This window comes from Pseudomonas sp. WS 5010 (assembly GCF_012985565.1).
Classification (GTDB): Bacteria; Pseudomonadota; Gammaproteobacteria; order Pseudomonadales; family Pseudomonadaceae; genus Aquipseudomonas.
In genome coordinates this window covers 1-56209 of the sequence record NZ_JAAQWQ010000004.1, presented here as the reverse complement: position 1 = coordinate 56209, position 56209 = coordinate 1, and the positions used below count along the sequence as shown (strand labels likewise).

At 61.4% G+C, this 56209-nt stretch carries 54 protein-coding genes (1 of these 54 cut by a window edge); 22 read left to right on the top strand and 32 right to left on the bottom strand.

What is annotated here, in order from left to right:
- A protein-coding gene (locus HBO11_RS13355; RefSeq protein WP_169954106.1) for a cytochrome c oxidase subunit 3 crosses the window boundary here: on the top strand, positions 1 to 602 show its 3' portion. It extends 286 nt beyond the left edge of the window; 602 of the gene's 888 nt are visible here — the last part of the coding sequence; the start codon falls outside the window, past its left edge; its stop codon occupies positions 600 to 602.
- Between the two features lie 4 nt (positions 603 to 606).
- Here HBO11_RS13355 and HBO11_RS13350 read toward each other — a convergent pair whose 3' ends face one another.
- On the bottom strand, positions 607 to 810 hold the full coding sequence (locus HBO11_RS13350; protein ID WP_017528731.1) for a twin transmembrane helix small protein: 204 nt from the start codon (positions 808 to 810) through the stop codon (positions 607 to 609).
- Positions 811 to 894: 84 nt separating this feature from the next.
- On the opposite strand from HBO11_RS13350, the gene HBO11_RS13345 reads away from it, so the two are divergent.
- Genes HBO11_RS13345 through HBO11_RS13325 form a run of 5 tightly spaced genes read left to right on the top strand, consistent with a single transcriptional unit; the run spans position 895 to position 4803 of the window.
- The gene (locus HBO11_RS13345) at positions 895 to 1635 is read left to right on the top strand and encodes an SURF1 family protein (protein ID WP_169954107.1); all 741 of its coding nucleotides are present in this window, start codon (positions 895 to 897) and stop codon (positions 1633 to 1635) included.
- Positions 1601 to 2194: a hypothetical protein gene (locus tag HBO11_RS13340; RefSeq protein WP_169954108.1), complete on the top strand. Its 594-nt coding sequence runs from the start codon at positions 1601 to 1603 to the stop codon at positions 2192 to 2194. The genes HBO11_RS13345 and HBO11_RS13340 overlap by 35 nt, the downstream gene beginning before the upstream one ends.
- A 10-nt stretch (positions 2195 to 2204) precedes the next feature.
- Positions 2205 to 3284, top strand: a complete 1080-nt coding sequence (locus tag HBO11_RS13335) for a COX15/CtaA family protein (protein WP_169954109.1) — start codon at positions 2205 to 2207, stop codon at positions 3282 to 3284.
- Positions 3272 to 4171 (top strand): heme o synthase, encoded by a 900-nt coding sequence (cyoE, locus tag HBO11_RS13330; RefSeq protein ID WP_169954110.1) that lies wholly within the window; start codon positions 3272 to 3274, stop codon positions 4169 to 4171. The genes HBO11_RS13335 and cyoE overlap by 13 nt, the downstream gene beginning before the upstream one ends.
- Positions 4168 to 4803, top strand: coding sequence for an SCO family protein (locus tag HBO11_RS13325; protein WP_169954111.1), 636 nt, complete (start codon positions 4168 to 4170; stop codon positions 4801 to 4803). The genes cyoE and HBO11_RS13325 overlap by 4 nt, the downstream gene beginning before the upstream one ends.
- A gap of 125 nt (positions 4804 to 4928) precedes the next feature.
- Here the strand turns inward: HBO11_RS13325 and HBO11_RS13320 are convergent, their stop codons facing one another.
- The 3 genes from HBO11_RS13320 to HBO11_RS13310 are packed head-to-tail and all read right to left on the bottom strand — an operon-like array spanning position 4929 to position 7450.
- The gene (locus tag HBO11_RS13320; protein ID WP_169954112.1) at positions 4929 to 5720 is read right to left on the bottom strand and encodes a MetQ/NlpA family ABC transporter substrate-binding protein; all 792 of its coding nucleotides are present in this window, start codon (positions 5718 to 5720) and stop codon (positions 4929 to 4931) included.
- Positions 5721 to 5768: 48 nt separating this feature from the next.
- The gene (locus tag HBO11_RS13315) at positions 5769 to 6443 is read right to left on the bottom strand and encodes a methionine ABC transporter permease (protein ID WP_169954113.1); all 675 of its coding nucleotides are present in this window, start codon (positions 6441 to 6443) and stop codon (positions 5769 to 5771) included.
- Positions 6443 to 7450, bottom strand: a complete 1008-nt coding sequence (locus tag HBO11_RS13310) for a methionine ABC transporter ATP-binding protein (protein WP_169954114.1) — start codon at positions 7448 to 7450, stop codon at positions 6443 to 6445. Before HBO11_RS13310 ends, HBO11_RS13315 begins: the two co-directional genes overlap by 1 nt.
- 235 nt (positions 7451 to 7685) lie before the next feature.
- Between HBO11_RS13310 and katE the strand changes: the two genes are divergently transcribed.
- Positions 7686 to 9857, top strand: coding sequence for a catalase HPII (gene katE / locus HBO11_RS13305; protein WP_262376969.1), 2172 nt, complete (start codon positions 7686 to 7688; stop codon positions 9855 to 9857).
- 94 nt (positions 9858 to 9951) lie between these two features.
- On the opposite strand, the gene HBO11_RS13300 is transcribed toward katE, so the two are convergent.
- The 4 genes from HBO11_RS13300 to HBO11_RS13285 are packed head-to-tail and all read right to left on the bottom strand — an operon-like array spanning position 9952 to position 12769.
- Positions 9952 to 10671, bottom strand: coding sequence for a PA5502 family lipoprotein (locus HBO11_RS13300; protein ID WP_169954115.1), 720 nt, complete (start codon positions 10669 to 10671; stop codon positions 9952 to 9954).
- A 37-nt stretch (positions 10672 to 10708) separates the two neighbouring features.
- Complete coding sequence (gene znuB / locus HBO11_RS13295) at positions 10709 to 11497, bottom strand: zinc ABC transporter permease subunit ZnuB (protein WP_029290341.1); 789 nt, start codon at positions 11495 to 11497, stop codon at positions 10709 to 10711.
- A complete protein-coding gene (gene znuC / locus HBO11_RS13290) occupies positions 11490 to 12275 on the bottom strand; it encodes a zinc ABC transporter ATP-binding protein ZnuC (protein WP_169954116.1) in 786 nt (261 codons plus the stop codon). Before znuC ends, znuB begins: the two co-directional genes overlap by 8 nt.
- The gene (locus HBO11_RS13285) at positions 12275 to 12769 is read right to left on the bottom strand and encodes a Fur family transcriptional regulator (RefSeq protein WP_169851371.1); all 495 of its coding nucleotides are present in this window, start codon (positions 12767 to 12769) and stop codon (positions 12275 to 12277) included. Before HBO11_RS13285 ends, znuC begins: the two co-directional genes overlap by 1 nt.
- Before the next feature lie 46 nt (positions 12770 to 12815).
- Here HBO11_RS13285 and HBO11_RS13280 point away from each other — a divergent pair, with 46 nt between their 5' ends.
- Positions 12816 to 13745 (top strand): zinc ABC transporter substrate-binding protein, encoded by a 930-nt coding sequence (locus HBO11_RS13280; RefSeq protein WP_169954117.1) that lies wholly within the window; start codon positions 12816 to 12818, stop codon positions 13743 to 13745.
- Positions 13746 to 13853: 108 nt separating this feature from the next.
- Here the strand turns inward: HBO11_RS13280 and HBO11_RS13275 are convergent, their stop codons facing one another.
- Positions 13854 to 14807, bottom strand: coding sequence for a homoserine kinase (locus HBO11_RS13275; protein ID WP_169954118.1), 954 nt, complete (start codon positions 14805 to 14807; stop codon positions 13854 to 13856).
- A gap of 56 nt (positions 14808 to 14863) precedes the next feature.
- Positions 14864 to 15154 carry a DUF2782 domain-containing protein gene (locus tag HBO11_RS13270; RefSeq protein ID WP_104911281.1) on the bottom strand — a complete coding sequence of 97 codons (291 nt, stop codon included), beginning with the start codon at positions 15152 to 15154 and terminating at the stop codon, positions 14864 to 14866.
- A gap of 74 nt (positions 15155 to 15228) precedes the next feature.
- On the opposite strand from HBO11_RS13270, the gene polA reads away from it, so the two are divergent.
- On the top strand, positions 15229 to 18024 hold the full coding sequence (gene polA / locus HBO11_RS13265) for a DNA polymerase I (protein WP_169954119.1): 2796 nt from the start codon (positions 15229 to 15231) through the stop codon (positions 18022 to 18024).
- A gap of 268 nt (positions 18025 to 18292) precedes the next feature.
- Here polA and yihA read toward each other — a convergent pair whose 3' ends face one another.
- Positions 18293 to 18934 (bottom strand): ribosome biogenesis GTP-binding protein YihA/YsxC, encoded by a 642-nt coding sequence (gene yihA / locus HBO11_RS13260; RefSeq protein WP_076963373.1) that lies wholly within the window; start codon positions 18932 to 18934, stop codon positions 18293 to 18295.
- Positions 18935 to 19126: 192 nt separating this feature from the next.
- On the opposite strand from yihA, the gene HBO11_RS13255 reads away from it, so the two are divergent.
- The 6 genes from HBO11_RS13255 to HBO11_RS13230 all read left to right on the top strand — a co-directional run bounded on the left by HBO11_RS13255 (position 19127) and on the right by HBO11_RS13230 (position 24722).
- On the top strand, positions 19127 to 19417 hold the full coding sequence (locus tag HBO11_RS13255) for a c-type cytochrome (protein ID WP_169954120.1): 291 nt from the start codon (positions 19127 to 19129) through the stop codon (positions 19415 to 19417).
- A 46-nt stretch (positions 19418 to 19463) separates the two neighbouring features.
- Complete coding sequence (locus tag HBO11_RS13250) at positions 19464 to 20078, top strand: cytochrome c4 (protein WP_169954121.1); 615 nt, start codon at positions 19464 to 19466, stop codon at positions 20076 to 20078.
- A 189-nt stretch (positions 20079 to 20267) separates the two neighbouring features.
- The gene (gene dsbA, locus HBO11_RS13245) at positions 20268 to 20903 is read left to right on the top strand and encodes a thiol:disulfide interchange protein DsbA (RefSeq protein ID WP_169954122.1); all 636 of its coding nucleotides are present in this window, start codon (positions 20268 to 20270) and stop codon (positions 20901 to 20903) included.
- Between the two features lie 10 nt (positions 20904 to 20913).
- Complete coding sequence (locus tag HBO11_RS13240; protein ID WP_169954123.1) at positions 20914 to 21792, top strand: endonuclease/exonuclease/phosphatase family protein; 879 nt, start codon at positions 20914 to 20916, stop codon at positions 21790 to 21792.
- Complete coding sequence (locus HBO11_RS13235; protein WP_169954124.1) at positions 21789 to 23855, top strand: diguanylate cyclase; 2067 nt, start codon at positions 21789 to 21791, stop codon at positions 23853 to 23855. Before HBO11_RS13240 ends, HBO11_RS13235 begins: the two co-directional genes overlap by 4 nt.
- 90 nt (positions 23856 to 23945) lie before the next feature.
- Positions 23946 to 24722, top strand: a complete 777-nt coding sequence (locus HBO11_RS13230) for an N-acetylmuramoyl-L-alanine amidase (RefSeq protein ID WP_169954125.1) — start codon at positions 23946 to 23948, stop codon at positions 24720 to 24722.
- 101 nt (positions 24723 to 24823) lie between these two features.
- Here HBO11_RS13230 and HBO11_RS13225 read toward each other — a convergent pair whose 3' ends face one another.
- Complete coding sequence (locus tag HBO11_RS13225) at positions 24824 to 26611, bottom strand: KinB sensor domain-containing domain (protein ID WP_169954126.1); 1788 nt, start codon at positions 26609 to 26611, stop codon at positions 24824 to 24826.
- Positions 26612 to 26621: 10 nt separating this feature from the next.
- Positions 26622 to 27968: a sigma-54-dependent response regulator transcription factor AlgB gene (gene algB, locus HBO11_RS13220; protein WP_169954127.1), complete on the bottom strand. Its 1347-nt coding sequence runs from the start codon at positions 27966 to 27968 to the stop codon at positions 26622 to 26624.
- Between the two features lie 396 nt (positions 27969 to 28364).
- On the opposite strand from algB, the gene HBO11_RS13215 reads away from it, so the two are divergent.
- The 5 genes from HBO11_RS13215 (at position 28365) to HBO11_RS13195 (ending at position 32726) form a co-directional block, all read left to right on the top strand.
- Positions 28365 to 28649, top strand: coding sequence for a hypothetical protein (locus HBO11_RS13215; RefSeq protein ID WP_169954128.1), 285 nt, complete (start codon positions 28365 to 28367; stop codon positions 28647 to 28649).
- A 79-nt stretch (positions 28650 to 28728) separates the two neighbouring features.
- A complete protein-coding gene (locus HBO11_RS13210) occupies positions 28729 to 28893 on the top strand; it encodes a DUF1328 domain-containing protein (RefSeq protein ID WP_003170804.1) in 165 nt (54 codons plus the stop codon).
- 2 nt (positions 28894 to 28895) lie between these two features.
- A complete protein-coding gene (locus HBO11_RS13205) occupies positions 28896 to 29363 on the top strand; it encodes an inhibitor of vertebrate lysozyme family protein (protein ID WP_169954129.1) in 468 nt (155 codons plus the stop codon).
- 706 nt (positions 29364 to 30069) lie between these two features.
- A complete protein-coding gene (gene gltP, locus HBO11_RS13200) occupies positions 30070 to 31401 on the top strand; it encodes a glutamate/aspartate:proton symporter GltP (RefSeq protein WP_057444842.1) in 1332 nt (443 codons plus the stop codon).
- Positions 31402 to 31496: 95 nt separating this feature from the next.
- Entirely contained in the window at positions 31497 to 32726 is a 1230-nt protein-coding gene (locus HBO11_RS13195) for a spore maturation protein (RefSeq protein WP_169954130.1), read from the top strand.
- Positions 32727 to 32817: 91 nt separating this feature from the next.
- Here the strand turns inward: HBO11_RS13195 and HBO11_RS13190 are convergent, their stop codons facing one another.
- The 19 genes from HBO11_RS13190 to HBO11_RS13100 all read right to left on the bottom strand — a co-directional run bounded on the left by HBO11_RS13190 (position 32818) and on the right by HBO11_RS13100 (position 53288).
- Positions 32818 to 33435, bottom strand: a complete 618-nt coding sequence (locus HBO11_RS13190) for an ABC-type transport auxiliary lipoprotein family protein (RefSeq protein WP_169954131.1) — start codon at positions 33433 to 33435, stop codon at positions 32818 to 32820.
- Entirely contained in the window at positions 33432 to 34370 is a 939-nt protein-coding gene (locus HBO11_RS13185) for an MlaD family protein (RefSeq protein ID WP_169954132.1), read from the bottom strand. Before HBO11_RS13185 ends, HBO11_RS13190 begins: the two co-directional genes overlap by 4 nt.
- 1 nt (position 34371) lies before the next feature.
- Entirely contained in the window at positions 34372 to 35175 is an 804-nt protein-coding gene (locus HBO11_RS13180) for an ATP-binding cassette domain-containing protein (RefSeq protein ID WP_169954133.1), read from the bottom strand.
- A complete protein-coding gene (locus tag HBO11_RS13175) occupies positions 35172 to 36320 on the bottom strand; it encodes an ABC transporter permease (RefSeq protein ID WP_169954134.1) in 1149 nt (382 codons plus the stop codon). Before HBO11_RS13175 ends, HBO11_RS13180 begins: the two co-directional genes overlap by 4 nt.
- 55 nt (positions 36321 to 36375) lie before the next feature.
- Positions 36376 to 37407, bottom strand: a complete 1032-nt coding sequence (locus HBO11_RS13170; protein ID WP_169954135.1) for a DUF5924 family protein — start codon at positions 37405 to 37407, stop codon at positions 36376 to 36378.
- A 72-nt stretch (positions 37408 to 37479) separates the two neighbouring features.
- Positions 37480 to 38862, bottom strand: a complete 1383-nt coding sequence (locus HBO11_RS13165; protein WP_169954136.1) for a pitrilysin family protein — start codon at positions 38860 to 38862, stop codon at positions 37480 to 37482.
- Between the two features lie 146 nt (positions 38863 to 39008).
- A complete protein-coding gene (locus HBO11_RS13160) occupies positions 39009 to 40667 on the bottom strand; it encodes a Na/Pi cotransporter family protein (protein ID WP_169954137.1) in 1659 nt (552 codons plus the stop codon).
- A gap of 208 nt (positions 40668 to 40875) precedes the next feature.
- Positions 40876 to 41643, bottom strand: coding sequence for a TerC family protein (locus HBO11_RS13155; RefSeq protein ID WP_169954138.1), 768 nt, complete (start codon positions 41641 to 41643; stop codon positions 40876 to 40878).
- 64 nt (positions 41644 to 41707) lie between these two features.
- Positions 41708 to 43015, bottom strand: coding sequence for a CitMHS family transporter (locus HBO11_RS13150; protein ID WP_169954139.1), 1308 nt, complete (start codon positions 43013 to 43015; stop codon positions 41708 to 41710).
- Between the two features lie 459 nt (positions 43016 to 43474).
- Positions 43475 to 45436: a DUF4105 domain-containing protein gene (locus HBO11_RS13145; protein ID WP_169954140.1), complete on the bottom strand. Its 1962-nt coding sequence runs from the start codon at positions 45434 to 45436 to the stop codon at positions 43475 to 43477.
- Positions 45433 to 45753 (bottom strand): DUF2388 domain-containing protein, encoded by a 321-nt coding sequence (locus tag HBO11_RS13140; protein WP_029290409.1) that lies wholly within the window; start codon positions 45751 to 45753, stop codon positions 45433 to 45435. Before HBO11_RS13140 ends, HBO11_RS13145 begins: the two co-directional genes overlap by 4 nt.
- A 26-nt stretch (positions 45754 to 45779) precedes the next feature.
- Positions 45780 to 46088: a DUF2388 domain-containing protein gene (locus tag HBO11_RS13135; RefSeq protein ID WP_169954141.1), complete on the bottom strand. Its 309-nt coding sequence runs from the start codon at positions 46086 to 46088 to the stop codon at positions 45780 to 45782.
- A gap of 113 nt (positions 46089 to 46201) precedes the next feature.
- A complete protein-coding gene (locus HBO11_RS13130) occupies positions 46202 to 46522 on the bottom strand; it encodes a DUF2388 domain-containing protein (RefSeq protein WP_169954142.1) in 321 nt (106 codons plus the stop codon).
- Between the two features lie 315 nt (positions 46523 to 46837).
- On the bottom strand, positions 46838 to 47053 hold the full coding sequence (locus tag HBO11_RS13125; RefSeq protein ID WP_007911656.1) for a DUF1127 domain-containing protein: 216 nt from the start codon (positions 47051 to 47053) through the stop codon (positions 46838 to 46840).
- A 318-nt stretch (positions 47054 to 47371) separates the two neighbouring features.
- Entirely contained in the window at positions 47372 to 48865 is a 1494-nt protein-coding gene (locus tag HBO11_RS13120; protein WP_169954143.1) for an acetyl-CoA hydrolase/transferase family protein, read from the bottom strand.
- A gap of 180 nt (positions 48866 to 49045) precedes the next feature.
- Entirely contained in the window at positions 49046 to 50482 is a 1437-nt protein-coding gene (locus HBO11_RS13115; protein WP_169954144.1) for an NAD(P)(+) transhydrogenase (Re/Si-specific) subunit beta, read from the bottom strand.
- Positions 50482 to 50802, bottom strand: coding sequence for an NAD(P) transhydrogenase subunit alpha (locus tag HBO11_RS13110; RefSeq protein WP_003233786.1), 321 nt, complete (start codon positions 50800 to 50802; stop codon positions 50482 to 50484). The genes HBO11_RS13115 and HBO11_RS13110 overlap by 1 nt, the downstream gene beginning before the upstream one ends.
- Before the next feature lie 15 nt (positions 50803 to 50817).
- On the bottom strand, positions 50818 to 51939 hold the full coding sequence (locus HBO11_RS13105; protein WP_065942441.1) for a Re/Si-specific NAD(P)(+) transhydrogenase subunit alpha: 1122 nt from the start codon (positions 51937 to 51939) through the stop codon (positions 50818 to 50820).
- A 449-nt stretch (positions 51940 to 52388) separates the two neighbouring features.
- A complete protein-coding gene (locus HBO11_RS13100; protein ID WP_169954145.1) occupies positions 52389 to 53288 on the bottom strand; it encodes a LysR family transcriptional regulator in 900 nt (299 codons plus the stop codon).
- A 157-nt stretch (positions 53289 to 53445) separates the two neighbouring features.
- Here HBO11_RS13100 and HBO11_RS13095 point away from each other — a divergent pair, with 157 nt between their 5' ends.
- A complete protein-coding gene (locus tag HBO11_RS13095) occupies positions 53446 to 54627 on the top strand; it encodes an acyl-CoA dehydrogenase (RefSeq protein WP_169954146.1) in 1182 nt (393 codons plus the stop codon).
- Between the two features lie 13 nt (positions 54628 to 54640).
- Positions 54641 to 55861, top strand: a complete 1221-nt coding sequence (locus HBO11_RS13090; RefSeq protein WP_169954147.1) for a CaiB/BaiF CoA-transferase family protein — start codon at positions 54641 to 54643, stop codon at positions 55859 to 55861.
- Positions 55862 to 56209 lie beyond the last annotated feature (348 nt).

The following is a 56209-nucleotide window of genomic DNA, read 5'->3' as shown; positions in this document are numbered from 1 at the left end:
AGGTGATGTTTTTTATCGCGTTCTTTGGTGCGCTGTTCTATGTGCGGCATATGTCGGCGCCGTGGCTGGCCGGTGAAGGCTCCAAGGGCATTGCCCATATGCTGTGGCCCAATTTCGAGTTTGCCTGGCCGCTGCTCAACAACCCGGACCCCAAGCTGTTCCCGGCGCCGGAAGGCACCATCAGCCCGTGGGGCCTGCCGTTGGTCAACACCATCTTGCTGGTGAGTTCCAGCGTGACCATCACCATCGCCCACCATGCCCTGCGCAAGGGGCATCGCGGCGCGCTGAAGATCTGGCTGGCGATCACCGTGTTGCTGGGGTTGGCGTTTCTCGGGTTCCAGGCCGAGGAATATATCCACGCCTATAAAGAGCTGGGCCTGACGCTGGGCTCGGGGGTGTATGGCGCGACGTTCTTCATGCTGACCGGCTTTCACGGTGCCCACGTGACCATCGGCACGATCATTTTGTTCGTGATGCTGATGCGCATCCTCAAGGGGCATTTCAATGCCGAGCACCAGTTCGGTTTCGAGGCGGCCAGTTGGTATTGGCACTTTGTCGACGTGGTGTGGATCGGTCTGTTTTTCTTCGTCTACGTGCTGTAGCGACTTACCAGGGGGCGTGGGAAACCAGCTGGCCGCTGAAGAACCCCCAGGTGATCAGCGCCAGGGTGATCACGGCCAGTACAACACGCACGGTCAAGGCGGTGACGAGGCGATTGGAGTGGCCCTCGTCCTTGACCAGGAAGAACAAGCCACTGAACAGGCTCACAACGGTAGCGATCAGCATCAGGGCGATAGCGGCTTTGAGCATGGTCAGGCTCCAGGGCTCTTATTTTGAGGGGCGGGCAATGAGATTCAGTATAGCCAGCACAACATCGACCTTCGCGGTAACGCCATGAAACGCTTTCGCCCCGGGATTGCCCCGACCCTGGTGGTGCTGGTGCTGCTACCGCTGATGGTGTTCCTGGGCTTTTGGCAGTTGTCCCGTGGTCAGGAAAAACAGGCACTGCTCCAGAGTTACGCCGAACGCCGGGCGGCGCAGCCCATCAGCGTTGCGCAACTGGAGACGGTGGCGGATCCGGCCTTTCGCCGCGTGCAGTTGCGCGGGCAGTTCGACGCCGCGCACAGCGTGCTGCTGGATAACCGCATGCGCGACGGCAAGGCCGGCGTCGAGTTGCTGCAACCCTTTCATGACCAGGCCAGCGGCCAGTGGCTGTTGCTCAATCGCGGCTGGCTGCCGTGGCCGGACCGGCGCACGCCGCCCGCTTTCACCACCCCCGACCAGTCTTTGAATATCAACGCCTGGGTGTATGTCGCCCCCGGCGAGACGTTCCAGCTACACGCCGACCCAGCCGCCGCCAAATGGCCACGCCTGCTGACGGCGCTGCACCCGCAGGCGCTGTGGGCCGAGCTGGAGCGCAGCGGCTTTGCCTTTGAGCTACGGGCCGAAGCGGGCCCGGCGACCTATGAAACCCAGTGGCCAGTAGTGGCCGTGGGCCCGGAAAAACACCTGGGGTATGCCGTGCAGTGGTTCGCCATGGCGCTGGCGCTACTGGGCCTTTACCTCTACCTCGGCTGGCACAACGCAAGGGAGAAGCACCATGGGAGCGGCCATGAATCCACTCAACATGTCTGACACGCCAGCGGCGCCCAACCGCAGCAAAGGGCGCTGGCAACTGATCCTGATCCTGCTGATGGTGATCGGCCCGATGGTGCTGGCGACCCTGATGTACAAGTGGCAGTTCTGGGTGCCGGACAACCGCAGCGATCATGGCGAAATGATCGGCAATGGACAGACCCGCAGCGATATCGGCGTGCAGGCCGACGAGGACCGCTGGCAATTGCTGGTCACCGCGCCCGCGGCCTGCGCCGCCGATTGCCAGCAACTGGTCTACCTCGCGCGCCAGCTGCAGATCGGCCTGGGGCGCGATGCGTCCCGTGCCAGCCATGCCCTGGCCAGTGCGCAGCCGGTCGGCGCCGAGTATGAGGCCAAGTTGAAGGCCGAGTATCCGCAGTTGCAGCGTTTGCCCCTGGACCTGCCGACCTTCAAGCAAAACGCTGCCGCGCCGGGCGATGCGCAACTGTGGATCGTCGACCCCCACGGCAACCTGGTGCTGCGCTATGACGCGCGGGTCAAGGGCAAGGATCTGCTCAACGACCTGCGCCACCTGCTGAAACTGTCGAATATCGGATAAGGGCATCGTCATGGCCAAACCTGGATTTCGCCTCGCGCTGTTTGCCACCCTGCTGGCGCTGATTGTGGTGCTGCTGGGCGCCTACACGCGCCTGACCCATGCCGGCCTCGGTTGCCCGGACTGGCCGGGTTGCTATGGCTTTATCAGCGTGCCGAAAAGCGAGGCCCAGTTGGCCCATGCCGAGTTGCACTTCCCGGACACGCCGGTGGAGGCCGACAAGGGCTGGAACGAGATGATCCATCGCTATGCAGCAGGCACCCTGGGGCTGCTGATCGCGCTGTTGGCCACCCGCGCCTGGACTCATCGCCGGCATCCGGGGCAGCCCTTGAAGCTGCCGTTGTTTCTGCTGGCGGTGGTGCTCGCCCAGGCGGCCTTTGGCATGTGGACGGTGACGCTCAAGCTGTGGCCGCAGGTGGTCACCGGGCATTTACTGGGTGGCTTCGCGACCTTGAGCCTGTTGTTTCTGCTGACCCTGCGTTTGTCCGGGGTGTTGCCGGCGCTGATCGTGCCCCGGCGCCTGCAGTATTGGGCCACGGCCGGCCTGGTGCTGGTGATCGGGCAGATCGCCCTCGGTGGCTGGGTCAGTTCCAACTATGCGGCGGTGGCCTGTATCGATTTGCCGACCTGTCATGGTGAGTGGTGGCCGGCAGCGGACTTTGCCAATGGCTTTCACCTGACCCAGCATATCGGCCCCAACTACCTGGGCGGGCAACTGGACAGTGATGCACGCACGGCGATTCACCTGACCCATCGCCTGGGCGCGCTGGTGGTGACTGTGGCGCTGCTGGGCCTGGCCTGGCAGCTCAAGGCGGTGGGCATGACCCGCCTGGCGGGCCTGCTGCTGGTTGCCCTGGCCGTGCAGATCGGCCTGGGCCTGAGCAATGTGTACTTTCATTTGCCGCTGCCGGTGGCGGTCGCCCATAACGCCGGCGGCGCAGCGTTGTTGCTGACCCTGGTGCTGGTCAATTACCACGCCCGTACCAGCCTGGTGCGGGTCCGCCACCAAGTGCCGTTCGGTTGGCGCTTCAGCCCGCGCAAACAGGTTGCGGGCCTGATCACCCTTAAAGGAGAGATGCCATGGCGACCTTGATTGGCGAGCGTCCCGGCCAGGCGATCTGGCGCGACTACCTGGAGCTGACCAAGCCCAAGGTGGTGGTGCTGATGCTGATTACCTCGCTGGTAGGCATGTTTCTCGCCACCCGCGCCGGGGTGCCGTGGCCGGTGCTGATCTTCGGCAACCTGGGGATTGCCCTGTGTGCCGGTGGTGCCGCAGCGGTCAACCATGTGGTGGACCGGCGCATTGACGCGCTGATGGCGCGCACCCACAAGCGGCCGTTGGCTGAAGGCCGGGTTTCCCCGGCTGCCGCGCTGACGTTTGCCCTGGCGCTGGCGGTGGCCGGGCTGGCGTTGCTGCTGGCGTTTACCAACCCGTTGGCGGCCTGGCTGACCCTGGCCTCGCTGCTGGGCTATGCGGTGATCTACACCGGCTTTCTCAAGCGCGCGACACCGCAGAACATCGTGATCGGCGGCCTGGCCGGCGCGGCGCCACCATTGCTCGGCTGGGTGGCGGTCACCGGCCATGTGAGCGCCGAGCCGTTGCTGCTGGTGCTGATCATCTTCGCCTGGACCCCGCCGCACTTCTGGGCCCTGGCCATCCATCGCAAGGAGGAGTACGCCAAGGCCGATATCCCGATGCTGCCGGTGACCCACGGCGAGCACTACACCAAGGTGCATATCCTGCTGTACACCTTCGCGCTGCTGGCGGTGAGCCTGATGCCCTATGTGATCCACATGAGCGGGCTGTTGTACCTCGGTTGTGCGCTGGTTCTGGGTGCGCGCTTTCTGCAATGGGCCTGGGTGCTGTACCGTGGCAGTCGGCCGCACGCGGCGATCAATACCTTCAAGTACTCTATCTGGTACCTGTTTTTGCTATTTATCGCCCTGCTCGTAGACCACTACTTATTGTTGAACCTATGACTCGAACTCAAAAAACTGTCTTTATCCTGGTGGCCGTCGTGGCGTTGATCATGGGCCTGACCGTCAACAAAGTGCTGTCTGGCAAGGGCCAGGGCGACCCTACGGCATTGATCGACGCGGGCATTATCCTGCTGCCGCAAAGCCGCCAGCTGCCGCCCGTGACCATGACCAACCAGGACGGCCAGCCGGTGCTGGTCAATGAGTTGAAGGGCAAGTGGAGCGTGCTGTTCTTTGGCTACACCTTCTGCCCGGATATCTGCCCGACCACCCTGGCCCAACTGCGGCAGATCAAGAGCGAGCTGCCCAAGGACGTGGTGGATAAGCTGCAGGTGATCCTGGTCAGCGTTGACCCGCATCGCGATACCCCGACCCAGCTCAAGCAGTACTTGAGCTACTTCGATCCGCAATTTGCAGGGTTGACCGGGGCGAATGTGGAGGATGTGCAGAAGGTCTCGAATGCGGTGAGCATTCCGTTCATTCCGGCCGACACCAGCAAGCCGAACTACACCGTCGACCACAGCGGCAACCTGGCATTGATCGGCCCGGATGGCAGCCAGCGCGGGTTTATCCGTGCGCCGTTGAATAACCAGAAGCTGGTGGCGCAGTTGCCGGGGTTGTTGCAGCGCAACTGAGCTGACAACACAGATCAAGTGTGGGAGCTGGCTTACCTGCGATAGCGCCAGGTCAGCCAGCCTCTTGGTTGCTGACCCACCGCGATCGCAGGCAAGCCAGCTCCCACATTTTGCTTTGCTCGGCTTCAGAGATCGTCTTTCAGATCAAACGCCGGCAGGATCGCGCCTTTGTACTTCTCGTTGATGAATTTCTTCACTTCCGGAGTGTGCAGGGCTTTGACCAGTTTTTGCACCGCGTCCGAATCCTTGTTGTCCTCGCGGGTCACCAGGATATTGACGTAAGGCGAGTCGTTGCCTTCGATCGCCAGGGCATCCTTGGACGGGTCCAGCTTGGCTTCCAGGGCGTAGTTGGTGTTGATCAGGGCCAGGTCGACCTGGGTCAGCACGCGCGGCAGGGTGGCGGCTTCCAGTTCGCGGAATTTCAGGCCTTTTTCGTTGCCGGTGATGTCCTTGATGGTCGACAGGATATCGGTCGGGTTCTTCAAGGTGATCAGGCCCTTGCTGGCCAGCAGCAATAGCGCGCGGCCGCCGTTGGTGGCGTCGTTGGGGATCACCACGTTGGCGCCGTTCGGCAGCTCGGCCAGGCTCTTGTACTTGCTGGAGTACGCGCCCAGCGGCTCCAGGTGCACGCCGGCGACGCTCACCAGGTGGGTGCCCTTGGCCTTGTTGAACTCATCCAGGTACGGCTGGTGCTGGAAGAAGTTGGCGTCCAGGCGTTTTTCGGCCACTTGTACGTTCGGCTGCACGTAGTCGGTGAACACCTTGACCTTCAGGTCCACGCCTTGCGCGGCCAGGGCCGGCTTCACGAACTCAAGGATCTCAGCATGCGGCACCGGGGTCGCGGCGACCGTCAGGGTCTCGGCGGCGTGGGCGGAAAATGCGGCAACCGCGGCGAAAGCAACCAGTAGTTTTTTCATCCAACAAGCTCCTTGTTCGGGCATGCCGGCGAGGGCCGGCAATGGCCGTTATTTTCGAGAATAGTGGGTCACCAGCTTATCGCCGATGGTTTGCAGAATCTGCACCAGCACAATCAACATCACCACGGTCACGACCATGACGTCATCCTGGAAACGCTGGTAGCCATAGCGGATCGCCAGGTCGCCCAGGCCACCGGCACCCACCACACCCGCCATGGCGGTGTAGCCCACCAGGGCAATGGCGGTCACGGTGATTGCAGCAATGATGCCCGGCTTTGCCTCGGGCAGCAGCGCCTTGGTGATGATCTGCCGGGTGGTCGCGCCCATGGCCTGGGTCGCCTCGATGATGCCGCGATCGACCTCGCGCAGGGCGGTTTCCACCAGCCGCGCGAAGAACGTCGAAGCGCCTACCACCAGCGGTGGAATCGCGCCGGCCACGCCCAGCGAAGTGCCCGTGAGGAACACGGTCGTCGGGATCATCACGATCAGCAGAATGATAAACGGCAGCGAACGTATGGCGTTGACCACGAAGGCCAGGGCGGCATAGGTGGTTTTCTGCTCCAGCAACTGCCGTGGGCTGAAGAGAAACAGCAGGATGCCCAGCGGCAGGCCCACCAGCACGGTGAAAAACAGCGAGGTGCCGAGCATCAGCAGGGTGTCGTTGGTGGCCACCCAGATATCAGCCCAGTCGACGTTGTCGAAATAATGCAGTAACACGTCCATTAACGCAGGACCTCCATGTGCACATCGGCGGCGGTAAAGCGCGCGAACGCCGCTTCCATGTCACCGCCGGTGATGGCCAGGGTCAGTTGCCCGTAAGGGGTATCTTTGATGTGGTCGATGCGACCGGCAAGGATGCTGTAGTCCACACCCGTTTCGCGGGCGACGGTACCCAGCAGTGGCGCGTAGGTCGCTTCGCCCTGGAACGTCAGGCGCACGATGCGGCCCGGCACATGGGCGAACACATCGCGCTGCTCACCTTCATCGACCTGCTCGGCTTCTTGCACAAAGCGCTTGGTGGTCGGGTGCGTGGGGTGCAGAAACACCTGGGCCACCGGGCCTTGCTCGACAATCACCCCGGCATCCATCACCGCGACCTGGTCGCAGACACGGCGGATCACGTCCATTTCATGGGTGATCAGCACGATGGTCAGCTTCAGCTCGCGGTTGATCTCGGCCAGCAATTGCAGGACCGAGGCGGTGGTCTGTGGGTCGAGGGCGCTGGTGGCTTCGTCGCACAGCAGGATTTTCGGCTTGGTGGCCAGGGCACGGGCAATGCCGACGCGCTGCTTCTGGCCGCCGGACAGTTGCGCCGGGTACTTTTTGGCGTGGTCGGCGAGGCCGACCCGGTCCAGCAGTTCGGCCACGCGCGCATCGATCTCGCGGCGCGACAGTTCGCCCGCCAGGGTCAGCGGCAGCGCGACGTTGTCGGCAACGGTCTTGGAGGCCAGCAGGTTGAAGTGCTGGAAGATCATCCCGACCTGCTGCCGGAAACGGCGCAGGCCGTTGGCATCCAGGGCGGTGACTTCTTCGCCATCCACCTGGATCTGGCCGCCCGAAGGCTCTTCGAGGCGATTGATCAGGCGCAGCAGAGTACTTTTTCCCGCGCCGGAATGGCCGATCAGGCCAAACACCTGGCCGTTCTCGACGCGCAGGCTGGTGGGATGCAGTGCGGGGATATCCTTGCCGGCGACCCGGTAGGTTTTATGGACGTTATGAAACTCGATCACGTAGCGAACCTTGTGGGGCGCATTGAAAAGGGATCAGCGGTTAGCCGGGCGCGCATTTTAGCCTGTCCGTATAGTGTTTCTTAGCATTTATTTCGTATTCAACCAGCGATTTGGCAATAACGCGATCAAAGGTCATAAAAAAGGAACGGTAAAAAATCCCGTCAGTCACTACTTAAGCAACTCGATTTCCCGGGTGCCGTGCCCGGGGTTTTGCTCAAACGAGCCAGGGACCGCTCTGGCCTACGCAAACGAGGAGTTTTGTCTGATGAGTACCAAAAAACCCGCTACGCCGCCCAAGAGCGAGCTTGCAGGCACCGATACCCTGGACCGTGGCAACACCAATGCCAAGCTGCAAAGCCTGGAGAAGTCTCGTTCTGACGCCACCGGCCAGGCGCTGCGCACTAATCAGGGGGTGAAAATCTCCGATAACCAGAACACGTTGAAAGTCGGCGCGCGCGGGCCTTCGCTGCTGGAAGATTTCATCATGCGTGAAAAGATCACGCACTTTGACCACGAGCGTATCCCGGAGCGCATCGTGCACGCCCGCGGCACTGGCGCCCATGGCTACTTCCAGACCTATGAAAACCATTCGGCGCTGACCAAGGCGGGCTTTTTACGTGACCCTGGCCGTAAAACCCCGGTGTTCACGCGCTTTTCCACGGTGCAGGGCCCACGTGGTTCAGGCGATACGGTGCGTGATGTGCGCGGCTTTGCCGTGAAGTTCTTCACCGACGAAGGCAACTTCGACCTGGTGGGCAACAACATGCCGGTATTTTTCATTCAGGACGCGATCAAGTTTCCTGACTTCGTGCATGCGGTAAAACCTGAGCCGCACAACGAAATTCCTACCGGCGGCTCGGCCCACGATACTTTCTGGGATTTTGTCTCGCTGCAGCCGGAATCGGCGCACATGGTGATCTGGGCGATGTCCGACCGCGCCATTCCAAAAAGCCTACGCAGCATGCAGGGTTTTGGGGTGCACACGTTCCGCCTGGTGAATGCCGAGGGTCAATCCAACTTCGTCAAATTCCACTGGCGTCCGACGGCGGGCACCTGCTCCCTGGTGTGGGATGAGGCGCAAAAGCTGGCCGGTAAAGATACCGATTACCATCGTCGCGACCTGTGGGATGCGATCGAGATGGGCGATTACCCGGAGTGGGAATTGGGCGTACAGGTGATTCCGGAAGATAAGGAGCACGCGTTCGACTTCGATATTCTCGACCCGACCAAGCTGATCCCTGAAGAGTTGGTGCCCATCACCCCGCTGGGCAAGATGGTGCTCAATCGCAACCCGGACAACTTCTTCGCCGAAGTCGAACAGGTCGCGTTCTGCCCGGGGCATATCGTGCCGGGTATCGATTTCTCCAATGACCCGCTGCTGCAAGGTCGCCTGTTTTCCTACACCGATACGCAGATCAGCCGACTAGGTGGCCCGAACTTTCACCAGTTGCCGATCAATCAGCCGCTGACGCCGCTGCATAACAACCAGCGCGATGCCATGCACCGCAGCACCATCGATAAAGGTCGTGCCGCGTACGAGCCGAACTCCATCGACGGCGGCTGGCCGAAAGAAACTGCGCCGGCAGCGCAGGACGGTGGTTTCGAGTCCTACCCGGAGCGTATCGACGCGCACAAGATCCGCGAGCGCAGTGAGTCCTTTGGCGATCACTTTTCCCAGGCGCGCCTGTTTTTCAACAGCATGAGCAAGCACGAGCAGGAACACATCATCGCGGCCTATAGCTTTGAGCTGGGCAAGGTCGAGCGTGAGTTTATCCGGGCGCGCCAGGTCAATGAGATCCTGGCCAATATCGACCTCGGGCTGGCCAAGCGTGTGGCGCAAAACCTGGGCCTGCCGGCACCGAAAAAAGGCACCGTGCCGGTGCGCAAGACCGCGCCAGAGCGCTCGCCGGCCTTGAGCCAGGCCAACTTGCTGGCGGGCAATATCAAGACGCGCAAGGTGGCGATCCTGGCCGCCAATGGTGTGGATGGTGCCGCGATTGCCGCGCTGAAGAAGGCGCTGGCCGCAGAAGGTGCCCATGCCAAGTTGCTCGGGCCGACCTCGGCGCCGGTCACTACGGCCGATGGCAAGAGCCTGGCGGTGGACGCGTCGATGGAAGGCTTGCCGTCGGTGGCATTCGATGCGGTGTTTGTGCCGGGCGGGGCGAAGTCGATCCAGGCATTGAGCGGCGATGGCGTGGCGTTGCATTACCTGCTGGAGGCCTACAAGCACTTGAAGGCGATTGCCTTGGCCGGTGAGGCGAAGCAGTTGCTGGAAGTGTTGAAGCTGGAGGTGGATGCGGGGTTGATTGTGGGCGGTGATGCCAAGGCGTTGAAGGCGTTTATTGCGGCGATTGCCCAGCATCGGGTGTGGGAGCGCGAGCCTAGGGCCAAGGCGGTTCCGGCTTAAGTTTCTGGTTGTTTGACAGGGCCTCATCGCCGGCAAGCCGGCTCCCACGTTGAAATGTATTGCACTGTGGGGGCCGGCTTGCCGGCGATGGGCGTCAGTCCGCCTTACGCGGAATCAGCACCACCTGGGCCGGTATGTGTTTGAGAATCTGCCGGTGGATCTTCAGGTCATACCCTGAGTCAATCCGCTTCACTCGTTTAGTCAACAGCGTGTTCAGCCACGGGTAATCCTCGGTGCGCGGCACCTGGATGCTCACGTCACACTGGTAATTCACCACATCGGTGGCGATGGCATCCAGTTGATGGCGCAATTGCTGGATATCCGTGAGGTTCAGCGCAACCGTGGTGCTCTCGGCGGAGGGGTCGATGACCTTGGCCGGTGGCTTGGCTTCGGCAGCTTTCAGGGCGGCTTCGGCTTTATCCAGCTCGGCTTTGCGGGCGTGGGCGATGGCGCTGTTGACCCCGCCAGTCAGCGCCGGAGCCTTGGGCATCAAGGCCCGGGCGCGGCTCAAGGCCGTAGCGGCGGCGTTGACATCACCTTTTTGCAGGACGATCTGGCTGCGCTGCAAATAGGCTTCGGCCAGTTGGCGCTGATAAGGCTCCAGCGCCGGATCGTCAGGCGATTGGGCCTGCAAGGCCGCCAGTTGGTCTTCGGCGGTAGCCAGCTCACTGCTGGCCAGGTTTTGTTCCAGCTGTGCAATGGCCGCAGCGCGCGCGTCCGGTGCCTCGGGGGCGACGGGCGGGGAGCTTTGGCAGGCGCCCAGCAGCAGGGAAAATGCGGCAAGGAGCAGATAACGGGAGGTGAACGGCTTCATTCCTGCGACTCTCTAATTGCGCAAAAAGCGAGCAAGTCTACACCCCTCGGCGGGGCAGGACAAAACTCAGCAGAAACAGTGCGGCGGCCGTGACCACAATCGACGGCCCGGCCGGGGTGTCCTTGAACCAGGACAGCGCCAGGCCACCACACACGGCAAGCATCCCCAGCAAACTGGCGCCGACCGCCATCTGTTCCGGCGAACGGGCATGACGCTGGGCGGCTGCGGCGGGGATGATCAACAGCGACGTGATCAACAATACGCCGACAATCTTCATTGCGACAGCGATCACCACGGCGATCAGCAACATCAGGGTCATGCGCAGTGCGGGTACTGGCAAGCCTTCGACGGTGGCCAGTTGTTCGTGGACGGTAATTGCCAGCAGCGGGCGCCACAGGGCCACGAGCAGGATCAATACTGCCGCGCTGCCGCCGAGAATCCAGGCCAGGTCCGTGGGGCTGATCGCTAGCAGGTCGCCGAACAGGTAGGCCATCAGGTCGATACGTACTTCATGCATAAAACTCAGCACTACCAGGCCCAGGGACAGGGTGCTCGGCGCGAGGATCCCCAGTAGCGTGTCCGAGGCCAGGGGCTGGCGCTGTTGCAGGGTCACCAGCAGCACTGCCAGCAGCAGGCAGCCGACGGTTACCGCGATGGTCGGGCTGACGTCCAGCAAAAAGCCCAGGGCCACGCCGAGCAGGGCCGCGTGGGACAAGGTGTCGCCAAAGTAGGCCATGCGCCGCCAGACCACGAACGAGCCCAACGGGCCCGCCACCAGCGCCAAAGCCAAGCCTGCAAGCAGGGCGTAGAGCAGAAAATCAGCCATGCTTGCAGCCATCTCCGTGGACGTGGGTATGAGGGGCGATCGGATCGGCAACCACCGCGCCATGCAGGTCATGGGCATGATCGTGACGGTGGTGGTAAATCGCCAGGCTCTGCGCATTCTTGCCGAACAGCTCGACGAAGGCCGGGTCGCCGCTGACCTGTTCCGGGTGGCCGGAGCAGCAGACGTGGCGGTTGAGGCACACCACCTGGTCGGTAGTGCTCATCACCAGGTGCAGATCGTGGGACACCATCAGCACGCCGCAGCCATGCCGGTCGCGCAGGCGGGTGATCAGGCTGTAGAGCTCGGCCTGGCCGGCAACGTCGACGCCTTGCACCGGTTCATCGAGCACCAGCAATTCGGGCTCGCGCAGCAGGGCCCGGGCTAGCAGTACGCGCTGCATCTCGCCACCGGAGATACTTTGCACCGGGCTGTCGATGACCTGCTCGGCCCCCACTTCCTTGAGCGCGGCCAGGGCGCGGGTGCGGTCCACGCCGGGCACCAGGCGCAGGAAGCGCAGCACCGACAGTGGCAGGGTTGGGTCAACGTGCAGTTTCTGCGGCATATAGCCGATGCGCAGCTTGGGCTTGCGCCAGACACTGCCGCTGTCGGGCTTGAGCAGGCCTAGCACGGCGCGCACCAGGGTGGTCTTGCCGGCGCCGTTGGGGCCGATCAGGGTGACGATCTGCCCCGGCTCGACGCTCAGGTCAATGTTGTCCAACACGTTCTGGTCGGCGAATGTGACGCCGACCTGTTCCAGGCGGATTAGCGCAGTGCTCATCAAGCCCCCTGGCAGCCCGAGCAGATGCCAACCACTTCGACGGTCTGCCCTTCGACTCGGAAGCCGACATCGCCGGCACTCTTGATAATCGCGTCGCTGATGCTTTTTTGTTCAAGCTCGATGGCGGCGTGGCACTCGCGGCAGATCAGGAACTGGCCCTGGTGCGCGTGCTCCGGGTGGTTGCAGCCGACAAAGGCGTTCAACGAGGCGATGCGGTGCACCAGGCCGTTTTCCAGCAGGAAGTCCAGCGCACGGTACACCGTGGGCGGCGCGGCGCGGCGACCGTCCTGCTCGCTGAGCACGCCGAGAATGTCGTAGGCACCCAGCGGCTTGTGGCTCTGCCACACCAGTTCCAGCACTCGCCGGCGCAGGGCGGTCAGGCGCAGGCCTTGGCGTGCGCACAGGGCGTCGGCCTCCGACAGTGCGTTGTGCACGCAGTGAGAGTGGTCGTGGGGACGGCTGGCAAGCGGTGTTTTAGGCATGAGCGGCGACAGATATTTGTGAGAGACGTTATTATGTTACCCGTTCCTGCTGACTTGAGTGCTCATCGTGTCCCGACTTTTTGCCGTTTTTGTCGTATTTGTCACCAGTTTATTGATTGCCGGGGCTGCCCAGGCCGAGGTTCGGGTGCTCACCAGCATCAAACCCTTACAGCTGATTGCCGCCGCTGTGCAGGACGGCGTGGCGGTTCCAGAGGTGTTGTTGCCACCCGGAGCCTCGCCGCATAACTATGCATTGCGCCCATCCGACGTACGGCGTGTGCAATCGGTGGATCTGCTGTATTGGATCGGTCCGGACATGGAAGGCTTCCTGCCACGGGTCCTCAAGGGTCGCAACTTGCCCACGGTGGCCGTGCAGGAACTGCCGGGCCTGAAGCTGCGGCATTTCGCCGAAGATAATCACTCCCATGGCGAAGAAGCCGACGACCATGACCACGATCATCGCCCTGGCAGCCTGGATGCCCACTTGTGGTTGTCGCCGGTGAATGCGCGGGTGATTGCGGCCAGGATGGCGGCGGACTTGAGCGCGGCTGACCCCGCCAATGCAGAGCGCTACCAGAGCAACCTGCAAGCGTTCAACGGGCGCCTGGATGCCTTGGACCTGCGTTTGAAAGCGCGCCTGGCGGGTATCGCCGGCAAGCCTTACTTCGTGTTCCACGAAGCCTTCGACTACTTTGAAGATGCCTACGGCCTCAAGCACACCGGTGTGTTCAGCGTGGCCGCCGAAGTGCAGCCCGGCGCCCAGCATGTGGCGGCGATGCGCACGCGCTTGCAGGAAGTGGGTAAGACCTGTGTGTTCAGCGAGCCACCCTTGCGCCCGCGCCTGGCCGAGACTCTGGTCGCCGGCCTGCCGGTGAAGCTGGCGGAGTTGGATGCCCTGGGCGGCTACACCCCGGCCACGGGCCAGGGGTATGAGCAGTTGCTGGAGAAGCTGGGCAATGATTTGGCAGGGTGCCTGGAGTCACTGTAGGCACACCGCCAAACCAATGTGGGAGCGGGCTTGCCCGCGATGGCGGTGTATCAGGCGCTCATTAGGTGACTGACACGCCTCATCGCGGGCAAGCCCGCTCCCACAGCGTTAGAGGGCGAGCGGCAGCTGGAGGGTGACCTGCTGGCGTTGTTCCAGCAGCTGTTGAAGCTCCACCGGATCGTGAATCAGCACGTCCTGCCCCGCAAACGTCTCTGCTGCAATCAGGCGGGACAGCCAGAACCGCACACACGCCACGCGCAGCATCGTCGGCCACAGCTCGGCTTCCCTGGTGCTGAACGGCCGCAGTGCCGCATAGGCGCCCAGCAGTGCGCGGGCGCGGTGGCCGTCGATCACCCCGGCGGCGTCCGAGCACCAGTCATTGAGGGCAATCGCCACGTCGTACAGCATTGGCCCGGAGCATGCGTTATAGAAGTCGATCAACCCGGTCAGGTGGGTGCCTTCGAACATCGCGTTGTCGCGAAACAGGTCGGCGTGGATATTGGCCCGTGGCAGCGTGAGGATCTGCCCTTTGAGCTGCTGGATTTCATCCAGCGCCATTTGCAACAGTTGCTGTTGGTGGGCGTCGAGGTGCGAGATCAGCTGCGTGCCCTCGTCGAGCATCCAATCCAGCCCGCGATCGGTCTTGCGCTCCAGCACCTTGTCGCCCTGGGTGGCCAGGTGCAGGTGAGCGAGTAATTCACCCACTTGCACGCAATGCTGGGCATTGGCCTCCTTGATGTGCTTGCCCGCCAGGCGCGGTTGCAGCAGCGCCGGCTTGCCTGCCAATTCGCGCAGGGCCACGCCGTCGGTGGTGCGCAGGGCGTAAGGCACGGGCAGGTCGGCGTCGTGGAGTACGTCCAGCAGTTCGATGAAGAACGGCATTTCGTCCACGGGGCCGCGTTCAACCAGGGTCAGGACAAATTCGCCCTGTTCCAGGCTGATAAAGAAGTTGGTGTTTTCGCTACCAGCGGCAATCCCCTGGAAATCGAGCAGGCGGCCGAGCCCATAAGGGGCGAGAAAGGTTTCCAGCTCGGGCCGAGCCAGGGGGGTGAACACAGACATGGTTAAAACTGCCAGTACGGGCGCCGCAGGCCGCGGCGCCGATTAAAGTTAAGAAATCATTTCCATTCGAAGATCTTCCATGACGGGATCAGCATATCCGGCTGGTCCGAGCGGATGAAGTTCGCATCGGTTCCGTCCGCGCGCACCAAAAAGTACGGGGGTGCGCCCTTGGGCGTTACCTTGATGGCATACAGGAAACCGTTTTGGCGGTATTCCTGGATGGTCTTGTCGCCTTCCGTGCGAATGGTGACTTGCGGGTCTCCCGAGGGAGCGTCGTCTGCCGCCATGGCAGCCATCGGAGCGAGTGCAATCAAGCCGGTCAACAGCAGGCGATTGAATGTACGCATGATAACCTTGTCCCTTTGTTGTCATTGGTCCGGCTATTCTAGCGCCAGACCCGCCGAAAAGGTTGATCCTGCTCATGAGCCAAGCCCCCCTCGTCCTGGTGGACGGTTCTTCATATCTGTACCGCGCCTTCCACGCGCTGCCGCCGTTGACCACGTCCAAAGGCCTGCCGACCGGTGCGGTCAAGGGCGTGTTGAACATGCTCAAAAGCCTGCGCAAGCAGTACCCGGACAGCCCGTTCGCGGTCGTGTTCGACGCCAAGGGCGGGACATTTCGCGATGACATGTACGCCGAATACAAGGCCAACCGCCCGAGCATGCCCGATGACATGCGCGTGCAGATCGAGCCGCTGCACCAGAGCGTGATCGCCCTGGGCTTCCCGCTGCTGTGCGTCGAAGGCGTCGAAGCGGATGACGTGATCGGCACCCTGGCCCGCAGCAGTGCTGCCGCCAACCGCCCGGTGGTGATCTCCACGGGTGACAAGGACATGGCACAGCTGGTCGATGGGCACATTACCTTGGTCAACACCATGACCGGTAGCGCCATGGACATCGACGGCGTAAAGGAGAAATTTGGGGTCGCTCCCGAGCAGATCATCGACTATCTGGCATTGATGGGCGATTCCTCCGACAACATCCCAGGCGTTCCAGGTATCGGTCCTAAGACCGCTTCGGGGCTGCTGGTAGGTGTGAACGGCGGCCTGAAAGAGCTGTACGAGCAACTGGATATTGTCCCGACCTTGCCGATCCGTGGGGCCAAGACCCTGCCGGCCAAGCTGGAAGAGCATAAAGAGATGGCATTCCTGTCCTACCAGTTGGCGACCATCAAGGTCGACGTGCCCCTGGATGTTGGCCTGGAAGACTTGCACCTGATCGAGCCGGATCGCGAGAAGCTGCTGGAGCTGTACACCCTGCTGGAGTTCAAGAGCTGGATCGACGAGATTCAGCGCGATGCCAAGCGCGTCGAGCTCAAGGCCGCCGCGGACGTTGCACCGGCTCAGGTTGCAGTTGAGGCCCAGGCGCCTGTGGCCCCGGTCCAGGCGCAGTACGAGACCATCCTCGACCAGGCCCGTTTTGACGTCTGGCTGAAAAAACTCAATGACGCCAAGTTGTTTGCCTTCGATACCGAAACCACCGGTGTCGACGCCCAGCAGGCGCAACTGGTGGGGGTTTCGTTTGCCGTGCAGGCCAACGAAGCGGCCTACATCCCGCTGACCCATTCCTACATCGGCGTGCCCGAGCAACTGGACCGCGATACGGTGTTGTTGGCCCTCAAGCCGCTGCTGGAAGACCCGAACAAGCTCAAGGTCGGCCAGCACGCCAAGTTCGACATGAATATCCTGGCCAATTGCGCCATCGGCGGCGACCCGGCGCACGGCATCACCGTGCGCGGCATCGCCTTCGACACCATGCTTGAATCCTACGTGCTGAACTCCACCGCGACCCGTCACGACATGGACAGCCTGGCGAAGAAGTACCTGGAACATGACACCGTCAGCTTCCAGGACATCGCCGGCAAAGGCGCCAAGCAACTGACCTTCGACCAGATTGCCCTGGAGCAGGCCGGCCCCTACGCCGCCGAAGACGCCGATGTGACCCTGCGCCTGCACCTGGCGCTGTATGAGCAGCTCTGCGCCCTGCCGAGCCTGGCCAGCGTGCTGACGGATATCGAGATGCCATTGGTGCCGGTGCTGGCACGGATCGAGCGCCAGGGTGCCCTGGTGGATGCCGCGTTGCTTGGCGTGCAGAGCATCGAGCTGGGCAACAAGATGGTGGAGCTGGAGCGCCAGGCGTACGAGATCGCCGGCGAGGAGTTCAACCTGGGTTCGCCCAAGCAGTTGGGGGCTATCCTCTACGAAAAGCTCGGGCTGCCGGTATTGAAGAAGACTGGCAAGGGCCAGGCCTCTACCGCCGAGGAAGTACTGGCCAAACTGGCCGAAGATGACTATCCATTGCCCAAGGTGCTGATGCAGTACCGCAGCATGAGCAAGCTCAAAAGCACCTACACCGATCGTTTGCCCGAGCAGATCAACCCCCGTACCGGGCGTATCCATACCTCTTATCACCAGGCGGTGGCGGCCACCGGGCGCCTGTCGTCCAGTGATCCGAACCTGCAGAACATCCCGGTGCGCACGGCCGAAGGCCGGCGGATCCGCCAGGCGTTCGTCGCACCCAAGGGCTACAAGCTGCTGGCGGCGGACTACTCGCAAATCGAGCTGCGGATCATGGCGCACCTGTCCAAGGACGAAGGCTTGCTCAACGCCTTTCGCGACAACCTGGATGTGCACACGGCCACGGCGGCCGAGGTGTTCAAGGTCGAACTGGACGAGGTCACGTCCGATCAGCGCCGCAGCGCTAAGGCGATCAACTTCGGCCTGATCTACGGCATGGGCGCGCAGAAGCTGGGCAAGGACATTGGCGTCGATACCAAGACGGCCAAGGCCTATATAGATGTGTACTTCGCCCGCTACCCAGGGGTGCGCGAGTACATGGAGCGCACCCGCGCCCAGGCTTCCGACCAGGGCTATGTGGAAACCCTGTTCGGGCGTCGCCTGTACTTGCCGGATATTCACTCCAACAAGCCGCAGGAGCGCGCAGGCGCAGAACGCACCGCGATCAACGCGCCGATGCAGGGGACTGCCGCCGATATCATCAAGAAGGCCATGGTCAAGGTTGACAACTGGCTGACGGAGTCGGGGCTCGACGCCAAGGTCATCCTGCAGGTGCACGATGAATTGGTGGTCGAGGTCCGTGAGGACCTGGTGGCTGAAGTCAGCGAGAAGATTCGCGAGCACATGAGCAGTGCCGCGCAACTGGATGTGCCGCTGCTGGTGGAGGTCGGCGTGGGCGATAACTGGGACCAGGCGCACTGATTATCCGGCAGTGCTGCGGCATGAGGTCGCAGCGTTGCCTATAGATCGGAAATATCCGAGGGTTATTTCCAATAGTTTTTCCGGGGCGCCGGAACTTAACCCATGAAAAGTCACTCAGAGTTACTGAATGGGTGGTGAAGCCCTTCAATGCTCCTATGTTGTGTTAAGTGTTGGCAGATATCTGGACCCCGCCCTAGCGGTCCGGAACTTGGACCCCGAACTTCCCCTCCCCATACGAAGTCCGGGGTTTTTTTTGCCCGCAGAAAAGTTATTCGGCCAGTTCTGCGCCCTTGTCTGCCAGTTCCATCCAGCCTGCCAGCACGGTATAGGCATCTTCCAGGCCCATGCGCTTGGGCGCCGAGAACAGCTGGATGGTGATGGCATCACCCCAACCTTTACGGATTTGTGCCTGCACTTTGAGCAAGGTGCCCTTGGCGGCGCCGTAGGTCAGCTTGTCGGCCTTGGTCAGCAGGATGTGCATTGGCATGCCGCTGGCGACTGCCCAATCGAGCATCAGCAGGTCGAAATCGGTCATTGGATGACGGATATCCATCATCAGGATCAGCCCTTTCAAACTCTCGCGGCCACCCAGATACGCTTCCAGGTGACGCTGCCAGTGCAGCTTCAATGGGATAGGTACTTTTGCGTAACCGTAGCCCGGCAGGTCGACCAGACGCCGATCATCGTCTAGCTTGAAGAAGTTGAGCAGTTGCGTGCGGCCTGGGGTTTTCGAGGTGCGAGCCAGGCTGGCATGGGTCAGGGTGTTGAGCGCGCTGGACTTGCCGGCGTTGGAGCGCCCGGCGAAGGCCACTTCAAAGCCTTCGTCGTCGGGGCATTGGTCGACTTTGGCGGCGCTGAGCATGAACGTGGACTGTTGGCACAGACCGAGGATGGGGTTCTTGAGTTGCATGGGATTTCCGATGTGGGCGGTGCCGGGAATGGGTGCGGCAAGTAGTGTCGTTCCCGTTTCAGTAGCGCCAGTATATAATGCCGCAGATTTTGTGTGTGCTTTGTCCCAGCGAAGGATGAAGTTCACGGGAGCGATAGACCTTTATTGCGCATTAGAACGCAAAACGCTTCCAAACCCTGAAAAGGTCGACGTATGACCAAGTGGCTGCTAGCTGTCGGTGTCCTGATACCACTTTACAGTGCGCAGGCTACACAGGATCCGGAAGCTGTGTACAACCGCGTTTGCGCGGCTTGCCATGCCGGGCAGTTGCCAACGGCCCCCAAGCGGGGTGACCAGGCAGCCTGGGCGCCGAGACTGGCGCAAGGCATGGATACGCTGGTGCAGCACGTGACCCAGGGTTTCAAGGCGATGCCGCCGCGTGGTTTGTGCATGGAATGCCGTGCCGAGGATTACCAGGCCATCATCCTTTTGATGAGCGAGTAGACCCGGTTCATAACTCTATAACCTTTAGCCGTAATTGGATTAGCTGATGAACAAATTGATCGTGAGTCTGCTGTTGACCTTGGGCATCACTGGTGTTGCCCATGCTGCAGGTGACGCTACTGCTGGCCAGACAAAGGCCGCTGTATGTGGCGCCTGCCATGGACCGGACGGCAACAGCCCGGCACCCAACTTTCCAAAACTGGCGGGCCAGGGCGAGAAATACCTGACCAAGCAGATGCACGACATCAAGGACGGCAAGCGAACGGTCCTGGAAATGACCGGCATGCTGACCAATCTCAACGATCAGGACCTGGCGGATATCGCGGCGTATTTCGCCAGCCAGGCAGGCAGCGTGGGGGCGGCGGATCCAAAACTGGTCGAGCGTGGTGAAAAGCTGTTCCGTGGCGGCGACCTCGACAAAGGCCTGCCGGCCTGTACCGGCTGCCACTCCCCGGATGGCTCGGGTAACGCCGCAGCAGGTTTCCCGCACCTGGGCGGCCAGCACGCCCAGTACATCGCCAAGCAACTGACCGATTTCCGCAAGGAAGAAGCCGGTCGCGCCAACGATGGTGACGCCATGACCATGCGCACCATCGCGCGCAAATTGAGCGATGAAGACATTGCAGCGGTGGCCAGCTATATCCAGGGCCTGCACAAGTAAGGCGCGCAAGGCCGGGCGTACACCAGTGGTAACGTTAACGCTCGATTAATCCGTCGATGCAAGCATAAAAAGGGTGGCGCGGGCCGCCCTTTTTTGTGGCCGCTGCCGTTACACTAACGAACTCATGCCCGTGCAGGCCTGTCATAAAAAAGGTCGCGCGAGGCGACTTTATTTGTCCAGGAGTAAAGCATGCGTAAATTGATCCTCAGCGCCGCTCTCGTCACTGCCAGCCTGTTCGGCATGACCGCCCAAGCCGCCGATGTGCCACTTGAAGCGGGCAAGACCTATGTTGAACTGGCCAATCCTGTACCGGTTTCCGTGCCGGGCAAGATCGAAGTCGTAGAGCTGTTCTGGTATGGCTGCCCGCATTGCTACTCTTTTGAACCGACCATCAACCCTTGGGCCGAAAAGCTGCCATCGGACGTGAACTTCAAGCGCATCCCGGCCATGTTCGGCGGCCCTTGGGATGCCCACGGCCAGATGTTCCTGACCCTGGAAGCCATGGGTGTGGAGCATAGGGTCCACAATGCCGTGTTCGAAGCTATCCAGAAGGATCGCAAGCCGCTGACCAAGCCTGATCAAATGGCTGACTTCCTCGCCACCCAAGGCGTGGACAAGGACAAGTTCCTCGCAACATTCAACTCCTTCGCCATCCAGGGCCAGATCAAGCAGGCCAAGGAGCTGGCACAGAAATACGGCGTGCAAGGCGTTCCAACCCTGATCGTCAACGGCAAGTACCGCTTTGACCTCGGCTCCACCGGCGGCCCTGAAGCGACCCTGAACGTTGCCGACCAGCTGATCGCCAAAGAGCGCGCAGCCAAGTAAGGGGCCCGCCATGCGCCGCTGGGGTACAGAACGAGTGGTTGGCCTGCATGATCCGCAGGTCAACGAGCATCATCTCGCGTCCACCGGCCTGCCGGCGGACAGCCGGCTGCGCTTGCTGAGCTTCAATATCCAGGTCGGCATCAGTACCGAAAAGTACCGGCACTACCTGACCCGTGGCTGGCAGCATCTGTTGCCCCACAATGGCCGGGCCGGCAATCTGCAGAAGATTGGCGACCTGCTGGGAGACTTCGACCTGGTGGCCCTGCAGGAGGCCGATGGTGGCAGCCTGCGTTCGGGCTACGTCAACCAGGTCGAGCACCTGGCCCAGCTCGGTGCGTTTCCCTACTGGTATCAACAACTCAATCGCAACCTCGGCAAACTCGGCCAACACAGTAATGGTGTACTCAGCCGCCTTAAGCCCTGGGCGATCGAAGACCATCCACTGCCAGGTCCGAAAGGGCGCGGGGCGATTCTCGTGCGGTTTGGCGAGGGGCCCGAGGCGCTGGTGGTCGTCATGATGCACCTGGCGCTGGGCGCGCGTACCCGCACCATGCAGTTGGCCTACATCCGTGAGCTGATTGGCGATTACAAACACCAGGTGCTGATGGGGGACATGAACACCCACGCCAGTGACCTGTTGGAGAATTCCCCGTTGCGCGACCTCGGGCTGCTGGCGCCCCAGGTCGAAGCCACTTTCCCCAGCTGGCGCCCGCAACGCTGTCTTGATCACATCCTGTTAAGCCCGACCCTGACGCTGGAAAGCGTGCAGGTGCTGGCGCAACCCATTTCCGATCACCTGCCGGTCGCGGTAGAGATTCGTCTGCCGGGTTCGCTCACGGTTGATGCATTACCCGCGTTGAGCCCCGGCCCTCGCGGACCCCTTGCATGAGCGACGAAGCCCAGCGCTGGAAAGAAAAATACCTGTTAAGCATCGAGCAACAAGAAAAGCTCGAACGCCGTTGGGCCGCGCGCCTCGACTTGCTGCGCCGTGGCCTGGTGCGCAGCACCCTGGCCGCCGAGGGCACGGACCGGGCCGTCGACCAGTGCATGAAAGAGATGCGCGATGTGGTGCGCAGCGATGACATGGACGCCGCACTCGCCGCCCTGCTGCCGCGCCTGGAAAAGGCCGTGCTGGATTCCGAGCAACGCCGTGAAACGCGGGTTGATCAGATCAGCACCGCTATGACCTCCCTGGTCACGCAATTGCAGGCGCTGCCCTTGCCCCGGGAAGTCAGTCGCCCGCTCAAGAGTTTTGCCAAGCAGTTGGACAGCCGCGTCGGCCAGGCGCGGGAAATCCCTCTGCTGCTCAGTGAATTGAGCGGCCTTCAAGGGCAGGCCCTGAGCAACCTCGAGTCGGATGACGAACCGGCTCGCCCGGGTTTGTTGCAACGTCTGTTCGGGGGCAAGGAGGCGGGTACCGAGGTTGCGCCGGTTGAGCCCGCTGCCACGGCCTCCCGGCAAAGCCCTGCTGCTCAGGCAAGCCCGGCCGCCCCGGCGGTTGAGGATGCGCCCGAGCTGGCCCAGGCCCTGCGGGCTTTTGCGCCACAAGCCCAGGCCCCGCAGCCGCAGGTCACTGAGAGCGCACCTGCGCCGGTGCCTGTTGCGCCCCGGGTCGAAGTGGATGAGCTTGTGGCACCGCAGCCGCAGCCGCAGCCGCAGCCGCAGGTTGCCCGTATAACGCCGGTCGAAATGCCTGCTGCCGTGGTCCAGGATCCGGAATCTGTCCAGCCTGCCGACGTGAGCGTTGTGCCGCAGCGTGAAAGTACGGTCGCAGCGCCGCAGCTCCTGCCAGAGGCGCCGCAGCCGACGGCAATCGGCAGCCTGTCATTGCCGCCGGTGCTGGATGACGAATCGGCTGAAATCGATCCCGAGGCGTTGTACGCCCTGCCCGACTCGCCCGAGCCTTCCTACAGCTCAGTCGCCAAGCACATCGAAGACACCCTGCTCGGCCTGCTGGGCGACCTCGACCTGCCCGAGCATCACCGGCCCCAGGCCGAAGCCATGCGCGAGCGCCTGGCCCACGGGCTCAATTGGTACGAGTTGCTGCCGATCCTTGATGACCTGGCGGTATTGATGCTGGCCATCACTGATAGCGGCCAGCATGAGTTCGAAGCCTACCTCAAGCGCCTCAACGAGCGACTGGAAGCCTTCCAGGCTAACTTGCAGGCGGCCAGCGACGGGCATGCCGACAGCCGCAGCGCTGCGCGCGAGATGGATACGCAGATCCGTGAACAGATGGACGGCTTGCAAAGCAGCGTCCAGGAAGCGGCCGACCTCGATGACCTCAAGCAAGTGCTGGAAAGCCATCTTGAGGGGCTGTTGGGGGCCATGGACGAGCATCAAAAGCAGCGCGACCAGCGTGAACATGAAGTCGCCGCACGGTTGCAGGGGCTGGCGGAGCGGGTAGCAAGCATGGAGCAGGAGGCCCAGGGCTATCGTGAGCACCTTGAGGTCCAGCGCCAGAAAGCCCTGATCGATCCGCTCACCGGCTTGCCCAACCGTGCCGCCTGGAGCGAGCGCCTGGAGTCCGAGGTCAACACCTGGCATCAGCAGGGCAACAGCCTGTCGCTGGCGATGCTGGACCTCGATCACTTCAAGCGCATCAATGACAGCTACGGCCACCTGGCGGGCGACAAGGTGTTGAAGATCATCGCCAATGTGTTGGGCAAACGCCTGCGGCCGACGGACTTTATCGCGCGGTTTGGCGGTGAGGAGTTTGTCTTGCTGATGCCGGATTCGGCGCTGGGCGATGCGCTGCAACTCGGTGAGCGCCTGCGGGCAGCCATCGAGGCGTGCCCGTTTCACTTCAAGGGCGAGCGCGTGACCATCACCATGTCCATCGGCATGGCGCAGTTCCAGCCCGGCGAGCGCAGCGACCTCACACTCAAGCGCGCAGACGAAGCCTTGTATCGGGCCAAGGCGGCGGGGCGCAATCAGGTACAGGCGGGCTGAAAAGTTGTTCCATTTTGTATAGCGGGCCGCTGACCGGCAAACGGTACGTTACACTGTTGCATTATCGTCTTTAGCGTACCGTCTGTTGCCATGAAATTTCTCGTTGCTGCTCTTCTATCCCTCACACTCGCCGGCTGTGCGAGTGGCCCACGCCTGGATACCAGCCACCCGTCGGTGAACTTCGATAATCGTATCCAGTTCGTCGTCCTGCACTACACGGCTACCAACCTGCAAGGCTCGCTGGCGCTATTGACCAAAGGCCAAGTCAGCAGCCACTACCTGATTGGCGATGATGCCCGTGCAACCATCTATAAGCTGGTGGACGAAGACAAGCGCTCCTGGCACGCCGGGGAAAGTGAGTGGATGGGCCGTACCTGGCTCAATTCCAGCTCCATTGGTATCGAGATCGTCAATCCTGGCTACCGCGACACACCCACCGGGCGCGTCTGGTATCCGTACTCCGAAGCGCAGGTCCAGTCCCTGGTGACCTTGCTCAAGGACATCAGCCAGCGCAATCGGATCAACCCTAAGTTCATTATCGGCCACAGTGATATCGCTCCCGGGCGCAAACTCGATCCGGGCCCATTGTTCCCGTGGAAGCGCCTGGCGGATCAAGGCCTGGGGATCTGGCCCGAGGCCCAGGCGGTCGCGCGGTATCAGGCCGAGTATGCCAGGCAGCTGCCGAGCGTTACCTGGTTCCAGGAAGAGTTAGCCCGCGTGGGCTATTCCACGCCGCAGACCGGCGAGCTGGATGTGGCGACGCGGCGGGTGCTGGCTGCGTTCCAGATGCGCTTTAGGCCGGCGTTGTTCGACGGTACGCCGGATGCGCAAAGCGCCGCGATCCTGCGGGTATTGAATCACCGCTGAGGTCTTTGATTCAGGCAAGTAAAGGGCTGCGAGCAATACCTGTGGGGACTCGATAGCCCCCACCTTTGATCTTGCACCCCTTGAGTGGTCACCGTGTGTAGTTACAGCGGCAACGCCATGTAGAACTGCGTGCCCTGCCCCGGCCGGGAATAGACCCCCATGCGGCCACCGTGCAACTGCACGATCTCCTTGCACAGCGCCAGCCCCAGGCCGGCGCCGCCTTTCTTGCGGCCTACCTGGACAAATGGCTCGAAAATCCTGCCCTGCTGGCCGTAGGCGATGCCTTCGCCATTGTCCTCGACGCTGATGATCAGCCGTTCGCCATGGCGCCGCGCCTGCAGGCGAATCTGCCCGCCCTCGCTGGTGTGGCGCAGGGCATTGCCGAGCAGATTGTCCAGGACCCGCTCCAATTGCGCCTGATCGGCATGCAACCTGGGCAGTTGCGCCTGCGCCTCTACCAGCAGGTCGATGTGTTGCGCATTCGCCAGCTCGGCAAAACGTGCGCGGGCATGTTCAAGCAGATCGTTGATGTCGCACGGCGCCAGGGTGAGTTTTTGCAGGCCGTTCTGGTAGCGGGAAAAGTTGAGCAGGTCGTTGATCAGTTGCATCAAGCGCTGCATTTCTTCGTTGACCGTGTTCAGCAGGTCGGCTTCGCGGGATTCAGGAGGGAATTTCGCCCGCTCCTGGAACAGGCCGAATGCCATGTGCATGCCGGTGACCGGCGTACGCAGTTCATGGGAGGCACGCAGCACGAATTCGCTACGCACCCGCTCGAAGGCGCGCTGCTCGGTAACGTCATGCAACACCATCACCGCGCCGAGAATATGCCCCTGGTGGTGGCTGACCGGCGTCATGCTGTAGGTCAGCAGGCGCGATTCGCCTTCGACTTCCACTTCCAGGTCGTCGGGTGCGCGCTCCAGGTTGCCGCCGCGCAGCACCAGGTGCAGTTGCTCATCCAGTTCGGGGCGTTGCAGCGCGTCGCCCAGGCCCTGCCCCAGGCGGCTCTCGTCCCAGCCCAGTTGGCGCTGGGCGACCGGGTTGAGGTGTTCCAGGTGCCCTTGGCGGTCGATCATCAGCAAGCCGTCGTCGATGCTGTCGAGCACCGCTTGCAAGCGTTGCTGGCCGGCGAGCAATTCGTCGACATTGGTCGCCTGATGCTGGCGCAGCGCTTCGGCCATGATGCCAAAGCGCCGGGTCAGTTGGTTCATTTCCGCCGCCGAAGAAATCGGCAGGGTGACATCAAAGTTGCCTTGGCCGATTTTGTCGGCTGCCTTGGCCAGGGCTTCGATCGGCCCGCCAAAGCGTCGGGCGATGCCGTGGGCGGTGATGAAGCCGATGATCAGCACCGCCAGGCCCACCAGCCCGAGCAGGCCGGCGATCCACAGGGCGCGTTCGCGAGACTGGCTTTCGGTGGCATTGATGTTTTCCAGCGCTCTTTTGTGTTCGCTGATCAGCCCATTGCGCAAGACGTTGAAGCTGGTGGTGAGTTGTTCGTTATTGCGCAGGGACGGAGGCCTATTTTCATTTTCTTCGAACGCTTCGAGGAATGTCAGGTAATCGGCCTTGGCCTGAGAGAAACCTCCCACTCTGGCGACACTCATTTCGTGGGCGATGCCCTCGTCCAGCAGCTTGAAATACTGTTGCTTGGACGTGTTCAGCGCGACCGGGTCCGGAGTGTCGTTGAGCATCAAAATCAGCTGGTCACCCAGGGTCTGGCGCAGCTTGAGCCCCAGGTCCAGGGTAATGAAGTTGCTGCGGATCAGGGCTTCCTGGGTCTTGGCCATTTGCATGACGCTCACCAGCCCCAGCAGTAACCCGAGCAGCGCCACGGTGATCAGCGCAGAAATGCTCAGGAACAGCCGCGTGCGCAGTTTCATCGCCAGCTTCATAAGGTGCAGCTCACAGGTTGTATTGCTTGCGTTTGCGATACAGGGTCGACGCATCGATGCCCAGGGTCTTGGCCGCCTGGTCCAGGGTGTCGCTGGTGGCCAGGACGGCGCCGATATGGGCCTTTTCCAGTTCATCCAGGCTCAACGCCGCGCCGATACGCGGCGAGTTGTTGGTCGGTTGCTCGGCCATCCCCAGATGGCTGATTTCGACTTTCTCCTGGGCGCAGATGATGCTCGCGCGCTCCACGACGTTGCGTAGCTCACGGATATTGCCCGGCCAACGGTAGTTGAGCAGCGCTTCCCGGGCGTCATCGCTGAAGCCGCGAGCCGGTCGTGCGTACTCTTTGACGAAGCGCGCGAGGAAGCGGTCGGCGAGGGCCAGGATATCTTCGCTGCGTTCGCGCAGGGGCGGCAGGTGCAAGGTGATGACGTTCAGGCGATACAACAAGTCCTCGCGAAAGCGTCCGTCGCGCACCATGTCTTCCAGGTTCAGGTTGGTCGCCGCCAGGATGCGCACATCGGCGCGCCGGGTGACTGGGTCACCGACCCGCTCATATTCCTTGTCCTGAATAAAACGCAGCAACTTGGGTTGCAGTGTCAGGGGAAAATCGCCGATCTCGTCAAGAAACAGCGTGCCACCATCCGCTTGGTTGACTCGGCCCAAGGTGCTTTCGCTGGCGCCGGTAAAGGCCCCGCGGCTGTGGCCGAACAGTTCGCTTTCCATCAGTTCGGCGGTCAGGGACGGGCAGTTGATGGTGACGCAGGATTTTTTCGCCCTTTTGCTCCAGCCGTGAATCGCCCGGGCCAACTCACCTTTACCTGTGCCGGATTCGCCGAGGATCAGGATATTGGCATCGGTGCCGGCCACTTGTCGGGCGGTCTCCAGCACCACCATCATCGCCGGGCTATGGGAGTCGAGGCCATCCTTGGGTTGGCGCACCTCGCCTTCCAGTGCTTCCAGGCGCGCCGACAGCTGGCGCACTTCCAGTTGCTTGGCGGTGGCCAGGCGCAGTTGGTCGGGGCTGCATGGTTTGACCAGGTAATCGGCCGCGCCTGCCTGGATCGCATCCACTGCCGTATCGACGGCCGAATGAGCGGTGACGATCACCACACGCATCCACGGTGCCTGGATGCGCATCTGCGCCAGCACGTCCAGGCCATTGTCTTCGCCCAGGCGCAGGTCCAGGAAACACAGGTCGAACACCTGGCGTTGCAACAGGGCATCGGCCTGGGCCGCGCTGTTGGCGGTGGCTACGGTATAGCCTTCATCTTCCAGGCAGTAGCGGAAGGTGCGCAGGATTGCTGACTCGTCGTCCACTAAAAGAATGCGGCCTTGAAGTTCCTTGGCGGATTCCATCTGTCCCGCGCTCCTTAAAATAAGAATGATTGATCTTGGTTAGTCCCGGAATAATCGGGCAAGTTGCATGGTTTATTCTGATTGATTCAAAGCCCTATCGCGCAGCTATCTGAGACCATTCCTACTTATATGCCTGGGCAGCGGGTTTTTAACCCTTGTTGACCCTTCGGCAGTCCTACAGCCCTCTCTGATCCCTTGATCCGACCATTGGCCATCGTGCATTTCGCACGGTGAGGATAGGCGCATCGTGCAGGATGCTGCTGACAAGAAACGCACCTATCTTTTAAGTAGCTGATTTTATTGGATTTTATTTGGATTAAAAACTGGCATGCACTCTGCAATACCTCCTCTACAAGCGTGATCAACGAACAAAACAACATGCGGGAGAGATTCAGGATGACTCGCCAAAGCCTCAAGCCATTGCGTGTATCGCCACTGCGCCTTCAACAGGGGCTGTTTGCCAGCCTCGCCTTGATGGTGACCTTGATCGGTGGCCAGCAATTGCAACATTGGCAGCAGAGCCAGCAGTCCGCCCCGCAGTTCGAGCGCGCACCGATGACACAGACCCATTTCCGTTCCGTTGGCAGCACCAGCGCTGACGTGACAGCCCCACGCATGATGGCGGTTGAACAGGACATTGCCCTGTACGACGAACCCGTCCAGGAACGCTGGGTGTTCTAGGCACGAACCTGCCGCCCCGTTGGGTGCGACAGGATGGCTACACAGCAGTCACTTCTATAGACGCAAAAGGAGAATCACCATGTTGAGTTGGGCAATCACATTCCTGATCATTGCCATTGTGGCTGCAGTCCTGGGCTTCGGTGGTATCGCGGGCACCGCTACGGGTATCGCCAAGATTCTCTTTGTCGTCTTCCTGGTGATGTTCATCGCTTCCTTCTTCTTTGGCCGTCGCGGTCGAGGTTGAACATGGCCAACTTGTCTTTCAAAACCCTGGCTGCCGCCCTGCTGTTGGGCGGCAGTGGCTTGGCCATGGCCGCCAATGACGGCCAGGCGCGGGCCAATGAACTGCTCAATGCCGACCCGCAGTATCGGGAAACCTGGCAGGGCGTGGTCAAGAAGGAAGAGCGCCTGCCGGAATGGGTGATCAATCTGTCGGGCACCTCTGAGCAGATGAATGCCGTCACGGAGGACGGTGATGGGTATCTGGTAGGGCCGCTGTGTGAAACGGCTGACACCTGCCTGAATAAACGCCTGATCGTTGCCTTCAGCCTTGATAAGGAAGATGCCTACGCGATGCTGGTCGAAGTCCCAGCCGGGCTTCCGGCGGACAAGTCGCCAACTAGGCATGCGGACTATCGCTTCATCGGCAAGCCTGATGAAGGCATGCAGAAGTTGCTCATGGAGCAACTGAAGAAAGATCCGAATTGGTACTAGGCCCGTCTGCGGGCCTTACCCACATGGAAACCGGCCAACTGCCTGTTTCCGTTTGCACCTGCCTGGCGGCGGTGCATGACCAGGGGGCCGGGTTGCTCTGATCAAAGTGGATCGGCGTGACCTACGGGTACAGGGAGTGCCTGCGCAAGGGCCGGGTCAGGAGAAAAGCTGCGACGCAGGTCCGCAGGCAGTTATGGCCTGACGGACTTGCGACGGGCTTGCTCAGCATCCCGTGGCACTTATGCTGTACTTAGCTGCAAATTTCCTTTCTGCATCATCACAACCGTTTCACGGTGTTGCTACGTGACCATCTATCGAGAAAGTTTGTCTACGGCCAGACCTGTTTCTTGACGGTATGCGTAGGAAATTTCAAGAGTTTTTCCCTCCCCGCAAAAAAACCGAAAATCCCTGGGCAAGCCTGAAATGACCGGTTCACGGCAGGTATGCCTGACAAAATGTCGCATTCGAACTGACCAAACAGACAGATTTATTTGCAAAAACCCATGCCGATTCGGCATAGGGTAGGCGTTTACGGCATTAGACTCTGCCCCCGCGCATCGGAATAGTTGCGCCTTTTTTCGCTTGCCAGTAAGCCATATCGGCCATCTGCGGTGACCTTCTACGGAGGTTGATGCTCACACTTTTTCGCTCCCGGGCGTTCCAGCTGGCGCATCTGCCTGAGTCCACTTGAAACAAGGGTAATGACATGAAGAAGGCAAAACTAAGCCTCGCCTGGCAGATCCTCATCGGTCTGGTGCTAGGGATTGCAATCGGTGCTGTACTCAACCACTTCAGTGCCGAAAAAGCCTGGTGGATCAGCAACGTGTTGCAACCGGCGGGCGATATCTTTATCCGCCTGATCAAGATGATCGTGATCCCGATCGTGATTTCGTCGCTGATTGTCGGAATCGCCGGTGTGGGGGATGCGAAAAAACTCGGTCGGATCGGCGTGAAGACCATCGTTTACTTCGAAGTGGTCACTACCATTGCGATTGTGGTCGGTCTGCTGTTGGCCAACCTGTTCCACCCCGGTGCCGGGATCGACATGAGTACCCTGGGTACCGTGGATATCTCCAAGTACCAGGCGACCGCCGCCGAGGTGCAGCATGAACATGCGTTCATCGAGACCATCCTCAACCTGATCCCATCGAACATCTTTGCCGCCGTGGCCCGTGGCGAGATGCTGCCGATCATCTTCTTCTCCGTGTTGTTCGGCCTGGGCTTGTCGAGCCTCAAGCCAGACCTGCGCGAACCCCTGGTCACCATGTTCCAGGGCGTGTCCGAGAGCATGTTCAAAGTCACCCACATGATCATGAAATACGCCCCTATCGGTGTATTCGCCCTGATCGCCGTGACCGTGGCCAACTTCGGCTTCGCCTCGCTGCTGCCATTGGCCAAGCTGGTAATCCTGGTCTACGTTGCCATCCTGTTCTTCGCCTTTGTGATTCTCGGCCTGATCGCCCGCCTGTTTGGCTTCTCGGTGATCAAGCTGATGCGCATCTTCAAGGATGAGCTGGTACTGGCCTACTCCACCGCCAGCTCCGAGACCGTGCTGCCGCGCGTGATCGAGAAGATGGAAGCCTACGGTGCGCCGAAAGCCATTTGCAGCTTCGTGGTGCCGACCGGTTACTCGTTCAACCTCGACGGTTCGACCCTGTACCAGAGCATCGCAGCGATCTTCATTGCCCAGCTGTATGGCATCGACCTGTCGGTTGGCCAGCAACTGATGCTGGTACTGACCCTGATGGTCACCTCCAAAGGTATCGCCGGCGTGCCGGGCGTGTCCTTCGTGGTGCTGCTGGCCACCCTGGGCAGCGTGGGTATCCCATTGGAAGGCCTGGCGTTCATCGCCGGTGTCGACCGCATCATGGACATGGCGCGTACCGCCCTGAACGTGATCGGCAACGCCCTGGCCGTGTTGGTCATCGCGCGTTGGGAAGGCATGTACGACGATGCCAAGGGCGAGCGCTACTGGAACTCCCTGCCACACTGGCGGACCAAGACCGCGCTGCCGGCTGGCGAGACCAGCCAGGGCTGATCCCTGCTTGATACGCACAAACCCCGGTAAATCCGGGGTTTGTCGTTTCTGTCAGCCCCGCTATCATTCGCCACATATTTAAAGGGGTGTGACTGATGCTCAATGGCCTGTGGCTTGGCTTCTTTGTCGTGGCGATGGTATCGGCGCTGGTGCAATGGCTGGTGGGCGGTAACGCCGGGATCTTTGCGGCGATGGTGGAGAGTATCTTCGCCATGGCCAAGCTGTCTGTGGAAGTGATGGTGCTGCTGTTCGGCACCTTGACCCTGTGGCTAGGCTTTTTGCGCATCGCCGAGAAGGCCGGGATCGTCGAGTGGCTGGCCAAGGCCCTGGGCCCGCTATTCTTGCGGCTGATGCCGGAAGTACCGGCCGGTCACCCGGCCATCGGCTTGATCACCCTCAACTTTGCCGCCAACGGCCTGGGCCTGGATAACGCGGCGACGCCGATCGGCCTCAAGGCCATGAAGGCGCTGCAAGAGCTCAACCCGCTCCCCAACACCGCGACCAACGCGCAGATCCTGTTCCTGGTGCTCAACGCGTCTTCCCTGACCTTGCTGCCGGTGACGATCTTCATGTACCGCGCCCAGCAAGGCGCGCCCGACCCGACCCTGGTGTTCCTGCCGATCCTGCTAGCCACCAGCGCCTCGACCCTGGTGGGCCTGCTGTCGGTGGCGCTGATGCAGCGCCTGCGCCTGTGGGACCCGGTAGTGCTGGCGTACCTGATCCCCGGTGCGCTGGTGCTGGGCGGCTTCATGGCCTTGCTGGCGACGATGTCGGCCACGGCCCTGGCGGGCTTGTCTTCGATCCTCGGCAACCTCACGTTGTTTGGCCTGATCATGCTGTTTTTGCTGATCGGTGCGCTGCGCAAGGTCAAGGTCTATGAAGCGTTTGTCGAAGGCGCCAAAGAGGGCTTTGACGTCGCGAAGAACCTGCTGCCGTACCTGGTGGCGATGCTGTGTGCGGTTGGCGTACTGCGCGCTTCCGGGGCGCTGGAGTTTGGCCTCGAAGGGATTCGCCATCTGGTGGCCTGGACGGGCCTGGACACGCGTTTTGTCGACGCCTTGCCTACGGCGATGGTCAAGCCCTTCTCCGGCAGCGCGGCGCGGGCGATGCTGATCGAGACCATGCAGACCCAGGGTGTGGACAGCTTCCCGGCGCTGGTGGCGGCGACGATCCAGGGCAGTACCGAGACCACCTTCTACGTGCTGGCGGTGTACTTTGGCTCGGTGGGTATCCAGCGGGCGCGGCATGCGGTGGGGTGTGCGTTGCTGGCGGAATTGGCCGGTGTGGTGGCGGCGATTGCGGTTTGCTACTGGTTCTTTGGCTAAGCTTAGATCGCTATCGCAGGCAAGCCAGCTCCCACATTTTGATGTGTGAACACCGTCAAATGTGGGAGCTGGCTTGCCTGCGATGAGGCCCTCAGCGTTTCGGCGCTGTATTGCCCTGCTGCACCACCCAATCCACCACCTGCTTGTTCAACTGATCTCCCGCCAACCCAAACCCGGCCACTACCGCCGGCACCTGGGTATCACTCACCGGCTGGCGCACTTCAAAGCGCTTGGCCGCTACGATCCGCTGGTCACTGCCGCGCACCAATCGCGCATCCAGCCGGATCACCACCTCCACCGCCGCGCCCCGGTACTCGCTCTGGAAGGCCTGCAACTGCCCACCCAGCTCGAAATCCGCCTGCAGGTTGGTGTCATCGGTGCTCAGGAACGCCACCCGGCCATCACGCTGGAAACCGTCCAGCAGACGGTTGCGCAGCAGCACCGGCGCCGGATCGCTCCAGCGCGACTGGGCGTAGCTGCTGATCAAGTCGCCCTGGGGCACCACGGCAATGCGCGGGCTGTCGAGGAATTCACTGGCCTGCGGCTTGGCCAGGCGCAATGACCAGGTGCCCGCGCTGTCATGGGCAGGTGCTGGCGCCTGGGCCGCCGGCAGCCGGTAGACATTGGACGGATCGGCCTTGGGCAGGATCGAGCAGGCGCTGACCAGGGCCAGGGCTACCGGGAGGATCATTTGGTAAGCACGCTTCATGGCGTGAACTCCTTGTTCTTGTCACTGCCCAGCAGATACCCGCTGGGGTTGGCTTCCAGGCGACGGGTGATGGCGCGCAGGGAACCGAGGGTATCGCGCAGCTCGCGCACGGCGGGCGCCAGTTCGTTGAGGCCCTGCATGCCGCTGTTCAGGGAGTCCTTGTTGCTGTCCAACAAACTGTTGATGGTGGCGGTGCTTTGCTCCAGGGAGCGCATGGCCCCTTCGGCGCTGCCGAGCATCTGTTTGCCCTGGTCGTTGAGCAGCCCGTTGGCGTTGCGCATCAGCGCGGTGGTCTGCTCCAGGGCGCCGCCGGCCTGTTTGCTGACCTGGGCCAATTGCTGCATCACCACCTTGATATCGCCCCGTTGCTCGGCGATGGCCCCGGTGGTCTGCTCCAGGTGCGCCAGGGTGCCGCTCAGGCGGTCGACGTTAGCCGGCGAGAACATGCGGTTGGCGTTGTGCAGCAACAGGTTGATGCTGGTCATCAGGTCGTTGCTGTTGTTCAACAGCCGGGCAATGGGCGATGGCGAGGCGATGATCTGCGGCAGCTCGCCGTTCTTGCCCTTGAGCTCGGCGCTTTGTGGGGTGCCGCCGCTGAGCTGGATGATCGAGGTGCCGGTGATGCCGGTCAGCGCCAGCTTGGCCTGGGTGTCTTCCTTGATCGGTGTCTGCCCGGCCAGGCGGATGCGCGCCAGTACGCGGCGCGGGTCCTTGGGATCCAGGCGCAGGCTGGTGACATCACCGACCTTGATCCCGCTGTACTGCACCGCGCTGCCCTGGGACAGGCCGCTGACCGCTTCGTTGAAGATCACTTCGTAATCCTGGAACGCGCTGTCGACGCTGGACTTGGCCAGCCACAGGCCGAAGAGCATAGCGCCGACCACGACTATCACGCTGAACAGACCGATCATCACATGATGGGCTCGGGTTTCCATGTCATACCTCGTTGAGCTGTTGAGCGGCATCCAATGCCGCGCGGCCCCGGGGGCCATGAAAGTATTCGTGAATCCAGGCGTCGTTCGTTTGCGAAACAACATCTATGGCTCCGGCCACCAATACCTTTTTCTGCGCCAGCACCGCCACACGGTCGGTGATGGTGTAGAGCGTGTCCAGGTCATGGGTGATCAGCAGCACACTCAGGCCCAAGGCATCGCGCAGGGTCAGGATCAGTTGGTCGAATGCCGCTGCACCGATGGGGTCGAGGCCGGCGGTGGGTTCATCGAGAAACAGAATGTCCGGGTCCAGGGCCAGGGCGCGGGCCAGGGCCGCACGCTTGATCATCCCGCCGGAGAGCGACGACGGGTATTTGTCGGCCGCCGACAACGGCAGCCCGGCCAGGGCCAGCTTCACCGCCGCCAGGTGCTCGGCATCGGCGCGGCTGAGGCCGGCGTGTTCGATCAATGGCAGGGCGACGTTCTCCGTGACCGTCAGCGAGGAAAACAGCGCGCCCTTCTGGAACAGCACGCCGAAACGTCGTTCCACCAGGGAGCGCTCCTGCTCCGACAGGCTCGGCAGGTTCTGCCCGAACACCCGCACCTGCCCTTCGCTGGGCTGACGCAGGCCGATGATGCTGCGCAGCAACACCGACTTGCCGCTGCCCGAGCCGCCGACCACGGCGAGGATCTCGCCTTTGTACAGGTCCAGGTCGAGGTTTTCATGCACGCTCTGCGGGCCAAAGCGGTTGCACAGGCCACGGACTTCGATCACCGCCTCGCTGGGCGCTCGCTGTAAACGGCTCACCAGCCCATCTCCATAAAGAACAGTGCGGCGACTGCATCGAGCACGATCACCACGAAAATCGATTGCACCACCGCAGAGGTGGTGTGGGCGCCGACCGACTCGGCGCTGCCGCTGACCTTGAAGCCTTCCAGGCAGCCAATGGCGGCGATCAGGAAGGCAAAGAACGGCGCTTTGACCAGACCCACCAGCAAATGCTGGACGCCAATGTCCGATTGCAACAGCGAGAGGAACATCGCCGGCGAGATATCCAGGGCCACGGCGCACACTACGCCGCCGCCGATAATCCCCGAAATCATGGCGAGAAAGGTCAGCATCGGCAGCGCTACCAGCAGCGCGAGGACGCGCGGCAGTACCAGCAACTCCATGGGGTCGAGGCCCATGGTGCGGATGGCGTCGATTTCTTCGTTGGCCTTCATCGAGCCGATCTGTGCGGTGAAGGCGCTGGCGGTGCGGCCGGCCATCAGGATCGCGGTGAGTAGGACACCGAACTCCCGCAGGAAGGAAAACGCCACGAGGTCCACGGTAAAAATACTCGCGCCGAAACTTTCCAGCACCGTGGCGCCGAGAAACGCGACCACGGCGCCCACCAAAAAGGTCAGCAAGGCGACGATGGGTGCGGCATCGAGCCCGGTCTGTTCGATATGCGCCACCATCGGCGTCAGGCGCCAGCGCTTGGGCCGGAACACGCCGCGGGCAAAGGTTGCGAGGATCAGGCCGATAAAGCCCAGCAGGGTCATGGCGTCTTGCCAGACCGTATCCACCGCGCGGCCGATGCGGGCCAACAGCTGGATGCCGGCGCTTTCCTGCGGCTCTTTGACCGGCACACAGAAATCATTCAGGGAGCGGTAGACGGTCTTGAGCAGTGCGCGGTCGGCGGCGGGCAGACGGCAGTCGGTTTGTTCGGCGGAGTGTTCGATGCGCTCCGGGCCCAGCAGCTCTACCAGCAGCGAGGCGCCGGCGGTGTCGAGCGCACCCAGGCCGTTGAGGTCGACGCGGGTGCTGGCGTCGTACTGGCCGTCGAGGCTTGTCGACAACTTCTTCAGGGCGCTGTAATGGGCCAGCGTCCAGTCCCCGGTGACCCGCAGTTGGGGCGGCTGGGTGGATGCGTCCAGGTGGGCATTGCCTGCCGTTGTGCTACTGGTCATAAGCTCCGAGCTTGTTTGGCTATTCCACAATTGCTATGTAATAGCACGATCCGTCCTACTTTGGCGTGTCCGTTTGCGCTGTGTCAGTGACTTTAAAGCGCAACACGCCGATCACCTGGCCGTCTTCGGTCAGCACCCGTACTTGCCAGCGGCCCACGGCATTCGCCGGGAAGTTCTGCTTGTGGGTCCAGGCCCGGTAGCCTTCCTTGCGCCCGCCGTGGATATCCAGGGCGATGCGGTCGACTTCTTTGCCGTTGAACTGCCATACATGGTAGATGCGCTCGTCCAGCCCGCGCGGTGCGTTGATGGCGGTGTAGGCGTACAGGCCGCTGCTGCGCAGTTGGCTGGCGCTGACTTCCTTGAGGTCATCGCCGGGGGTGCGGTCCTGCAATTGGGTACTGATCGCCACTTCGGTCATCCACAGCGTGGCCGGCGGTACCCAGCTGCGTAGGAACCAGCCTGCGCAACCAATCGCCGCCGTCACGCCCAGCAGCATCAGCCAACCCTTGACGCTGCGCAGCGGCAGGCTCACGGCCAAGCTGGGGATCGACAGGGCCATCGCCACCCCCAGCGCCAGTTTGTAACTCTCGGCGGTGGTCAGGTGCAGGATGATCGGCAGCGCGGTGAGCAAGGCGGCAAACAGGGTCAGGGTGTGCAGCGCCAGAAACAGCGAGCGCTTGGGCGCCAGCCATTTGTAGTAAAGCGGGTCGGTGATCGAGACGAGCGCGGCGGCGCCCAGCAAACCGGTGAAAATCGCCTGGCTGCTGTTCCAGGTGGTGGTGACGAAAAAGAACGGCAGGACAAAGAACAGGCTTTCCTGGTGGATCATCTGGGTGGCGTAGCGCAGCAGCGGTTCGGGGATTTCCCGCTTGAAGACCTTGCTGAACAGCTGGGTGAAGCTGTTTTCGAGCATCAGCCACAGCCAGCTCACCAGCATGATGATCGCGATCCAGCTGGCCATGCCTTGCTGGCGGTCCACCAGGATAAAGCTGCCCACCCCCGAGATAAAACCGCCGAGTGCGATCACCCCTGGGTAGCGCTTCATCAGTTCGAGGATGCGCTGTATGAAATGGGTCAGGTATGGCATTCGGCGGTTCGCAGTCTTTGTAGGAAAAAATCCCAGACAGAATAACGTCTTAGCCCGTTGATAGGCGTGTCATTACACAATTGCTTTGCGATAACGGCGCAGCCCGATCAGCCCAATGGCGATCAGCCCCAGCATGCCTGCGGCGCCCCAGCCCAGGGCGTCGTAACTGAGCAGCGGCTTTTCAATGCGCCAGTAGCCTTGTTGGTTGAACAGCTGGCGCATGGCCTGGTTGGTTTGCGCCAGGCTCACGGCCTTGATGCGCTTGGCCGGGTCGCTGAAGCGCCCGTCGGCGTAGTCGGCCAAGGCGCTCCAATAGTAGTCGGCCAGCGCGCTATTGCCTTGCACGGCCCAGGCCTGGCGGTCGATGGCGGCTTGTTGCAGGCGGCGAAAGGTGGCCGGGTCGAGGCCATCCTCAAGCAGCCTGGCCTTGAGGTTCTCTAGGACGTGTTCGGCCTCGGGCAGGCTCTCGCGGTCGAGGTCGGCATTCAGGCTCATGAAACCCACGCCGCCCAGCACTTCGCGCTCGCTCCACGGGCCGTAGGACAGGCCATGCTGCAGGCGCAACTGGCGATACAACGCCCAATCCAGGTAATCCTTGAGCAGGTCGTAGGTGGCATCGTGCTGGTCGTCCAGCATCGGCTCGGGGAACAGCCAGTGCAGCTTGGCGCCATCGCCGACCCAGCCCCGGATCAGGTCACGATGGATCGCTGCGGCGCCAAGGGTTTGCGGCAAGGCCCGGTGTTCGGTGGGGTCCACCGGTTCGAGCTGGCCATAGGTGCGTTCCAGGTAGGCCGGTAGCAGTTTGTCGAGGTCGCCGACGATGATCAGGGTCATGTTGTTGGGGGCGTACCAGTCCTGGCGTACCTTTTCCAACTGGGCGCGGGTCAGGTGCTCGACCTCGGCGCGCTCGGCGCATTTGAGGCCCAGCTCCACCGCCAGTTGATTGCTGGCGTTGTGCCCCAAATCCTGGCGATCCAGCAGGCGTTGCAGGTGCGAATAGTGGCCACCGTCTTCGCGCTCGACCACTTGCTTGGCGGCGTTGATCGCCGCGTCGCTCAGTTCGGTACGGGTCAGGATCGCCTTCAGCAGGTCCAGCACCTTGCGCTGGTTACGTGCCGGGGCCTCGATGACGAAGGTGGTGTCGGCATTGCTGGTGTAGGCGTTCCACTCCCCGCCCAGGGCCTGCATCTGTTCTTCCAGCACACCTTCGCCGCCGCCATCGATGCCGCTGAACAGCAGGTGTTCGAGCAGGTGCGGCAGTTCCTTGTCGGCGCAGCTGAAGTCGTCCAGGCCTACGCCGACCACCAGGCGGATCGCTACGTGCCCGCGCTCGGTGCCCGGCTTGAGCAGCAATTGCAGGCCGTTGGGCAACATATAGCCTTCGACCTGCAAGCGATCAAAGGCAAAGGCGTGGGCCGAGCCTATGAGCAGGCAGGCGAATAACAGGCGACGCATAACGGGGTTCCTGGCGGGTGATGACTTTGTGAGCAGCCAGTGTGTCAGGCACGTATTCGTCTGCTGACACACCGCTATCGCGGGCAAGCCCGCTCCCACATTGGTTGGGCGGTGTTTTTAACTGACTCCCCGGGCGTGCGGTTCGTTCAGGGCGAATGGGTGATGTCGGCAATATTGTCCGTGGCCAGCGCGCCGGTCTCGGAGGTTTCCAACACTACATAAGCACTGCTGCAAAACAACGAGTTCAGGCGTTTCATGTCGGCAATCAGCTCCAGGTGCAGGGAACTGGTCTCGATGCTTTGCACGATCTTGCGTTGCAGGCGGCTGACATGGGCGTGGGCCAGGCGCCGTTCCTGGGCGCGGAAGCGGCGCTTCTCGCGCAGCAATTGGCGGGCGCTTTCCGGGTCGGCGCTGAGGAACACCGACAGGCCCAGGCGCAGGTTGGCGATCAACTGGCTGTGCAGGCCGGCCAGTTCTTCCAGCCCGACTTCGGAAAACGAGCGGCGCTGGGAGGTTTTCTGCTGCTGGACCTTGCGCAGCATGCGCTCGATCAAGTCGCCGGCCAGCTTCAGGTTGATCGATAGCTCGATGATCTCGGCCCAGCGCCGGCTGTCGTGCTCACTCAGGTCTTCCCGGGGCATTTGCGCCAGGTACAGTTTGATCGCGCTGTAGAGCGCTTCGACATCATCGCTGAGGCTGCGCATTTCCTGGGTGATCGCGGTCTGTTTGCCGCGTAGCACTTCCAGCATGGCGGTCAGCATGTTGTCGATCAGGTCGCCCAGGCGCAGGGTCTCCCGCGCCGCGTTGGCCAGGGCCAGGCTTGGGGTGGTCAGCGCCGTGGGGTCAAGATGGCGGGGTTTGGCCAGGCCATTGGCCTCCGGGCGCTCCGGCAGCAGCCAGGCACACAGGCGCGCCATGGGGCCGATGGTGGGCAGCAGGATCAGGCAGCGGGTGACGTTGTAGAGCAGGTGAAAGGTGATGACCATGCCCTGGGCGCTGTAGTCCAGGGTGTCCATCCACAGCACCAACGGGTCAAGGACGGGGATGATCAGCAGCAGGCCAATCAGCTTGTACAGCAGGCTGCCCAGGGCCACCTGGCGCCCGGCGGCGTTTTGCATGCTGGTGCTGAGGAAGGCCAGTACGCCGCTGCCGATATTGGCGCCGATCACCAGGCCAATGGCCACATGCAGGCCAATCACCCCGGCGCCGGCCAGGGTTGCGGTCAGCAGCACGGCGGCCAGGCTGGAGTAGGAAATCATCGCAAACAACGCGCCCACCAGGGCATCGAGCAGGATGTCGCCGGTCAGCGAGGCGAACAGCACCTTGACGCCCTGGGCATGGGTAATCGGCCCGGCGGCTTCGACGATCAGTTGCAGGGCGAGAATGATCAGGCCCAGGCCGATACCCACCCGGCCCATTTGCCCGGCGCGCGTCTGTTTGCGCGACAGGAAGAAGATCACCCCGAGAAAGATCAACAGCGGCGACAGCCATGACAGATCCAGGGTCAGCACCCGCGCCATCAGCGCCGTACCGACATCGGCGCCGAGCATGGTTGCCAGGGCGGGCGTGAGGCCCATCAGGCCCTGGCCGACAAACGAGGTCACCAGCATCGCCGTGGCGTTGCTGCTCTGCACCATGGCGGTCACCAGGATCCCGGCAATGAACGCCAGCCAGCGCCTGGCCATGTTCTGCCCGATGACCTGGCGCAGGTTGGAGCCGTAGACCCGCAGGATGCCGGTACGGACGATATGCGTGCCCCAGATCAACAGGGTCACTGCAGAAAGAAGATTGAGCAGGGTCAGCATGCTCGGCCCCCTGTATTGAGTCGTGCTCCAATGGAGCAAAAAGTGCCGCGTGCCGTTTTGTAGTGTGTACTTAAGCTGTAGTTGGCGAACGGCCTGTGCGCCAGCATCGCATAGCTAAAGACGGCTTTGAAACAAAACTGTCATGAAATCAGCTTTTTGCGGGCGAAAAAAAGGGGCCCGCAAGGGCCCCCGTTTTGGTCATCTCGGGTTATTGACCCGGAATGTCCTTGCGCAGTTTCACTGGATCCTGCTGCTTTTTCTTCTTCGCGATGGCGGTACGCATCTTGATGTTGATGGCCTCGACCGCGAGGGAGAACGCCATGGCGAAGTACACGTAGCCTTTTGGCACATGCACATCGAAGGATTCGGCGATCAACACGGTACCCACGATCAACAGGAACGACAGCGCGAGCATTTTCAGCGACGGGTGCTTGTCGATGAACTCGCTGATGGTGCCGGCGGCCAGCATCATCACCAGTACGGCAACGACGATCGCGGCGACCATGACCGGTACGTGGGAAACCATGCCCACGGCGGTAATCACCGAGTCCAGGGAGAACACGATATCGATGATCGCGATCTGGATGATGGTGTAGATGAACTTGCCACCCTTGCCTTTCGGCTCTTCGTGGGTTTCGTCTTCACCTTCCAGGGCGTGGTACATCTCCTGGGAGCTTTTCCATAGCAGGAACAGGCCACCGAAGAACAGGATCAGGTCACGACCGGAAATACCCTGGCCCAATACCACGAACAGGTCGGCGGTCAGTTGCATCACCCAGGTGATCGACAGCAGCAGCAGGATCCGCGTGACCATGGCCAGGGCCAGGCCGAAGATCCGGGTGCGCGCCTGCATATGCTTGGGCATGCGGCTGACCAGGATCGAAATCATGATGATGTTATCGATGCCCAGGACGATCTCGAGTGCCGTCAAGGTGAAGAAGGCAATCCAGATCTCCGGATTGGTCAGCCATTCCATATGTGTTCCTTTGTGCGAGTGTTAGACCGCGCCGGGGTAAGGCCGGCGCAGTGGGTTGTTACGATTATAGAGTGCTGAACAGCGGGAATGTGCCCAACAACAATGCGGCGATCATTATGCACAGGCATACCAATACTGCCCACTTCAGGGTGAAGCGCTGGTGGTCGCCAAATTCGATACCGGCCAGGGCTACCAGCAGGTAAGTCGAAGGTACCAGCGGGCTGAGCAAGTGTACCGGTTGGCCAACAATCGAGGCGCGGCCCATTTCTGCGGCGGTGATGCCGTAGTGGCTGGCGGCTTCGGCCAGCACCGGCAGTACGCCGTAGTAGAACGCATCGTTGGACATGAAGAAGGTGAACGGCATGCTCACCAGCGCGGTGATCACCGCCAGGTACGGGCCCAGGGCTTCCGGGATGACCGCCAGCAGGCTCTTGGACATGGCATCGACCATGCCGGTGCCCGACAGGATCCCGGTGAAGATACCGGCGGCGAAAATCAGGCCAACCACTGCCAGCACGCTGCCCGAGTGGGCCGCAACGCGGTCTTTCTGCTGTTGCAGGCACGGGTAGTTGACGATCATCGCGATACTGAAGGCCACCATGAACAGCACTGGCAGCGGGAGCAGACCGGCGATCAGGGTGCACATCAGGACCAGGGTCAGGGCGCCGTTGAACCAGATCAGTTTCGGGCGACGGGCATCCGGGAACTGCGAGACGCTGATTTCGCTATGGTCGATTTCATCGCCTTGCAGGTGCAACACGCCCAGGCGAGCGCGTTCACGCAGGCCGTACATATAGGCAATCACCAGGATGGCCACTACGCCGGCGGCCATGGCCGGGATCATCGGTACGAAGATGTCCGAGGGATCCACGTGCAGCGCACTGGCGGCGCGGGCGGTCGGGCCGCCCCAGGGCGTCATGTTCATCACGCCGCCGGCGAGGATGATCAGGCCGGCCATGATCCGTGGGCTCATGCCAATGCGATTGTACAAAGGCAGCATGGCGGCCACGCAGATCATATAGGTAGTGGCGCCGTCACCGTCCAGGGACACCACCAGCGCCAGCACGGCCGTACCGACCGAGACTTTCAGCGGGTCGCCCTTGACCAGCTTGAGGATTTTGCGCACGGCCGGGTCGAACAGGCCGGAGTCGATCATCAAGGCAAAGTAGAGGATGGCAAACATCAGCATCACGCCGGTGGGCGCCAGCTTGGTGATGCCTTCGAGCATCATCGGGCCGATCTTCGGTGCAAAGCCACCGAACAGCGCGAACAGGATCGGCACGATGATCAGGGCGATCAGCGCCGAAAGGCGCTTGGTCATGATCAGGAACATGAACGTGATGACCATGGCAAAGCCAAGGAAAGTCAGCATAGGAATACTCCAGGCGTAGCGCGGCTAGGGAATGGCGAACCGGGTGGGGTCAGCGCAGAACGAAAAGCGCGAGGCGTACGGGGGGAGTGGGGAAAAACAGGCGGGTACGAGCGGACATCAGAATCACCATTGTTGTTGTTAATTGGGCCCCTGGGCATAAAAACGCTCAGGTTGGCCAACCGGTCTATTGCCGGTAGTGAGGGCGATCCTAATCGCGAAAGCTTTCAGCCAGCTTTCGCTGGGTAAACAGGTGATGAACAGATGTTTCGTAGGATTGGTCTGATTTTGATGTCTGTAAGGGCGCTATCGCGGGCAAGCCCTAATACCCGTCAGTTAAGCGCAGATCCCTGTGGGAGCGGGCTTGCTCGCGAAAGCAGTGGGTCAGTCAACCTCAATGTTTGCTGGGCCGACGTCTTCGCGGCGATGCGGCGATCCGACAAGCCCGCGATGCTTTTGATCTTAAGGCAGTTGCAGGCCGCCGGCCGCCTTGTGCAAGGCCCGCAGATGCTCGCCCACCTGCTTGAGATTGGCCTCGCAGGCGGCAATTTCCGCAGCCCGCGAAGGCTCCAGCAGCGCCCTCACCTCTTTATCCAGGTCGCCGGTCAACGATTGCAGCTGCTTCTGGCGCGATGCGCTTTCTGATTCCAGGCGCTGCCATTCCTTGGGCTGGGGCAATCCATAACCGCTGCTGCCGAGCAGCTCCGCCGGGCGGCTGAGGAAGCCGCTGTTGGCGAGGATCTGCTGCAACGTCGCATCGGCCTTGGCCATGCCGCCGTTCTTCAGCTCGCGGGCACCGAGGTAGCGTTGCTTGACCTCGTCCTGGGCGAGCATCAGTTGTTTGCGAAAGCTCGCCTGTTCCAGCAGCAGCAAGGCGGCGCTGGTGCGCAGGTCAGCCTGGTCGAACCAGGTCCTGCGTTGCTCGGCGCTCAAGGCCAGCCAGTCTTCGACCTGGGTCTGGGGGATCGGCAGGTGTTTTTTCAGCACCTCGAACATCGCCTGGTAGCGCTCGCGGAAGGAGTCGAAGTGATAACCCAGGCGCAAGGCTTCGCGGCGGTCATCCAGCACACTGGTGTCGGCCAGCCCGCGGGCCTTGAGCACTTCGAGCAAACCGTTGGGGGTGATGTTGTCCAGGGTGGTCAGTTGCGGGTTGGCGCTGCCGCTGCGCAGCAGTTTCAGGCCTTCGACCGCGCAGTTGTTGGAGAGGAAGTAGTAATTGCCGTCGTAGCTCCAGTGCATTTCGGCGGCGTGTTCGACGGTGTCGTTGATCTCTTGGCGCGTGAGGATCAAGGGCACGGACGCCAGGCCCCGCAGTTCGGTCTTGGTGTACTCGTCGATGACCTGGGCCAGGGGCAGGACAAACAGGCGTGAAGGGTACTTGCCCACCAGCCCGTCCCAGCTCGATAGCTGCACGTCGCCCACGAATGCGCGGTAGGACAACACCAGGTGCTGGTCCAGGTCCAGGCGGCAATCCGGGCCACGGGGGCGGCCCGGCGCGCAGATCACCAGGCGCAGCATGCTGTGGCCCCAGCGGCTCACCAGGTTCTGGTTGGCTTCGGCCAGCAGATAGTCGATGGCATACACGCGCTCGGGATCGACCTGGCCCAGGGGCGTCTTGGCAAAGTCGTTGCCGGCGTTGAGGAAGGCGAAGGTGTTGGCGCACGCGTCCTTGGCGGGCGGGGCCCAGCCGAAGTGTTGCTGGTAGTAACGGTACAGCGCGGGCCGGCGGCAGGCGTAGCTCGGGTCGAGGAGGAAGTACTCCATGTTGACCGCGACGAACTCCTTGGGGTTGGTGATTTCGTACAGGTCCGGACTGCGCGCCACTTGCCGGTTGTGTTGCTCGCGCTCGCCACGGCGGCCGACGTATTGCGGCCAGCCGGCCAGGTCGAGCAAGCGCGGGTCGTCGCTGAGGGTGAAGCGCCGGTCATTCTGGCCACGGCATTGATCGGGCAGGCCGATCAGGCCGGTGATGTTGTTCTGGCGGCTGCAGCGTTGGATCAACGAGCGCTGGTCCTTGGGCCACAGGCGCGCGCGGTCGTAGATGTGGGTCAGTTCATGCAAGACGGTGGCGAGCAGCTCCCGGCGCACGGTGCCGTGGGGTCGCTGGGTCTGCTGGGTGGCGGCGGTACCGTCGGTGAGGCTGGCCAGTAGCCTGCGGTTGAGGTCCAGTTCGGACACCAGCGACGCCTGGCCATAAGCGTTGGCGGGCATGTCGTCGGTCCAGCCAACGTCGATGCGCCGGTCCAGTTGCTCGATGAAGCGCGGCGGCAGCGCCTGCATCGCTTCATCAAGCAATGCCTGGCTGGCCTGCTGCTGGGCTGGGCTCAAGCCGTCGGTCTTGAGCCGTAGTTGCAGGCTGGCCTGGGCGGCGTTGCCGGCCAGCAGCACCGTCGCAGCCAATAGCCAGGCGGTGAGGCGCCTCACAATGCGAGGATGGCTTCGGCGAGGACCTGGTCGCTGGCGTCGCGGGCTTCGGGCACGCGAGTTCGCAGGGTGTCGAAGGCGGCTTCCAGTTGCGCGCCACGGATATCGCCATTGCTGGCGACAAAGCTGGCGGCGTCATCGTGGGCTGCACGCACGACTTTGGAGTCACGGATAGAGGTGGTGGTGTCCGAGGTGAAATCAATGGTGCGGCCAAAGGCACGAACAATGATGTTACTGGTGGCCACGAGAGTTTGTGCCTGGGCGATATCTGCCAGCAAGAACAGGCCGAGAGCAGCTGCGATCAACGGGCGACGCATGGAATGACTCCAAAGGGTAAAGATGATTATTGGACGAGAATTGCCTGGGCCAGTTCAAGGTCACTGGACTTAAGTTTTGGCTGGGTGCGACGCAGGTAATCCAGTGCACTTTCCAGCCGGGCGCCCCGCCATTGGCCGTCAGTGGCAATAAACGCAGCAGCGTCATCCTGGGCTGCCAGTATCAATTTACGATCGAACGGCGCCGAGGTCACTTTGCTGGTGGCATAGGCGCTGGCGACGAGGCCTTGTGTGGACAGATCAAAGGCCTGGACCGGCCCGGCCCCGCACACTGCAAGCACTGTGGGAACAATCAACAAACGGTATGAAAAAGCCATGGGACTCGACAACTGAAAACGAGCGCCAAGGCTAGCGTAATGCCCGGGCGAGAGCCAGCGCGGGTACTTCTATGCAGGAGCCGGCAAGTCGGCTCCTGCAAAACAGGCCTGGCTCAGATGGCCAGGATTGCCTGGGCCAGTTGCACATCAGTAGCGGCATTGAGTTGTGGCGCCTGTTGGCGGATCTGCGCCAGGGCGCTTTCCAGCTTCACGCCACGGATCACGCCTTCGCTGGCGACGAAGCTGGCAGCATCGTCACGGGCAGCGCGCACGACTTTGTTGTCGCGCAGCGAAGATGTGGCATCGGAGCTGGCGTCGGAAGTGGCTTTGAGAGCGCCCACAATCGAGTCGGTGGTCACGATCAGGCTGGTGGCGCTGGCATTGGCGGCGACGGCAAGCAGGGCTGCAGCGCTCAGCAAACGAAGACGGGACATGGGGTGACTCCTGTGTATGAGACGAACTAATGACGCGATAGTAGCTGGCGCCTATCTGTTCGGGTAGTGCGCAGTTGGAAGTGGTGGCTCACGGAGGTTATTTGACCGGTACAAATCAGCCAGTGCGTAATTGTACTGGTTAATTGTTATGTTTTTTAAACTGTACCTGTCCAGGCATCGAGGATGGCTTCTACGCTATTTTTTCGTCCTCCCAGAAACAACAAAACCCGCCGCCGGTTACCCGGGGCGGGCTTTGCTACAACAATTCGGGGTGCTGGCGGTGGACCCGGTAGGTCAGGGCCAGCGGGCGCTAAATCAGCGCCAGAACGGCTTGCTCAGCTCTTCGTAGCGTTGAGCTTCGCTGATCCCGGCATCGGCCAGCAGACGCGAATCCAGACGAGCCAGTTGATGGCGGCTGGAGATGCGGCGCTGCCACAACATCAGGTTGGCGATAACGCGCAGAGGCAGGGAAGCCTGGGTGTTTACAGCTTTATCTTCGAAGAACAGTTCGGAACTGAGTGTACGTTCCATGATGACATCCTTCCGCTTGTGGCGGGATTAGGTAGTGGTTTAACTGATGCCAATGATCCTCCTCCGGCGCAAGACTCTCTAGATACAGTTCACCTGTATTGTGAGGGGCCAGTTAACTGTTTATAGCGGCTGTACTGTACGGAAATGGGGCAACTGTACCTGTTAGCACTTATTTGGTGCGTTTTAGGCGTTTTGGAAAGGATTTGTAGGGTTTTGCGGTAGGAAATGACCGGTACAGCAGTACAGTTTTTTTCAAAAGTACCGCGCTCAGTTCCGGGTGAATGCAACTGTGCTTGCACCCACCCGGATCTGTATTGATCAGTCTTTGAGCATGTGCCCGGTTTCTTCCAGGTTGATGTGCCAGCTCAAGGCTTCGCGCAGGATGTGCGGGGTGTGCCCGCCGATGGCGCAGGCGGCGGTGTAGTAGTTGTTGAGGGCGTCACGGTAGTCCGGGTGCACGCAGTTATCGATGATCACCCGTGCCCGCTCCCGTGGCGCCAGGCCGCGCAGGTCGGCCAGGCCGATCTCGGTCACGAGGATGTCGACGTCATGCTCGGTATGGTCGACATGGCTGACCATCGGCACCACGCTGGAAATCGCCCCGCCCTTGGCAATGGACTTGGTGACAAAGATCGCCAGGTGCGCGTTGCGGGCGAAATCTCCCGAGCCGCCAATGCCGTTCATCATCCGCGTACCACACACGTGGGTGGAGTTGACGTTGCCGTAGATATCGAACTCCAGCGCGGTGTTGATGCCGATGATGCCCAGGCGGCGCACCACTTCCGGGTGGTTGGAGATTTCCTGCGGGCGCAGCACCAGCTTGTCTTTGTAGCGCTCCAGGTTGCCGAACACGTCGGCATTGCGCCGCTCTGACAAGGTGATCGAGCTGCCGGAAGCAAAGCTCAGCTTGCCGGCGTCGATCAGGTCGAAGGTCGAGTCCTGGAGGACTTCGGAGTACATGGTCAGGTCTTCGAACGGCGACTCGATCAACCCGCACATCACCGCGTTGGCGATATTGCCGATGCCGGCCTGCAACGGGCCGAGCTTGTTGGTCATGCGTCCGGCATCCACTTCCTGCTTGAGGAAGTTGATCAGGTGATTGGCGATCCCCTGGGTGTCGCTGTCGGGCGGGGTCACGGTGGAGGCGGAGTCGGCCTGGTTGGTGATGACGATGGCGACGATCTTCTCGGGCGGGATCGGGATCGCGGTGCTGCCGATGCGATCATCCACCTTGACCAGTGGGATCGGGGTGCGGGTCGGGCGGTAGGTCGGGATATAGATGTCGTGCAGGCCTTCCAGATTCGGGTTGTGCGCCAGGTTGATCTCGATGATCACCTGCTTGGCAAAAATCGCGAAGCTGGCCGAGTTGCCCACGGAGGTGGTGGGCACGATGTGGCCTTGCTCGGTGATGGCCACAGCTTCAATCACCGCGATGTCCGGCAGCTTGAGCTGGTTGTTGCGCAGCTGTTCGACGGTTTCCGATAGATGCTGGTCGATAAACATCACTTCGCCGGCATTGATCGCCTTGCGCAGGGTGCTATCGACCTGAAATGGCATGCGGCGCGACAGCACGCCGGCTTCGGTCAGTTGCTTGTCCAGGTCGTTGCCCAGGCTGGCGCCGGTCATCAGGGTGATTTTCAGGGGCGAGGTCTTGGCACGTTCGGCCAGGGCGTGGGGCACGGCCTTGGCTTCACCGGCGCGGGTAAAGCCGCTCATGCCGACGGTCATGCCGTCCTCGATCAGGGCGGCAGCATCGGCGGCGCTCATGACCTTGTTCAACAGCGAAGGCAAGCGGATACGATCACGGTACATGGATTGTTATCTCGGGCAACGGAGGCAAGGTGGGCAGTCTAGTGATTTCAAAGGCGTTCGTCCCGCTACCATGGTCGAATGCCAGCTGGCGATTTAGAGCCTTTGGTCGGGTTTTTCCCGTTAATAAAAAACCCCAGCCTACGGGAGGCCGGGGTTTGGGGTATTGCGCTGGAGCAGTGTTTATTCGACGGCCTTGACCATGTCTTCGATGACCTTCTTCGCGTCGCCGAAGACCATCATGGTCTTGTCCAGGTAGAACAATTCGTTATCCAGGCCGGCGTAACCGCTGGCCATCGAGCGCTTGTTGACGATGATCGTCTTCGCCTTGAAGGCTTCGAGAATCGGCATGCCGGCGATCGGCGATTTCGGATCGTTCTTGGCGGCCGGGTTGACCACGTCGTTGGCGCCCAGCACCAGCACCACGTCGGCCTGGCCGAACTCGGAGTTGATGTCTTCCATCTCGAACACCTGGTCGTAAGGCACCTCGGCCTCGGCCAGCAGCACGTTCATGTGGCCAGGCATGCGGCCGGCGACCGGGTGGATCGCGTATTTCACGGTGACGCCGCGATGGGTCAGCTTCTCGGTCAGCTCTTTAAGGGCGTGTTGCGCCCGCGCGACCGCCAGGCCATAGCCTGGGACGATGATCACGGTGTCGGCGTTGGTCAGCAGGAAAGTGGCGTCGTCGGCCGAACCGGACTTCACCGGGCGCGCTTCTTTCGAACCGGCCGGCCCTGCCGCATCCGGCGTATTGCCGAAACCGCCGAGCAGCACGTTGAAGAACGAGCGGTTCATCGCCTTGCACATGATGTACGAGAGGATCGCACCGCTCGAACCCACCAGGGAGCCGGCAATGATCAGCATCGAGTTGTTCAGCGAGAAGCCGATGCCCGCCGCAGCCCAGCCGGAGTAGCTGTTGAGCATCGAGACAACCACCGGCATGTCGGCGCCGCCAATCGGGATGATGATCAGCACGCCCAGCACGAAGGCCAGGGCCAGCATCAGGGCGAAGGCACTGAGGTTGCCGGTGAACATAAACACCAGGCCCAGGCCCAGGGTGGCCAGGCCCAGCACCAGGTTCAACTTGTGCTGGCCGCCAAACTGTACCGGTGCGCCCTGGAACAGGCGGAACTCGTACTTGCCCGACAGCTTGCCGAAGGCAATGACCGAACCGGAGAAGGTAATGGCACCAATGGCTGCGCCGAGGAACAGCTCCAGGCGGTTGCCCGCAGGAATCGCGTCACCCAGTTGCTTGACGATCCCCAGGGATTGCGGCTCGACCACCGCCGCGATGGCGATAAACACCGCCGCCAGGCCGATCATGCTGTGCATGAAGGCTACCAGTTCGGGCATCTTGGTCATTTCTACGCGCTTGGCCATGATCGAACCGGCGGTGCCGCCGATCAGCAGGCCGACAATCACGTAGCCGATACCGGCAGTGGCCAGCTCCGCACCGAGCTTATAGATGAGGCCCACGGTGGTGAGTACCGCCAGCGCCATGCCGAGCATGCCGAACAGGTTGCCGCGTCGGGACGTGGTGGGGTGCGACAGGCCCTTGAGGGCCTGGATGAAGCAGATCGACGCGATCAGGTAGAGCGTCGTCACGAGGTTCATGCTCATTACTTCTGCACCTCTTCTTTAGCCTTGGGCGCTTTCTTCTTGAACATCTCAAGCATCCTACGGGTAACCAGGAAACCGCCGAACACGTTGACGGCAGCCAGGGCCACGGCCAGGGTGCCCATGGTCTTGCCCAGCGGGGTAACGGTGAGTGCGGCGGCGAGCATGGCGCCAACGATCACAATCGCCGAAATTGCGTTGGTCACGGCCATCAGCGGCGTGTGCAGCGCGGGGGTGACGTTCCAGACCACGTGGTAACCGACATAAATCGCCAGCACGAAGATGATCAGGTTGTAGATACCGGGGGAGATAAGCTCTTCCATCGTCTGAATCCCTGCTTAGGCGTTTTTGCGGATGACTTGGCCGTCGCGGCACATCAGGCACGCGGCGACGATGTCGTCTTCGAGGTTGATTTCAAACTGCCCTTCCTTGGTGAAGACCAGCTTCAGGAAGTCCAGCAGGTTGCGCGCATACAGGGCCGAAGCATCGGCAGCGACCGCGCCGGCAAGGTTGGTCGGGCCACAGATGGTCACGCCGTTTTCCACCACCACCTGGTCGGCGACGGTCAGTGGGCAGTTGCCACCCTGGGCGGCGGCCAGGTCGATCACTACGGAGCCTGGCTTCATCTGGGCGACGGTTTCGGCGCTCAGCAGCGTCGGGGCCTTGCGACCCGGAATCAGGGCGGTGGTGATGACGATATCGGCCTGCTTGGCGCGCTCATGCACGGCAAGAGCCTGGCGCTGCATCCAGCTGGTGGGCATGGGGCGGGCGTAGCCGCCGACACCGACGGCGCATTCGCGCTCTTCATCGGTCTCGTAGGGCACGTCGACGAACTTGGCACCGAGGGACTCGATCTGCTCCTTCACGGCCGGGCGTACGTCGGACGCTTCGATGACGGCACCCAGGCGTTTCGCCGTAGCGATGGCTTGCAGGCCGGCAACACCGGCGCCGAGGATCAGCACGCGAGCGGCTTTCACCGTACCGGCGGCGGTCATCAGCATTGGCATGAAGCGCGGGTAGTGATGGGCCGCCAGCAACACTGCCTTGTAGCCGGCAATGTTGGCCTGGGACGACAGCACATCCAGGCTCTGCGCACGGGAGGTACGCGGCGCGGCCTCCAGGGCGAAGGCAGTGATGCCATGTTCGGCCAGTTGGGTGATGGTTTCGTTGCTGAACGGATTGAGCATGCCCACCAACACGGTGCCGCTTTTAATCAGCGTCAGCTCGCTGTCGCTGGGGGCGACCACCTTGAGAATCAGCTCGGCGCCAAACGCATCGCTGGCACTGCCAATGGTTGCGCCTGCCGTTTCATAGGCACTGTCGACGACGCTGGCTTTGATGCCTGCACCGCTTTGTACAGTGACCTTATGGCCCTGGCCGATCAGCTTCTTGATGGTTTCCGGGGTTGCAGCAACCCGCGTTTCACCGGTCTGGGTTTCGAGAGGAACACCAATGTGCACGTCAAATCTCCTGCATGATCTTTTTGCTTTTGATTTTTGTAAAAAGGCCAGTGCACCGCGAGTGGCGCAACTGGGGCGGCCGATCAGCACGACCCCGCTGAAATGACAGCAGGGCGCGGCATTTTGCAGGCGAACTTTACGGCCTTCAAGGGATTATGACGGGTGACGAAAAATTAACTACAAGTCACCCTGTGACTGATTGTCGCAATGTGCCGGAATAACCTCTTGGAATACAGGTGTTTAAAGGGTTATCGCGGGAAAAGTCGATTTACCCAATTGTCGACATGAATAACCGATCATTGCCCCCGAATACCCGCTGTAGGGCTTGCAGCTATTGGCTTGCAGAGGGTTTTACGGTCGAACGGTACAGTCTGTCAAAAGGCGACATATACGTATATCTGTAGGTCTCAAAATTACCTGACTACAAGGTCAATAACTTGCCTGGGCCTCTAGAATTGATGGCTGTAGCGCTGTGCCTGATCAATCAGCCAGTCTCGAAAGGCGTGCAGTGATGCAGATTCGACCTTTCTTTCGGGAATCATCAGGTAATAGGCTTTGCTGCTGGTCAGCGCCTGCGGGTTGGCAATCACCAGTTGTTTCTCGCTCAGTTCCCGCTGAATAAGGAACGGTGGGATCAAGGCAATCCCCATGTCATGCATGGCCGCCTGGGACAGCATGGAGAATAGCTCGTAGCGCGGGCCTGTCATGTCCCGGGGGATATTCAGTTGTTGGGCGTTGAACCATTGGCGCCAGGCGTAGGGTCGCGTGGTTTGCTGCAGCAGTGGCAGTTCGGCGATTTCCTCTGCGCGAAAGTGCGTGCGGTTTTGCAGCAAGCGCGGGCTGCAGACGGGGACTGGATTTTCGCCCATCAGCCGATGAGATTCGGTGCCCGACCAGTCGGCATCGCCGAAATACACAGCGGCATCGAACTCGGTATCGGCAAACAGGAACGGGCGGGTACGGTTGGTCAGGTTCACTGTGACTTCGGGGTGTTGCTGCTGGAAATCCTTCAGGCGCGGGATCAGCCACTGCGTGCCGAACGTGGGCACTACCGCCAGCTCAATCACATTGGCGCCCTGCTGGCCCATCACTGACAGGGTGTCACGCTCCACGGCATCCAATTGCGTCGCCACTCGCCGGCTATAGGAAAGCCCGGCTTCGGTGAGCTTTACCCCGCGTCGCGAGCGCCGAAACAGCTCGACACTCAAAAACTCCTCAAGGCTGGCGATCTGTCGGCAGATCGCGCCCTGGGTGATGGAAAGTTCTTGCGCGGCCTTGGTGAAGCTTTCGTGGCGGGCTGCTGCTTCAAAGCTGACCAGGGCCGTGGTGCTGGGGATCTTTCTGCGCATGTACCGTACTCTCACTAATAAAAGGCTGTTGCGCCTTTCTCAATCGTTACGGAGTGAGAAATTAGCACAAGGCTATGCAAAAACCTCGTTTGCCCTCCTCGCCTACCCGGCCTAGGCTGCATGCACGACTTTTGATTTACTTCGCGAGGACTCACTCATGGGCGGTAAGGCAAGCTTCAACTGGATCGATCCACTGCTGCTGGATCAACAGCTCACTGAAGAAGAGCGCATGGTGCGCGACAGTGCCGAGCAATTTGCCCAGGACAAGCTGGCGCCGCGCGTGCTTGAAGCCTTCCGTCATGAAAAGACCGACCCTGCGATTTTCCGTGAAATGGGCGAGACCGGCCTGCTCGGCGCCATGATTCCTGAGCAGTACGGTGGCAGTGGCTTGAACTATGTCAGCTACGGCTTGATTGCCCGGGAAGTGGAGCGTGTCGATTCCGGCTATCGCTCGATGATGAGCGTGCAGTCTTCACTGGTGATGGTGCCGATCAATGAGTTCGGCACTGAAGCGCAAAAGCAGAAGTACCTGCCCAAGCTGGCCTCGGGTGAGTGGATTGGTTGCTTTGGCCTGACCGAGCCCAACCATGGTTCGGACCCGGGCGCGATGATTACCCGCGCACGCAAGGTGGATGGCGGCTACAGCCTTACCGGCAGCAAGATGTGGATCACCAACAGCCCGATTGCCGATGTGTTTGTGATCTGGGGCAAGGACGACGCCGGCGACATCCGTGGTTTTGTCCTGGAGAAGGGCTGGAAAGGCCTGAGTGCGCCGGCGATTCACGGCAAGGTCGGCCTGCGTGCGTCTATCACCGGTGAAATCGTCATGGACAACGTCTTCGTTCCTGAAGAAAACATCTTTCCCGATGTGCGTGGCTTGAAAGGCCCTTTCACCTGCTTGAACTCGGCCCGCTACGGCATTTCATGGGGGGCCTTGGGGGCTGCGGAGTTCTGCTGGCACACGGCGCGCCAGTACACCCTGGATCGCCAACAGTTCGGGCGCCCACTGGCTGCCACGCAGTTGATCCAGAAAAAACTCGCTGATATGCAGACCGAGATCACCCTCGCCTTGCAAGGCTGTCTGCGCCTGGGGCGGATGAAGGATGAGGGAACGGCCGCCGTGGAGATCACTTCGATCATGAAGCGCAACTCCTGCGGCAAGTCCCTGGATATCGCCCGCATGGCTCGCGACATGCTCGGTGGCAATGGCATCTCCGATGAGTTCGGGATTGCCCGGCACCTGGTCAACCTGGAAGTGGTGAATACCTACGAAGGCACGCATGACGTCCATGCGCTCATCCTCGGGCGCGCCCAGACCGGTATCCAGGCGTTCTATTAATAGGAGTGTGACCATGGGCGCGCTATCGCATCTGCGGGTGCTGGATTTGTCACGGGTGCTGGCGGGGCCTTGGGCCGGGCAGATTCTTGCTGATCTCGGCGCTGAGGTGATCAAGGTCGAACGACCTGGCAGTGGTGACGATACCCGCGCCTGGGGCCCGCCCTTCCTCAAGGATGCCTATGGTGAAAACACCAGTGAGGCGTCCTACTACTTATCGGCCAATCGTAATAAGGAGTCGGTGACTATCGACTTCACGCGGCCGGAGGGGCAGAAGCTGGTCCGGGACCTGGCGGCGAAGTCGGATATCTTGATCGAGAACTTCAAGGTGGGCGGCTTGGCGGCGTATGGCCTGGACTATGAGTCGCTCAAGGAACTCAATCCGCAGCTGATCTATTGCTCTATCACGGGGTTTGGCCAGACTGGGCCGTATGCGGCGCGCGCTGGCTATGACTTCATGATTCAGGGCCTGGGCGGTCTGATGAGCCTGACGGGGCGTCCCGAGGGTGATGAGGGCGAAGGCCCGGTCAAGGTAGGTGTGGCCCTGACCGATATTTTGACCGGACTTTACTCAGCCGTGGCGATTCTGGCGGCCATGGCGCACCGCGACCATGATGGCGGCGGCCAGCATATTGATATGGCGTTGCTGGATGTCCAGGTTGCCTGCCTGGCCAACCAGGCGATGAATTACCTGACGACGGGGGTAGCGCCCAAGCGGCTGGGTAATGCGCATCCGAATATCGTGCCGTATCAGGACTTTCCCACGGCAGATGGCGATTTCATCCTGACCGTGGGTAATGACGGCCAGTTCCGCAAGTTTGCCCAGGTCGCCGGGCAGCCGCAGTGGGCTGATGATCCACGGTTTGCTACTAATAAGCTGCGGGTGGCCAATCGGGCGGTGCTCATTCCATTGATTCGCCAGGCAACGGTGTTCAAGACCACGGCCGAGTGGGTGGCCCAGCTGGAGCAGGTGGGTGTGCCGTGTGGGCCGATCAATGACCTGGCGCAGGTGTTTGCGGATCCGCAGGTGCAGGCGCGTGGGTTGGCTATAGAGTTGCCGCACCCGTTGGCGGGCAAGGTGCCGCAGGTGGGGAGTCCTATTCGGCTGTCCAAGACGCCCGTGGAGTATCGCAGTGCGCCGCCGCTCCTGGGCGAGCATACGGCTCAAGTACTCAGCCAGGTGCTGGGGTTGGGAGCGGCTCATGTGGCGGCTTTAAAGGCGGCGGGAGTTATATGAGGTGTGTCTTCTATATAGAAGGGGTTCTACATGGCAGGAGTTGGTTGTTTTTTAATCGATCGTAACTAATTGATAGAAAAGCAAAATCAAGGGTTGACGGCAGATCCTGGAAGTCTATAATTCGCCCCACTTCCGGCGCAGTCGAAACGGAAAACTCCTTGGTAAACAAAGAGTTATGTGGTTTTCGGCAGCGGGTTGCTTCAGTTCATCGGAGCCAAAAAGAAGTTGAAAAAGAGGTGTTGACAGCAGCGTGTAACGCTGTAGAATTCGCCTCCCGCTGACGAGAGATCGAAAGCGCAAGTGGTTGAAGTTGTTGAGGAAAACCTCGAAAGCTTCTGAAAATAATCA

Bases quoted from the DNA above. Each gene is read 5' to 3' on its own strand.
- HBO11_RS13095 (WP_169954146.1), top strand. From the start codon at position 53,446: ATGGGCGGTAAGGCAAGCTTCAACTGGATCGATCCACTGCTGCTGGAT.
- yihA (WP_076963373.1), bottom strand. From the start codon at position 18,934: ATGCAACTCAAGAACCCCATCCTCGGTCTGTGCCAACAGTCCACGTTC.
- HBO11_RS13100 (WP_169954145.1), bottom strand. From the start codon at position 53,288: ATGCGCAGAAAGATCCCCAGCACCACGGCCCTGGTCAGCTTTGAAGCA.
- cyoE (WP_169954110.1), top strand. From the start codon at position 3,272: ATGGCGACCTTGATTGGCGAGCGTCCCGGCCAGGCGATCTGGCGCGAC.
- znuB (WP_029290341.1), bottom strand. From the start codon at position 11,497: ATGGCTGATTTTCTGCTCTACGCCCTGCTTGCAGGCTTGGCTTTGGCG.
- HBO11_RS13225 (WP_169954126.1), bottom strand. From the start codon at position 26,611: ATGAAGCTGGCGATGAAACTGCGCACGCGGCTGTTCCTGAGCATTTCT.
- HBO11_RS13120 (WP_169954143.1), bottom strand. From the start codon at position 48,865: ATGTACCGTGATCGTATCCGCTTGCCTTCGCTGTTGAACAAGGTCATG.
- znuC (WP_169954116.1), bottom strand. From the start codon at position 12,275: ATGAGCACTGCGCTAATCCGCCTGGAACAGGTCGGCGTCACATTCGCC.
- HBO11_RS13235 (WP_169954124.1), top strand. From the start codon at position 21,789: ATGAGCGACGAAGCCCAGCGCTGGAAAGAAAAATACCTGTTAAGCATC.
- HBO11_RS13320 (WP_169954112.1), bottom strand. From the start codon at position 5,720: ATGAAAAAACTACTGGTTGCTTTCGCCGCGGTTGCCGCATTTTCCGCC.
- HBO11_RS13170 (WP_169954135.1), bottom strand. From the start codon at position 37,407: ATGCCATACCTGACCCATTTCATACAGCGCATCCTCGAACTGATGAAG.
- HBO11_RS13205 (WP_169954129.1), top strand. From the start codon at position 28,896: ATGGCCAACTTGTCTTTCAAAACCCTGGCTGCCGCCCTGCTGTTGGGC.
- HBO11_RS13350 (WP_017528731.1), bottom strand. From the start codon at position 810: ATGCTCAAAGCCGCTATCGCCCTGATGCTGATCGCTACCGTTGTGAGC.
- HBO11_RS13240 (WP_169954123.1), top strand. From the start codon at position 20,914: ATGCGCCGCTGGGGTACAGAACGAGTGGTTGGCCTGCATGATCCGCAG.
- polA (WP_169954119.1), top strand. From the start codon at position 15,229: ATGAGCCAAGCCCCCCTCGTCCTGGTGGACGGTTCTTCATATCTGTAC.
- HBO11_RS13125 (WP_007911656.1), bottom strand. From the start codon at position 47,053: ATGGAACGTACACTCAGTTCCGAACTGTTCTTCGAAGATAAAGCTGTA.
- HBO11_RS13250 (WP_169954121.1), top strand. From the start codon at position 19,464: ATGAACAAATTGATCGTGAGTCTGCTGTTGACCTTGGGCATCACTGGT.
- HBO11_RS13275 (WP_169954118.1), bottom strand. From the start codon at position 14,807: ATGTCTGTGTTCACCCCCCTGGCTCGGCCCGAGCTGGAAACCTTTCTC.
- HBO11_RS13185 (WP_169954132.1), bottom strand. From the start codon at position 34,370: ATGGAAACCCGAGCCCATCATGTGATGATCGGTCTGTTCAGCGTGATA.
- HBO11_RS13230 (WP_169954125.1), top strand. From the start codon at position 23,946: ATGAAATTTCTCGTTGCTGCTCTTCTATCCCTCACACTCGCCGGCTGT.
- HBO11_RS13160 (WP_169954137.1), bottom strand. From the start codon at position 40,667: ATGCTGACCCTGCTCAATCTTCTTTCTGCAGTGACCCTGTTGATCTGG.
- HBO11_RS13190 (WP_169954131.1), bottom strand. From the start codon at position 33,435: ATGAAGCGTGCTTACCAAATGATCCTCCCGGTAGCCCTGGCCCTGGTC.
- HBO11_RS13155 (WP_169954138.1), bottom strand. From the start codon at position 41,643: ATGGAATGGCTGACCAATCCGGAGATCTGGATTGCCTTCTTCACCTTG.
- HBO11_RS13110 (WP_003233786.1), bottom strand. From the start codon at position 50,802: ATGGAAGAGCTTATCTCCCCCGGTATCTACAACCTGATCATCTTCGTG.
- HBO11_RS13195 (WP_169954130.1), top strand. From the start codon at position 31,497: ATGCTCAATGGCCTGTGGCTTGGCTTCTTTGTCGTGGCGATGGTATCG.
- HBO11_RS13215 (WP_169954128.1), top strand. From the start codon at position 28,365: ATGACTCGCCAAAGCCTCAAGCCATTGCGTGTATCGCCACTGCGCCTT.
- HBO11_RS13150 (WP_169954139.1), bottom strand. From the start codon at position 43,015: ATGCTGACTTTCCTTGGCTTTGCCATGGTCATCACGTTCATGTTCCTG.
- HBO11_RS13140 (WP_029290409.1), bottom strand. From the start codon at position 45,753: ATGCGTCGCCCGTTGATCGCAGCTGCTCTCGGCCTGTTCTTGCTGGCA.
- HBO11_RS13340 (WP_169954108.1), top strand. From the start codon at position 1,601: ATGGGAGCGGCCATGAATCCACTCAACATGTCTGACACGCCAGCGGCG.
- HBO11_RS13115 (WP_169954144.1), bottom strand. From the start codon at position 50,482: ATGAGCATGAACCTCGTGACGACGCTCTACCTGATCGCGTCGATCTGC.
- HBO11_RS13175 (WP_169954134.1), bottom strand. From the start codon at position 36,320: ATGACCAGTAGCACAACGGCAGGCAATGCCCACCTGGACGCATCCACC.
- HBO11_RS13325 (WP_169954111.1), top strand. From the start codon at position 4,168: ATGACTCGAACTCAAAAAACTGTCTTTATCCTGGTGGCCGTCGTGGCG.
- HBO11_RS13335 (WP_169954109.1), top strand. From the start codon at position 2,205: ATGGCCAAACCTGGATTTCGCCTCGCGCTGTTTGCCACCCTGCTGGCG.
- HBO11_RS13090 (WP_169954147.1), top strand. From the start codon at position 54,641: ATGGGCGCGCTATCGCATCTGCGGGTGCTGGATTTGTCACGGGTGCTG.
- algB (WP_169954127.1), bottom strand. From the start codon at position 27,968: ATGGAATCCGCCAAGGAACTTCAAGGCCGCATTCTTTTAGTGGACGAC.
- HBO11_RS13210 (WP_003170804.1), top strand. From the start codon at position 28,729: ATGTTGAGTTGGGCAATCACATTCCTGATCATTGCCATTGTGGCTGCA.
- HBO11_RS13255 (WP_169954120.1), top strand. From the start codon at position 19,127: ATGACCAAGTGGCTGCTAGCTGTCGGTGTCCTGATACCACTTTACAGT.
- HBO11_RS13315 (WP_169954113.1), bottom strand. From the start codon at position 6,443: ATGGACGTGTTACTGCATTATTTCGACAACGTCGACTGGGCTGATATC.
- HBO11_RS13300 (WP_169954115.1), bottom strand. From the start codon at position 10,671: ATGAAGCCGTTCACCTCCCGTTATCTGCTCCTTGCCGCATTTTCCCTG.
- HBO11_RS13135 (WP_169954141.1), bottom strand. From the start codon at position 46,088: ATGGCTTTTTCATACCGTTTGTTGATTGTTCCCACAGTGCTTGCAGTG.
- HBO11_RS13270 (WP_104911281.1), bottom strand. From the start codon at position 15,154: ATGCGTACATTCAATCGCCTGCTGTTGACCGGCTTGATTGCACTCGCT.
- HBO11_RS13345 (WP_169954107.1), top strand. From the start codon at position 895: ATGAAACGCTTTCGCCCCGGGATTGCCCCGACCCTGGTGGTGCTGGTG.
- HBO11_RS13165 (WP_169954136.1), bottom strand. From the start codon at position 38,862: ATGCGTCGCCTGTTATTCGCCTGCCTGCTCATAGGCTCGGCCCACGCC.
- HBO11_RS13130 (WP_169954142.1), bottom strand. From the start codon at position 46,522: ATGTCCCGTCTTCGTTTGCTGAGCGCTGCAGCCCTGCTTGCCGTCGCC.
- gltP (WP_057444842.1), top strand. From the start codon at position 30,070: ATGAAGAAGGCAAAACTAAGCCTCGCCTGGCAGATCCTCATCGGTCTG.
- dsbA (WP_169954122.1), top strand. From the start codon at position 20,268: ATGCGTAAATTGATCCTCAGCGCCGCTCTCGTCACTGCCAGCCTGTTC.